Here is a 56496-nt window from a genome sequence, read left to right as displayed (position 1 = left end):
TATGAAGACCATCGTCAGCGGCTCTTTGATCAACTGCTGCAGAGCTGCTGCGAAAGGTATCGTAGCGACAACCTTTCCTACCAATCGGTTCGGGTCTGTCCACCCTCCGTCTGTCTCCTGGTTTGCATCCCCCTTGGTTTGCAGGTAGCCGTTATCCAGACGCTGTACGACGCGGTGCGTAATCAGGGATCGTGTCTGGTCGTCCTTCCAATACGTGATGATGTCGCCTGTCTTTGGGACTTCCCCTGTATATCGCGTTACGATCACCATATCTCCAGCTTTGATGGTAGGGGTCATACTGCCCGTCAGCACGGACAAGACTCGCCATTTTCCCAATCCCGGGATGTGATCGTTGTTCCATTGACTGCTGGCGTATAGAAAAAGATTCCATAAAAAAAGAAGTGCAACTAACACGAGACCGATACGTTTTGCCCAAGTCATCCCCACACAGCTCACCTCTTTCCCTCATTGTACGAGGTTCGTCTCCGTCTATCTTCCACCCTCGGAGGGACTCCTGACGCTTGAAAGGAGGAAGATTTTTATCTATCAGGTGGATGCCCTCTCATACTGGAGGAGGAGGTGGAAAAACAAAAAACACTGCCCATCTCAGGCAGTATTTTCGTCAGAGCGACTCGGTTTATGATCCTTTTGTTGAAAGCGTCGGGGAGTGTAGGGGCGTATCAGGACAAACCGGATGACAGCAGGCACTGCTTTTTGCAAGGTGAGGTTCTTGTTGCAGTACGGACATATCCACTCATACCAGTCTCCGCTGCTGAACGAGTGGTTCTTGCAACGAGCGCACCATTTTTGCAACATCAGCCTCCCCCTCCCTTTACCAACACACTCTATCAAGGTAAAGAGGAAACGCCTATCCGCATACAGGATGATTCGGTTTAGCCAGCAGGCTGAGACTATCCGACTCTGGAAGGTACGTGCGAGACTTTGGTAGGGGAATGAATCTGCACAGATTTCGCAAATGCCTTGACCACTGTTTCATCATAGGCTGTTCCTGCCATCGTGCAGATTTCTGCAAATGCTTCCTCGATCGTAGCCGTTTGCCGGTACGCCCGCGTTGTTGTCATGGCCAGAAAACTCTCGATGATTCCCAGGATTTGCGCCAATAGAACGATATCGCAGCCCTTCAGCTTTTTCGGATAGCCGGTCCCATCAAAACGCTCATGGTGCTCCTGCAGTGCTTGTACAACACGGGAGAAGGCGGGATCATCCCGGAACATTTCATAGCCAAACTGGCAGTGCTCCTGCACGATCTGATATTCAAACGTCGTCAGCTTCTCATCCGTTTCAAATACGTAGTCCGGAAACTTGATCCGGCTGACGTAATGCAGTAGAGAAAGTAGCTTGATCTCCCAATCGTTGACATCTTCATCCGGAAATTCTCGCAGCATCCGCTTGATCAGTCGACTCATCTGCTCGATTTCCCGGCTGCTCGTCTGGGTCTTGCGCTCAACGATCGGTACAAGCGTATTGAGCAGCGTGATGGCATACTCTCGATTGTGCGCGTCCGTGGCTTCCTTCGCATCGCCCATCCGGTTTTGAAGCGTTGTAAAGCCAAGCCAGGTGCACAGCCCGCTTGCCGCTGCTAATGTCAGATGAAAAAAGATATCCATCGTAAACTCACCGCTCTGTCCCACTCCGAGACTCAGCGCATAGAGCAGATAACTAATAGCCCCCCATACGATGACCAGCGCTTTGTCGTAAAAGAAACTAAGGTAAATAGGATAAAGGATAAAAACGGTCCACAAGCCACTAAAATTCTGCGGATTATACAAGCAGAAAAACAGGAGCAAGGAAGCTCCCAAAAAAGCAGAGGCATGAAGTGAGTACGCCTCTGGCAGTACATAACGCTTGTGCAGCACATATACCGTCCAGCTGACAGCCGCGCAGACAGCCAAACCAACGATCGCTGTCCATTGGATCGTAATGATGCCCAGCGCTTGCAAAAGGACAGCCATCCCTGCATCCGCACTAACCAGTATCGATATCCAGAAAAACATCGAATCTGCCAGATAACTGGCGTGGTTCCTGCTTCTTTTCCTCGGCTTCATGATAGACCCTCTTTACTGTTTTGGCTTACGGCGAGACCTTGACCAGCCCTTTTTTCAGCGCGTACAGTACAGCTTGCGAGCGATTCGGCTGTCCCGTCTTGCGCAGGATGCTGCTGACATGCGTCTTGACCGTTGCTTCAGAGATGTACAGTCGCTGTGCAATTTCCAGATTACTCAAGTTATCGACGATCAGCTGAAACACTTCCTGTTCCCTCTCAGTAAAAGCGATGTCCGACTCCTCTTTGCGCTTGCGGGGAAGCTTGGATTGGAAGCACGAATATCCCATCATTACCATGTCCATCGTATGCAAAATTTGCTCAGGTACGGTGTCCTTCATGATGTAGCCATCGACATTGGACTCTAACGCCCGAAATACGTCCTCACTCTCGTCAAATGCAGTTAGGATCAATACCTTCATATCCGGGTACTGATCCTTGAGCTGCTTGCAGCCATCGATGATCGAGATGCCCGGCATCTTCAGGTCTGAAACGATCAAATCGGGCTTGATCGCCAGCGCCTTTTCTATAAGCTCATCCCCATCACTGGCTTCCTCCACCACCGTATAGCGTGGGGAACTTTCCAATATCATTTTCAATCCTTCTCGCACGATACGATGATCGTCCGCCAGCAGCAGCCTCACACTATCCATACATCTCCACCCCTTTTCTCGGTATGATCGCCAAAATCTCCGTTCCTTCGTTTGGCTTGGATCGAATATGGAATGTACCGCCTACTTGGGCAATACGCTCCCTCATTCCCACGACCCCATACCGATTCTCTTCTCTTCCCTTCTCTTCCGAAACAAAGCCGATCCCATCATCGCGCACCCGCACCTTTACCTGCACCGTAGATGCTTCCACGCTTACAGACAGTACGTGAGCCCGCGCATGCTTGACGGCATTGGCAGTCGCCTCCTCGATCATGCGGTAAATCGCATTTAGCACGTGCAGCTCTTCTTCGAGCATTCGTCCCTTTGAGGTGAAACGGACCTGCAAATCTGTACCGTTCGTCATCCGTTTCAGCAATTGCTCAATGGCTTCATACAGCTGCTCGGACTCTCGAAATTCACGGAGATGCGTAATCGTATGGCGAACTTCGCCGTGGCACCATTTGATCCGTTCCTCGATTTGTTCCAGCCGCTCGGCGACGCTTACCTTAACCTCATCAGGAAGTGAGCGTTTTAGCTGATACATCTGGGCTGACAAAAAAAATAGCTGCTGCGCCAATCCGTCGTGCATGTCCTGCGCCAGGTTGCGGCGCATCTCCTCGTGAAGTGATTTAGCCAAATCATATTTAATTCGATGCTGTCTTCCTTGCTGACACACGATGAGGGAGATGAACCGCAGCAGCAGGCGTTCTCCCCGATGGATGCTGCGCTTGGCCGGGATGGAAAAAATCAGGCATCCCCACGCCTCGCCCTCCAAACTCAAAGGCATGCAGACGTATGTATCCTTGCGACCGGAGTAATCGTCCAGAAGCTGGATTGTCAAATGACTCCATTCATCTGCACCCATTTCCAGCAAGGTGTTGAGAAAATACTCTCTCTTCCAGTCTCCTTCCCCTTCACGATCCTGGTAGAGACATAAATAGGCCTGCTCTGAATGGAAAACACGCCGTACCATTTGTTCGGTAGCCGCGCATAGATTCATAGCGGGGCTGGATACGACTTTCTGCAAAAACAAAAACAGATGGTAGCTTTTCGCATATGCCCTTTTCATGGAACGCAGTAAAGCAAACATGCATAGCGCCATGATGGCCCACATCATGATGTCGAGAATCAAGCGCAGTGTGGTGAAATCCATATCGGTGGGAACCATGGTAAGGGGAAGCCATTCTTGCAGTAGAGAAGCTGACAAGAGAAATAGAATGACAATCAGGAGCACCTGCTCCAATCGCAGCACCATCAACAGCCATAGCAGAGTAGTGTATGCGTAGAGCATAAAGGGACTGCTCCATTTGCCTGTCTCCATGATGAAAAACAAAGCCATTCCCATGTCGACCAGTCCGAGCAAAAACCAACGTTTTCGTGGAAGTGCATAGCAGAGAATGATGACGTACGCTACGGCGATGACCAGGAAAACAGCAAACGAGTGATAGCTTGAATCAGGTGCGTCCATATAGAAAAAGCAGAAAGCTAGAAGGAGCACCCATTGCAGAAAATAGACGGCGAGCCGAAATTCTTTTAACAACCAACCCATCAGGCAGTACTCCATTCCCCTTTTCCTGAAAACGACGGAAAATTAGGACTATATATCTATCGTACTTGATCACGTCAAACATTGACAATATATGAAAAATGTCGAACGCTGATAGATCAACACTTTCTATCTATACAGTTACATATGTTCGACAAAACATGATGTGCATCGGCAAGGCTCATCGTATCATTTGGCAAAAATAGGATGAGGCTTGTATAATAAATACTCAGGCTTCGTCCTGAATTTACGTCTGTAAAGGAGAATACTCATGGCCCATGCTGCTCTAGATAACCTGATCGCATCCGCCAACCGGGTAATTGTCGGAAAAGAGGAACAAATCCGCCTGCTCGTCACCGCCCTGCTCGCTCGCGGCCATGTGCTGCTGGAGGATTTACCCGGAATGGGGAAGACCGTTCTCGCCAAAACTTTGGCGCAGGCAATCGGCGGAACATACAACCGTCTGCAATTTACCGCAGATCTGCTGCCCTCAGATGTAATCGGTCTGCACATTTTCAACCAGCGCACGCAAGAATTTGAGCTGCGCAAAGGTCCCATTTTTGCCGACGTTTTGCTCGCGGATGAGATTAACAGGGCTACACCCCGTACGCAATCCGGTCTGCTCGAAGGCATGGAAGAGCGCCAAGTCACCATCGAAGGAATCACGCTGCCGCTCCCCCCTGTCATGCTCGTCATCGCGACGCAGAACCCTATCGAATCTGAAGGAACCTATCCATTGCCAGAAGCTCAGCTAGACCGTTTTTTGTTTAAGCTTTCGCTCGGTTACGGCACCCGGGAGGATTCCCGAGAGATTCTGAGGCGCTTCCGCAGCGAGTCACCGCTAACCGAGATCGAACCGGTCATCCGCGTAGACGAGATCGCCGCCCTTCAGCAGGAAGTGACTGGCGTCCATGTGAGTCAAGCAGTAGAGGAGTACGTGATTGATTTGACAGAAGCTACCCGCACCCACCGATCGGTCGAGGTCGGACTGAGCCCACGGGCGATGCTCGCTCTGCTTCGCTGCGCGCAGGCAGCTGCTTTTCTTTCTGGCCGCTCCTACGTTTTGCCAGACGATGTGAAATGGGTTTTCCCGAGCCTCGCTACTCATCGAATCCGCCTTTCGATGGAAGCAGAGCTGCATGTGACAGAATCTGAGATTGTGGAGCAAATCTTGAAAAGCGTAGCGACACCTGTCGAAGAAAGCGTGTAGGCAATGAATACAAAGTCGACCTTTCACGTAATCGGCTTTCTCCTGCTGTTATTCGCCTTGTTCTCTGGAAGTTGGTTTCTTTGGCTGTTTGGCGGGCTTTTCTTTTTCATGCCAGCAGCTCAAAGCGGGTGGATGCGGCATATGCGCAGATGGGTCAAGCTCGAATGGATCGCGGACCAAAGCCGCGTCATGCCAGGGACGCCTGTGCGAGTAACGATCCGTATGCACAACAGCTCCTGGCTGCCACTTCCCGCTACCTGGCTGCGCATTACCTTGCCTGAACACGTCACTGTCGAGGGAGCAGACGAAGTGCGCCAGACCAAGCAACGAACCGTCGTGCGACTTCGCCTGGATGTGCCCTTTCGCCAGAGCGCAGAACGCGTCTTGACTCTAACCCCTCATGTCCGTGGAGTCGTTTGGTTGACTGAGGCTCAGTCCGATTCGCTCCCCCTGTTTGGAGACGAAGTAAGCCAGCTCTCCTTGCCTGTTTCGTTTTCGCTGCTGGTCTACCCGTTGCCGCTGCCCTTGCCTCCGATCCAGCTAGCAGATACCGAACCGGACGGCAGCAGGCTCTCTCATCAACGCCAGCAAGAGGATGTCACCTTTCAGCGAGGCGTTCGCGCTTATATTCCGGGAGACCGCTTCAAGCACATCCACTGGAAAGCAACGGCAAAAACCGGGTCTCTGGAAACGCGGCTGTTTGAACATACATCTCGTCCAGACTGGCGAATCATCGGGCATATCCTACCCTCGTATGAGCCATCGCAGCAACGGTATAACGATGCGATCAATGAGCGGACCATCTCTTGTCTGGCAGCCTTATCTATCCTTTGCAGAAAGCGGTCGCACGGCTACGAGCTTTTTCTCAGTGTGAAGCAGCGCGGGCGAGAGTACTACCATCTCCCTGCCGGCAGCGGCAAAAAACATCATCTGCACGTCATGACTCAGCTTGCCCAGATGCACCATTACGTTACGACTCCGCTAGCTGTGATCCTTCGTCGGCTGGAAGGTTCTGCTTCCCGTGAGTCTATCCTGCTAGTCACGCCACGCTTCGATCGCGATCTCGAACAATCCATCGATCGGTTGGTCAGACGCGGGCACATGGTAGTTGTACTGGACCTTTCTGAGGAGCAGTTGCTGCTGCGCCGTTTCGATACAAGCCGCTCAGCGAATGGAAGGAGAGTGGCACGATGAGCGTTACGACAATTGGCCGTTGGTCGCTTGCCTTTTGGCTCGAAGCCTTGCTGCTCGCTTGCGCTGCGATGATGTTTGGCTGGCTGACCGTCAGCTTGAGCCATTTTCTGATGTTTGGTATTGTGGCCTCCCTGCTGTTCGTCTTGGGCAGTGTTGTCTTTCACGAAGGAAGCCGAAGCCCCTTGCTCCACTTCCTGCTTTATCCCGTAGTCGGCGGGGTTGGGCTGCTAGTGTGCGTGACCTTTGATTCCTGGGTGATCGCGCTGCTCGGGGCAGGCTTGTTTTTTTGGCGCATTCATTCCGTCGCTTCAGAAGGGATCAATCACGCCAATCTGCTGCGTAGATTTGTGCTTGGTTTCATGCTGTGCCTCATTCAGTTTACGGTAGCGGGCTTGTATGGAACCGCCGTGCATGCCGAGATGTTCGATCCTGCTATATACTATTGGATGCTGGGACTGATCCTCGGCAGCTACCTGCTCACAAGCCTGGTGGAGTATGTGACGCGCGCGGAAACGGTCACCACACGACTCCCAGCCTCTATTCGCCTAAAGCTTGGCGGACAAGTGCTGGCTGCCCACTCCCTTTTGGCCCTGAGCTATATGCTGGTGGCAGCTGCCATACTGGGGCTGCTGGCGTTCCTCTGGGCATGGCTGAAAGGCCCTCTAGGAAGCGGCCTGTACTGGTTGGTCAAGCCTATCCTGGAGCAGCTGGCTGCATGGAGCGAAGCCTTGGCAGGTACTCTGGGTAAGGACCAACGCGTCCATGATCTGTTGGAAAATCAGGGAGCAGGTGCAGATCAGGGATACGTGCCCGTCGAGACAGGAGAGCCGCTGATCTCCTTGCTGGAGCCTTACCTGATCGCTGCACTCTCACTGGTCGTCCTGACTGTGCTCGCCCGGGCGATCTGGAAAAGGCGGTTTCAAAAAGCCTCCCAGGCTAAAGAGGCAGCCTCCACAGAAGCTTCGACAGTCTGGTCGCCACTTGGCTCTGCTGCCAAAGAAGATCCACGCCCTCTGTGGGATGTACGCGAGTGGTTTAAAAAGGCACCTGGTCCGGCAGACGATCCCGTTCGTTACGCGTACTACCAATTTTTGCAGCACACGACGTCGCTCGGTTACCCGATCTATCGCTACGAGACCAGCCAGGAGTACTTCCGCAGGCTTCAGCAGCAAATAAGGGATTCGGCCTTTGTCCAGCTTGCTGCTACGATCACAAATAGTTATGAGCGCTATCGCTATCGGGAGCAGACCCCAACCCCCGAAGAGCTCGCTGCTATGCAGCAAGCGGTGAAAGCCTTGCGGGATACGTCAAAGAGCGATGCACGTGAGCACGTAGCGCCACTTTGAACGCGGCTTTTTCCCGGTAACGGGTGGACAGATAGCGAAAACAGCTGGTTTAATCAAATGTTTAAACCCCCTCAAAATAGAGCAGCCCCTCCCACCTCAAACGGATGGAAAAGGGCTGCTCTGTTTGTCTTTTTGACGGTCATACTCCTGAATTAAAACGCACGTCCGTACTGCTTCGGCGGTTGTAGCTCCTCTGGAGAGAGCGCACGAATCGCATGGATCGCCCAGTATGGGTCACGCAGCATACCGCGGCCTACTGCGATCAGATCGGCATCGCCGTTTCCTAGCGTGGCTTCGGCAAGCTTCGCGTCGTCCAGATTTCCTACTGCAATCACAGGTACGTCCAATGCCTGCTTGATGGCACGGGCCAATGGGACCTGATAGCCAGGATGCACTCCCGGGCGTCCTGCCGAGCCGATCGGACCTTCTCCGCCACTGGACAAATGGAACACATCTACGCCCGCTTCTTTATAGCGACGGCATAGCTCCGTGCTGTACTCCAAGCCGTATCCACCATCTACGTATTCGACTGCAGAAACACGCATGATCAACGGCATATCCGCTGGGATTACTTTTTTGACAGCTTGAATCACTTCTACTCCGAACAAGGCGGGATCTTTGCCGTACTGGTCGTCCCGCTTGTTGATCAGCGGAGAGTGGAACTGGTGAATCAAATAGCCGTGCGCCCCATGGATCTCGATCGTGTCCATGCCTGCTTCCACCGCACGTCTCGCAGACTCGGCAAACTTGACGACCATCGCTTGCACCTCTTCGGTAGTCAAAGCGCGAGGCATCTTGTAGCGAGAGCCTGGAAAAGCAATGGCTGAGGCAGATACAGGAACCTCTGCATCCTCGGCTTTGCGTCCGGCATGTCCGATCTGTATGCCGATTTTAGAACCGTATTTATGTACTTCGGAGACAATGCGAGAAAACGCAGGGATTTGCTCATCTGACCACAAGCCCAGATCGCCGTTTGAAATGCGGCCATCCGGCTCCACATCGGTCATCTCCACGATGATCAGCCCGGTTCCCCCAACTGCACGGGAGACGTAGTGGACAAAATGCCAGTCAGTGGGTGTACCGTCATGCGCGTCCACCGAGTATTGGCACATTGGCGGCATGACAATCCGATTTTTCAATGTAAGACCTTTCAGTTGAAGCGGGGAAGACAACAACGCCATTTTTTCCACTCCTTTTGTATTTTTCATCATCATGCCAAAAGTAAGTATGATATGCAATGCCTGCCTGCACTTTGAAGCACCATCGGGAAAATGACATCGGAAAAAGCATGGACGGAAAACGAAATACATAATAACATATAGTTACGTAAAAACAAATTTTCCTGTGGACCTATGCAAACCTGTTCGCCATGAAAACCGAATTTGAAAGGAGCCCATGAACAGGAGGTACCCTACATTCAGGGCGAGCTTCCTCTCATCAAAGATGAACATGTCAAGCATCCACCAAAAGGGAACGTGACCGATCTGCTGGAGGATAGTCAAGTGCTCCCCTTTTTCGGAGGGATTCAGGTGATCCATACTCCTGGGCATACCGCAGGACATGTCAGTCTCTATTTACGCCAAAGCAAAACGCTAATCGCTGGGGATTCCATGTACAGCGTGGATGGAAAGCTGATGGGGCTTCATGTACCAACGGCTCTGGACCCAGAGATGGCCCAGCGCTCCCTGAAAAAATACGCAGATTACGAAATTACCTCTGTCATTTGTTATCACGGAGGAGTCAGTACGCAGGACATCCAAGCGCAGATCGGCGCTCTATAGACAAACAAATCCCCCCTCTGGAGCTTGCTCTGTTCCAAAGGGGGGATTGTCTACTCACGTCATCTGATTACTCCGGCATGGTGCCGATGTAATTGGATTGTGGACGAATGATACGGTTTTTGCTAGCCTGCTCCAGCACATGAGCACTCCAGCCTACGACGCGGCTAACGGCAAAGGTCGGCGTGAACAGATTGTCGTCAAGACCTACTGCACGCATAACCGCAGCAGCGAAGAACTCGACGTTGGTGTTCAGCTTGCGCCCTGGCTTGTATTCCTCCAGCAGCTTGAGGCCTACCTTCTCCACATGTGTTGCCAGATCGAACCACGGGTCGTTCGCAGACAGCTCGGATGCGACTACGCGCAATGCAGTGGCACGCGGGTCGATGGTCTTGTAGACGCGATGTCCGAAGCCCATGAGGCGTCCACCGTTCTCCAGCTTGCTGCGCAGCCACGGTTCCGCATTTTCTTTGGTAGCGATGGCTTCAATCATTTCCGTTACTTCCGAAGGTGCTCCTCCGTGCAGCGGTCCTTTCAACGTGCCGATCGCTGCTGTGATGGCAGACACCAGATCGGATTCCGTAGAGCTGACGACACGTCCTGCAAACGTAGACGCGTTCATCCCGTGCTCCTGCGTCAAAATCAGATACGCATCCAGCGCACGCACATGGGCAGGGTTCGGTTTCTCGCCTTTCAACATGTACAGGTAGTTGGCTGTATGACCCAGATCGGGGTTTGGTTCGAGCGGTTCAGTTCCTTGCAGACAGGCAAAGCGATACGCGACGATTGTCGGCATCTTGGCCGCCAGCGAAATCACTTCATCGATGGTAGGTGGAAAGCCATGCGATGAGCTTCCCAGTGCCGATACACCTGTACGCAATACACTCATCATATCTACATCTGCCGGAATGAGCTTCAAAATCCCTTTTACATGCTCAGGCAGTTTACGATTCGCTTTTAGTTTGCTGCTCAGATCAGCCAGTTCCTCTGCACTTGGCAAATGCCCGAACCAGAGCAGGTGAGCAACTTCTTCAAATGTGTGGTGAATAGCCAGATCACGTGCCCAGTGACCGCGATAGACCAGCAAGCCATTGATTCCGTCTACCAGACTGAGATCCGTTTCCGCTACAGCGATTCCATCCAGACCAATTGCCAACGTATGTTGTTTATTCATTGATCCCACTCCTTGATTTCATCTCTTTTCCTCCAGTATAAATGATTCGGATTCGTAAATGAAATAAAACAAAATCAAGCTTTTGATCACAATATGCAATCAATCATATGAAAGCGAAATTCAGGATCTTCCCGAGATGACAACAGGCGGCATCGGCGCGTACAAGGAGTGCAAAATCTCGACGAAATTTTGCGCTGTGTCGCTGACGCCTCCCTTTGGCATGACGACATAGGAGGCTACTTTTGGCAGCACGAGTCCGGGCGTCGGCAGCTCGATAAAACGATTTTCAAACAAGTCGCGACTGACAGCCGTTCGCGGCAAAAAGGAAACCCCCAACCCCTCCTCAATGAAGCGCTTGGTAATGTCCACTTGAGAGACAGCCATCGTCCGCAGCGAAAGCCCCCTTTGTCTTAGCACCAGCAGCAATTCATCCCAATAGCCCGGATGATTGTGCGTTAACAGCCGTTTGCTTTGCAGCTCCATTTCCCAATCAGGCAACGGCGCTTCCATATCTCCCCCGTTGGAGGGCACTGCGAATACGACTGGATCTTCATAAAGCAAATAGGTAGCCAGCTGAAATTCTCCAGGCACCATCCGTGTCAGCCCAAGGTCGGCTTGGCCGCTCTGTACCAGCGGTCCAATCTCAACGGAGTCCGCAATCTTAATCGCCAAATCTACATCCGGGTACAGCTTGGTGTAGCGACGCAGCAAATGAGACAATCTTGCGCGGGCGATGATCGGTGATACCGCCAGATTCAGCTTTTCCCGATACCCCTGCCGCCATGCCTGCAAATCCTCAATCCCGTGATGCCATTGCTCCAAGAGTGCTTTCGCATGCGGCAAGTAGCGTTTTCCCGCAGCTGTCAGGCGCACTCGCTTGCCCACTCTTTCAAACAACTCTATTCCCAGTTCTTTTTCTAGCTGTCGGATATGCTGACTGACGGTTGGCTGAGCGATGAACAAGGCTTCGGCCGTCTGATGAAAATTTTCCGTCGTAGCCGCGACCATAAACGTTTGCAGCACACGAAAATCCACTTGCTTCCCCTCCTTATTTCAGAACTGGTGTTTACCACTATCTATTTACCTTATATATAACAGGCATGACGATCGCTCCTACTCCTATCTTGGGGAAAGTCCGTTGTGGAATGCAAGCTCTTTCCCGTTGTCTTTGATCCTATCACCCGGGCCTTATTTCCTATTTTTAGAAAAATTTTACTGTAACATACATTTCTTCAAGCCCCTTATGGTACAATACGAAATCGAGTGCGAAATTCCATACAACCGCACTTCAATACAGAGAGAGATACCAAGGGAGGAACCTCATGGAAACCGCAACAAACGTGACCCCACCGCGCAAAAGCCTGAAAAAGCCTTTGCTGATTGCCGGTGTGGCAGCTGTCGTGGTTCTCGGTGGACTGGGAACTGCATTTGCAAAGCTCGATGTTTTTAAAAGCGCGAAAACTATTTATCTGCAATCGGAAGCAGAAAGCATGCTGAAGTTCTCCGACGACATCTCGCAGGCTTACGGAAAATACGAAGACTACATGAAGCCCTATCTGGAGCAGCCTGTTCACTCCAGCATGGAAATCAGTGATATCAATCTGGATGCGACCATTCCGGACCCAGAAGCTCAAAAAATACTCGACCTCCTGAAAAGCGCCAAGTTCGTCATGCAAAGCAACGTCGACGAGCAGAAGCGCCAGCAGTCGGGCAACATCGAGGTACATCTGTCCGACAAAAAACTGGCTACCCTCGAATATTTCCTGAATGACACAACTTTGGGCTTTAAGCTTCCGGAGTTTTATTCCAAATACGGCTTCGTCGATCTGAAAGACCGCGATGCGCTGAAAGAAAAGCTGGGGCAGGATTTGCCGAAGCGTTTCATGACTTACAACGATCTCTACAAAGCTGTTTCAATCAAGCAGGATGAAGTGCAAAGCGTGCTCACACCTTATGCGCTGCTCTATGCAAACAGCTTGAAGGACAGCCAAGTGACGCTCAAAAAGGATGTGGCTTTCTCCGAAGAGGGCTTCCAGGCGAGCGCTCGTGAAGTTACGGTCAGCTTTACAGAAGAAGAAGCACGTACATTGGCTACGCAGCTCGTAGAAAAAGCCAAAGCCGATACGAAGCTGTTTGACTTGATCTATACACGCTATCACAATGTCGCAACGCTCATGACAGACAGCGGCTATGAGTTCGAAGAGATTTCCAAGGAAGAGTTCAAGAAAAACTACGACCAAGGCTTCGACGACATGCTCGCCGATCTGAAAGAAAACACTACGACAAGCAACGAACAGCTGAAAATGGTGATGCTCATCGACAACGATCACCAAATCCTGTCTCGCAAGCTTTTGTTCACTGGTGAAAAAGGCAACGAGGAACAAGTCTTCCTCAACACCGTCACTTACAAAAACGCGGGAGACAGCTACTATCGCTATACCCTGCTCAATCCAGAAGCGACGGAAAAAGGCGAAATGTCCTTTACGTACAAAGCCTCTGAAAAGAGTGGCAAAACAACAGGGAATGTCGGCATAGTTGTCAAGGAAGCAGACGCTGAAGTGCTCAACCTCAAATCCGATTTCGAAACAACCAAAGAAGATAAGAAGGAATCCGGCAACTACAACTTCACCCTGGCGTTCCAAGACGAATTCCAGCCTCAGCCAGTCTCTCTGTCTGGTACCATCACCATGTCAGAGACCAAGACGGACAAGGGCGCAGACGCGGACGGCAGCGTAAAGCTCACGTTCAACGATCCAGATCCTGAGATGCCAAAGGGTATTAGCTTCAAGCTGAAATCAAAGGCTGAATTCGGCAAAGCTTTGGAAATCCCGGCTCTGAACGCGGAAAACTCCGTGAATCTGGCTACCGTCACAGACGAGCAAATGATGGAAATCCAGCAGGAAGTAGGCATTTCCGCTCAAAAATTCATGGAAGACAACGCAGAGCTGGTCCAACAGTTCATGGTGCCTTAACTTACAAAACGCTATAAAGCGCGGGGATCGGTTTGAAGTGACCCCCGCGTTTTTTCTTTTTCTTCTATTTACTAGTGCGATCTGCTTTCTCCAAAAATGCCCGAACCGTCTTTCGATAAACTTCTGGTTCCTCCAGATAGGCAAGATGCGAGCTGTTTTCAAAGACGTGGAATTCCGCATTCGGGACAAGAGATTGATAATACTGCGTTGACTCCGGAGCTGCTTCATCGTAACGCCCGCATATGAAAAGACTGGGAATCTCGATTTCATGCAGCTTTGGCGTGTAATCAAATGTCTTGAGATTTCCCGTCGGACAAAATTCGGATGGTCCCCACATCTGCATATAGATATCTTTGTTGCCTTTGGAGCGGCTTTCTACCATCACAGCTGGCAAAGGATCGAGTCTGCACACATGCCTGCTGTAGTATACTTTCATAGCGTCCTGATATTCTTTGGAGTCCGTCGTTCCCTGCTCCTCGTGCCTCGAGATGGTCTCCTGCACCTCTTTCGGCAGCTGGGACAGGAAGAGATCGGCATCCTGCTTCCAGCGTTCTGCGCTGAGACATGGACTGGAAAAAATGACGCTCTGCACGCCTGCCGGTTTGCGATCCACCAGATAAGCTGCCGCGAGCATCGTTCCCCAGGAATGCCCCAGAATATGTACGTGGTCGAGGCCAAGCGCTTCGCGAATATCTGCAAGCTCCTGCACAAATCGCTCCGTTTTCCACAACGCGTCATCTGTTGGCCGATCGGAATTTCCCGAACCGAGCTGATCGTAAAATACAACCGGTCTTTCGTCAGCCAAAACGTGAAGGGCTGCCTGAAGCGGATCATGTGTGTTGCCCGGCCCACCATGCAGCACGATCAGAGGAGTCTTCTCCTTGTTTTCTTCCCCGAGCAGGCTGTACCATACTCTGCCCCCTGGAACCTTCACATAGCCTTCTTTTCGCTCCATGCCATTCCCTCCGTTTTCTTTCCCTGCTACAGGGATTGAACCAGTCTTTCTGCGCCTCCATTATAGCCCCAGTACAGCAGGTAGGCGACCGCCATATAAAATACGAGCCGATCCATCTGCCGATAAAGTCTTTTGGTCAGCTTGATGCCGACCCAGCCTTGGCGAATCGGCCATAAAAACTGGATGCGTCCCACCATAGCGTCGCTGATCAGATGGGACAGCAAACCAAACAAGGCCGCTTTCGCCAGGAATGTATCCCCAAATAATAAGGCAGGCAAAAGCAGGATCACCCAGGAATGCGTCAGGGTCCTGTGCCCAATCCCTTTTTGCATCGCGTATGAGAGCGGTCTTACCATGCTCCCCAGCTTGCTTCGTGTTTGATCAATATCCGGCAAGAGTCCCATCCCAGCTCCCATCGCGACTCCCTTCCATGAAGGGTAGGCGTAGTAACCAGCCATGGCCCCCAGTACCAGATGTGTCTTCCATGTCATTGCCTTTCACACCGACTTTCATCGTTAGTAAGGAGAATTGTGCATCGTTAGTGCGTCTGGCGGTTCCTTGTTCTCTTCTATTGTTGTCGTTCTACACCTGCAAGAGTGGCATAAACGAATCAGGATCCAGTCCCTCGCCTTCGATGACAAGGGCGACCATCCCTTTTTCCGTCCCTGACTCATGTCCTTCCCCAGTGATCCAGAAAGCAGCCTGACCAGCGGCGATAGGGATTCGTTCCTCTTCCTCCCCACGCACCCAGCCTTCTCCTGACACGACCAAAAAGAGCTGAGGAACGACTGCCGGATGATAGCCAACCACTCCAGAAGCATCCAAATGTATACAGCCGATGTGCACCGGGCCTGGTGTTTGCATAATGCGGGAAATGGTCGCGTGCGCAGAGTCAAAGCGATCGATTTTTCGACCTACCTGCTGATCAAAACGGAACAATTTCATGTGGCAAATCCTCCCTCTTCCAACACCTGACCTCTATCATAGCCCAATCAGCTACAGGGGTACAGACTCCTTCATGGCTTGAACCAGATGTCCTTGTAGTCGACAAACCCCCACGCATTCAAGGAGACGCCCGCTAGCGCAGAGTGATGGGAGGACTGCTGGAGCGAATGATATAAAAACAGTACGACAAAGCGTTCCTTCAAACGCTCCTCCACCTGCATCAGGGCTTCTTGCTGCCGCCAAGGCTCACTCTCCCTCATGAGCTTGTCCATCTCCTGATCGATCGTCTCACGCATAGACTCATCCCAGATCAAACGCATGAACCCCCGATCCGACTTGTACATCTCCACGAGCCCCATCAGGAGCTGATTGTCAAACACTTCCCCCACAAGAATCACATCCGCTTGGAGCAGCGTTTCCTCTTTTTGCAGCTCGACAATCGGAACGACAATCGTCTTTGCGCAAACGCCCATCGCTTGCAAATGGTGCTCGAGCCACTCTGCGTCCTGCTCGTTTCCCGCTCCTTTGTACGTATACAGCATGACTGTCTCTCCCTGATAGCCAGCTGCTGCGAGCAACTCTCTTGCCTCATCCGGACGTACGGGACCTGGAAGGTGCGGCTCGGTTTGCCATTCCTGAATGAAGCCGCTGGCAGGCTGATACCTTTTCCCTCCGACTTCCCGAATCATTTTTTCCCGATCCAGCAAACGATGGATTACTTCCCGAAACGCAGGATTTTGTTGGGGACCGTCACGCCTTAGATTAAACGCCATATATTTGCAGCCCTTTTCCAGCTGCTTCAGCTCCTGCCATTTGTCTTTGCGCTCATAGCGATCCGGCATCTGCTGAACGAGATGTACCTCTCCCTCGATGGAGTTTGGCTCAGGTACGATCCATATTTCTACCCGATCGAGGTGGGCTCGGCCGAGAAAGTAAGCAGGAAATGCTTCCAGAATAAACATCTGATCGCTGTTTTCCACCAAAGTAAACGGCCCTGTTCCGACAGGCTCGCGAGCAAAACGTTCACCTCTTTCTTCGACCACCTCTCGTGGAACGATCGAAAGTCGGTCCGAAGCTAGGTAAGACAGGAGCAGCTGGTTAGGGCGGGAGAGACTGATTTTCACGATGGTGTCCCTGATCGCTGCAATCTGGGACACGTCCTGCAGCATCCATTCGTAAGGCGAGCCTGTACTGGGGTTTCCGATGCGCTCCAGCGTCCAGACGACATCGTCAGCAGTCAGTTCTCGGCCGTGGTGAAACAGCACGCCTTTTCGCAAATATAACGTCCACTCCGTCCCATCGTCGTTGGCTTCCCAATGGTGGGCAATATGGGGCAAAAAGATCCCTTTTTCTTCATCGTAGCGTATGAGGGTATCAAAAATCTGTTTGACCATATGCGACTCTGTTACCCTTCCGACGTATGCGGGGTCCAAGGCTGGAATCGTCCGGTAAAACGACATTCGGAGCGTATCCCGCGTCCGGTCCCCTTCTTCTTCGGTCAGAAACCCAAACTGTCCCGACAACCAATCCAAAAAGCGTTCTCTGGCTCTAGCGGATACACTCCACTCCAAAAGCAGCTGCATCGCCTTTTCCATATCTCCATGCTGTACGTACGCTTGGGCGAGAGGTAAAACGATCTGCTCTTTTGTGCGCAAAAAAATCACTTGCGAGACATTTCCTCTGCCCCGACCTGGAATCCATCCCAGCCATTGCAGCTCCACTAGCTGCTTCACCACCAATTTGGCGTTGCGTACCGTGCAATAGAAAATGGCGGCAAGCTCAGAAAGCGTAACCTCTTGACGCACACCTTCCCCCACGTGGGCAAAATGCTGGCGAAGCCGCAGGTAATGATAAGCGATCTGCATGGAATACACCTTCTTTAACGAGTAGCTTCTTTCCTCCAAAAAGGGGAAGCGCATTTCAGATTACTTTACCCTTTTTCTTCCCCTTTTCCAAGCTACAATAAAAAGCATCGAAGCAGTTGACAACCCCATACCTAAAAGGAGGCAAATGCTGTGTCTGCACCTGAAATACAGACTGGGGCAACCCCCGAGGAAAAATCGGCCTCGCAGACGTCCATTTGGCGCAACCGACCGTTTCTCATCCTGTTTTTGACCTCTGCTTTCGTCACCTGTGGAGCAAAAGTCTACGAGCTTGCCCTGCCACTCATCCTGTACGATATGACACGCTCTCCCCTTACCATGACCACGATGAAGAGCATCGAGTTTTTGCCCAATCTGCTTTTGGCGATGTTCATCGGAGTCTGGGTAGACCGCTTCTCTAAAAAGCGTTGGTCTCAATGGATGGTGTTTGGTCAGATGGTGCTCCTGTTTCTCCTGTACGCGCTCGTCGAATCAGGACGAGCTGAGATTCTCCATTTTTACCTGGCCGGCTTCCTGCTCATGGCACTGAACTACGGCTACAGCAATGCCCGAGTCAGCATCATCAAGCAGGTGGTTCCCAAGCCACTGCTCACCACGGCCAACGCCCGCTTCTCCTTTTTGTTCACCTTGATCGACATCATGGGACCTGCCATCTCCGGCTTTATCCTGCTGCTTGCAAGCCTGCACAACGGTTTGCTGATTACCGGGACCGCCTACCTGGTCGCGTTGATCGCCGTCTCGTTCCTCGAACGGGAAAAAGAGCCTCTCATGACCGCTGCGAAGGGTACGTTTTGGCAGGACTTTGGCGCAGGGTGGCAGGAGCTTCTGTCCAATCGACCGCTGTGGATGATTACGATTCTTGTCATCTTTCTCAATGCGACATCGGGTGTGTACGACGCCATGCTCATCTTCTTCGCCAAAGACCATTTGCAGTTGAACAACTCCCAGCTAGGACTCGTTCTCTCGGTAGCAGGCGCAGGGGGACTCATCGGCAGTACGCTGGTCGCTCGCCTGCGCAAGCGGTTCCCGACTGGACGCATCCTGGGGGCGACGATTTTGCTGCTCGGAGTCGCTTACCTGCTCATGGCGCTCGCACAAAATGTATGGATGCTGTGCCTCTCTCTCTTCCTGTCGGGGATGATTGGAACGATTGAAAACATCTGCATCTGGACGTTTCGCCAGGAAACCACTCCGACTCACCTGATTGGTCGCATCAGCGGAATTACTGGCTCTATCTTCAAGCTGGGGATGGTCTTCTCGATTTACGGCTCCGGCTGGGTGACGGTCTGGCAAGGTCCATGGGCGGCTTTCCTGGCTGCAGCAGTCGGCAACCTCCTGATCTTTCTCGTCTATCGCAGGCTGTCCCTGTGGAGGCTGGCTTAGGTATTGCTAAAAAGAAAGAGCCACAGACTGCCGTAAAATGCGTCTGTGGCTTGGTTGCTTTTCCGTTTTCTACGCCTTGAAACGTGCCATCAGCTTTTCCAGCTCTTCTGCCAGACTAGCCAATGACATAGCAGATGTATAAATTTCCTCCATCGATGCCAGCTGCTCTTCTGTCGCTGCCGAGACATCCAGCGTGCGCGATACGCCTTGCTGGGTGTCTCTGGCAATCACCCGCATCGATTCCGCTACCTTTTCTGTGCTGTCCGTCAGCATGCGGGAAGCGGCGGAGACATCCTGCACCTCTGTCGTGACCCGGACGACCGCATCCCGAATATGGGCAAACGCATGACCTGCCTGCGCCACTCCATCCATGCACAGAGCCGTTTGCTCCGAGCTCTTCTCTACAGAAAGAATCGCTTCCTGGGTCTCCCTCTGAATGACTTCAATTAGCTGCGTGATTTTGCCAGCGGACGTCGAAGCCTGCTCGGCCAGCTTTCGCACCTCATCTGCCACGACCGCAAAGCCTCTGCCATGCTCACCGGCACGAGCCGCCTCAATCGCAGCATTCAACGCGAGCAGGTTCGTTTGCGCCGCGATGCCCGTAATTACGTCCACGATCTGGCCGATCTCCTCGGAGCGAGCACCCAACCCGCTGACCAGACGTGTCAGTCCTTCCATGGCTTCCCCCATACCATCCATCTGCGTAACGACGAGCTGAATGGCCTGATTTCCATCCGCAGCAAGATCCGAAGTGCGAATGGCGGTGGCGGATACGTTCTCGGCACGCACTGCGATCTGTCCGATCCCCGCAGCCATCCCTTCTACCTCGAGGTGACTGGCTTCCACATACTGCGCCTGATGCTCACTGCCTGCTGCCATCTCCTGCACCGTACCGGCAATCTGCTCGGTAGCCTTGCTCGTCTGCTCCGAGCTGGCCGTGAGCTGCTCGGCTGATGCCGCTACCTGTTCGGCGTGACTTCTCACTTGCAGAATAAGCTCTCGCAAATTGCGAATCATCCGGTTAAAGGAATCTGCCAGCTTCCCGATCTCATCCTTGGAGGTAACCGACAGCTCCTGCGTCAAATCGCCTTCTCCATCTGCAATGGCAGTAAGCTGCTTTTGAATCCGGTAAATAGGCAGTACGATGGAGCGGACGAGAAAGGCTCCAATTATGATTGCAAACACAATTCCTACAACGCTAAAGGATGATTGAATGATTTCCGAAGTAACGCGATTCGTTTCCAATCTGGCTTTTTCCGCTTCCTTATTGACGCTTACCTTCACAGTCAGTTGATCGATAATCTCGTCCAATTGCTTTCGCTCTTGTCTCTCGTCACCGAAGTGGAGGCGAATCGCTTCTTCCCGATCCCCTTTTGCATAGGCATCTACCGCTTTATTGCTCGCTTCCAAATAAGCGGTGAAGCGTTCCTGTAGCGGTTCTAAATCTTTCCCGTACTTCTGAATTGTATGCTGATCCGTGTTTATTTTATCAGCCAGGGCTCCGATTCTCTCCACTCTTTCTTGCATTTCCTTCGAGTACGAGGCATCTCCAGTCAAAAAATAGCCCCGCTCGTCGTTGTTGCGCCCTGTCATGACGAATTGTATTTCACGCAGCGAGGTGAGAAGCTCTCCCTCTTCGATCATCTCCGAGTAAGAGGCGGTGAGCATTTTGGTTTGAACGTACATATAAGTGCCTGAACTTAGCATGATAGCCAAAATGACACCAAACGCAATGATGAATTTGGTTCTGATTTTCATGATGAGCCTCCTTCTTTTGTTACAACCAGGAGCAATGTCGAAAACAGTCGAACCCCCACACTATCTGTTCCCCGTCCTCTATGCCTTCAAACTTCGCCGCAAGCAAAAAACCCCGCACTGCCATGCGGGGAATCCTCACTAGAACCACTCTTCTACTTCACACCAGATCGTGCCCTTTTCAATCCCTAACTCTTGCCGTAAGCTCTGGCTCTACAGCTTTTCGATGACCTTGTCGATCAGGCCGTATTCCAATGCTTCGGTCGCAGAGAGGAAGTAATCACGGTCTGCATCCTTTTCAATCTGCTCCACTGTCTTGCCAGAGCGCTCGGCAATAATGGAGTACAGCAAATGGCGGTGGCGCAAAATACGATCGGCCGCGATCTTGATGTCGCTCGCCTGTCCCTGGCTGCCACCCCAGGGCTGGTGAATCATCACTTCTGCATTCGGGAGAGCGTAGCGTTTGCCCGGCGCACCCGCTACCAGCAGCATAGCCCCCATAGAAGCGGCCATCCCTGTGCAAATCGTAGATACTTCTGGCTTCACGAAATTCATGGTGTCAATGATCGCCATCCCCGCCGTTACGGACCCGCCCGGCGAATTGATGTACAGATGAATGTCCTTTGTCGGGTCTTCCGCCGCCAGGAACAGCAGCTGTGCCACGACAGCATTGGCTACCTGATCATCGATGGCACTGCCGAGAAAAATGATCCGATCCTTCAGCAAACGGGAGTAGATATCATACGAACGCTCACCGTAACTGGTTTGCTCTACAACTACCGGAATAAGATTCATCCAAAACGCCTCCTTTTAATGACGGGATATTTGGTAATGGCTGCTAAGCGGCATTGTACATGCACATCGACTGCGGCGAAGCAGCCTGCACACTTTTGCGGTGAAAGCCGGAGGACACCTCTGTGACGATAGCCGGGCTCTCAGCAGGCCCTACTGTCCACGTCTTGACGGAAGCCTCCTGCTCCACAGTTGGGGGATTCCCTGCCCGAGACGGGAGCGAAATGACATTGCCCGATTGACGCTCCGGGCGGCTTTCCCAAACTACTACAGGTCTGGCCTTGCTTGGCGAAGTGGACTCTGCTCTCATAACTCTGTTCCTCCTTCTTTCGGATACACAGCGAGAATGACTTGATACGTCTCCTGCCCTTGTGCCTGTGTCTGATACTTTTTCACCAGCTGATTCACCAGCTGCACGTACTCCTCGACAAAGGCACTTCGCTGTTCTGCACTCGCCAAACGAATGCTGGCGTCGAGCGTCGCACTCGGTATCTGCTCTTCCTGATCGGAGCGCTCCATCAAAGCCAGGGCATCCCTTTTGATTCGCTCCGCTGTATTGACCAGATGCGACAAGGCTCCCTGATCCTTCATCTGCTGGACCGTATCACTCGCCCAGTTCAATGCTTCCGATAAAACATATGTCCGCGCGATGGCCAAATAGAGCACCTCAACCAGATTGCGCACCTGACGACTGCCGACTTTGCGCACAAGCCCGACCTTTTCCAGCGCTTTCAAATGATAGTTCACTCGCTGGGGAATTTCGTTGATCCCACGCGCTACCTCAGCAGCGGACGCTGGCTCCGTCAACCGGCTCAAAATCTCTGCTCGCAGCGGGTTCAACAGCGCCATCGCCTGTTCCGGTGATTCGACTACATACGTCTCCAACTGTTCATGCGCCACTAAAACACCTCATGACATTAATCATTTACGTAAAAATAGTTTATTACGTAGCTTTCCATTTGTCAAATGATGGATGAGCCTAACTTTCTTTTCAGTCATAAATAGAAAAAAGCCCCGCTTTTAACCGGAGCTTTCGTTCTTTCGATTTCACGCTTTCCCATTTCATCGGCGATATTCGATGGTCTCGCCGTTTTGCGGGATTTGCACGCGCTCGGCAAGCTTGTTTTCGCCCACGTACTCGCGAAGCTCGCTGCGACTGAGCAAGCAGTGATTCCACACTTCCATGTGTGCAACAAATACCTGGCTGCCAGGGGCATTTTGTGCCACCTGCACGATGTCCTCTTTTGTCATCGTGATAGGATCTCCCACCAGGAACTGAGCAGCCCCGCCGAAAACTACAATGACATTCGGATCAAAGATCGCGAGCGCCTGCTCCACCTCTTCGCACCAGATCGTATCCCCCGCGATATACAAAGTGGGCTCTTCCGCTGCCTGAAGCACAAAACCCGATACCGGTCCCATCTGCTTCCCAATTTCTCCTGTTCCATGATGTCCGCCTGTCCGATGGAATCGAATGCCTTCCCACTCCAGAGCTTCCTGGACGACGATCACTTGCTCAAAGCCGTGCTCGGACAGCTTTTCTTTGTCAGGGGGCTGGCAGAACAGCGGCAAATGCTTCGGAAGCTGTTTGATCGCAGCTGGATCCAAGTGATCCCCATGCGTATGCGTAACCACAATCGCATCCACCCCCTCCAGTACCTCCTGAACAGAAATAGGAAGCGCTGCTCCGGGATTGGGACGCTGGTTTGGTGTATTGGGCACGGCCGGCAGCTCTCCTGGGGTGCTCAGCATCGGATCCACCAAAAGCGTGTGTCCTTTATAGGTAACTCGCAGGGTTGCATGACGTACGAGCTGAATGTGCATGTTCGATCTCTCCTTTGCCAGTTATACTAGTATCACTACCCTCATTGTAAAACGGACGTGGCTGATGCCGCGAAAGAAGAGGCATCCGTTCGCTTTCGCCGTGAAAGGAGATTGTCATGCTCGATCAAACAGACCTGTCTATTCTCGATTTGCTGCGTGAAAATAGCCGACTTCAGTGGAAAGACATCGGGGAGCGAGTCCATTTGAGCGGTCAGGCCGTTGGCAACCGCATCAGACGGATGGAGGAGCAGGGAGTGATTCAAGGCTATACGACAAGGATCGATACCTCCAAAATATCAGCCGAGCCATCGTTGACCGCGATTGTCTCGATGTTCATGAATACCAATGACCACCAGTCCTTTATTCGCTTTGTGTCCACTCGGTCAGAAATCGCCGAAACCTATCGGACAAGCGGCGAAGGCTGTTACTCCCTGATCGTGCGTGTCAGAGACCAGACTGCTCTCACGGCTCTGCTGGATGAGCTGCTGCCTTTTGGCAATTACCGAATCAGCCTCTCCATCGGAAAAATCAAATAGGACGACGATTTCGACTGCACGCATTTTCCGCATTATTATGTGTTGCCTGATTATGTGAACAGGAGTAGAATGATGGTTACCAAGAACGCAGGTTCTTGCGTTGCCAACAGAAAGGAGGAGAATCGCCATGGAAGACTTTTTGTTCTTGCTTTCCCTGGAGGATTTCTTCGCCTTGCTCGCCCTTTTTGTGGGGTGCTTCACCTCGATCTTTTACTTGAGAAGGTGTGCGTCTCCACGAAAGCCGGCTATTCAATGGCACCTAAGTGATGCTTATCAACCCAGCATTAATCCTGGTATGGTTGAAACTTATCCGATGGCGGCAAGGCAACCGCTGCGCAACCGATTAATCCGGCGCACGCAGCATGCAGATGGCGAAGCTGATACATACGATCTCCTGATTTTTGGATAATCCGTTTGCTGGAGCAGACCAAAAAGGAGGTAGATCTTATGATCGCCAAATACATCGGAGAAGCTTTATTATTTGCTGTTAGCCTGCCCATTTTTGCCTTCCAAACGGCAGAAAGCCTTCACGCGTTGGCAGACGCTTTTGTGCAAATGACCGATTTTATCAACATGAAGTAACGATGCTAAATCGTAAGCCTGCCCGTTTCGTAGACGGCCAGGCTTTTTTGTTGCTCCTTTTTCTTACTCCTCGTTGATGCGGTCTCCCCGAGTCGTCGGTTGGGAAATTACAAGGAATTCCACCGCCCCCGCTCCTTCGTTCCGCATTTGATGGGACACTCCTGGAGGAACCTCTACGCCTTCCTGACTTCCGATGATATGACGAACACCCTCTACCTCCAGTACAGCCTGTCCGCTGAGCACAAAGAAAAACTTTAATCGACATTCCCTCCACCCCATTTATTCCTGTCTTCAGTTATTACCAATGTCCACTTTCCCACTATGGATTTACTTTTATCACACCTCATGCTAAAATGTAACTGTAAGTAAAAAGAATAGCGTCTGCATTAATGGAGGAGCCTGTCATCATAGGGTTCTTTTTGTCTTTTTTCAGGAGCATGACAAAAAGGAGCCTGTGATTGCAGGCCCTTTTTTATTTTCTACACCAAAGGGGGAAAGCTCATGCTCATTTTCCAACTCGCTATCATCTTGATCGCCTCCAAGATCGCTGGAGACATCAGCGTGCGTTTAGGGCAGCCTTCTGTTCTTGGAAAACTGCTCATAGGGATCGTGCTTGGACCGAGCGTTCTTGGCGTCGTAACGAACACAGAAGTGCTGCAAGAAATTAGCCAAATCGGTGTTATTCTGCTCATGTTTATTGCCGGCCTGGAAACCGATATTGACGAGTTCAAACGAACGGGAAAAGCGTCGACCTCTGTTGGGGTCATGGGAATTATCGTCCCGCTGGCTTTGGGATATGTAGCTGGTATCGGACTAGGGCTTTCTCCAATCGAATCTGTGTTTCTCGGTCTTTTGCTCTCCGCTACGAGCGTGAGTATTTCCGTACAGACACTCAAAGAATTGGGCAAGCTAAAATCAAAAGAAGGCGCGACTATTATGGGGGCAGCCGTCATCGACGATGTTCTGGTGATTATCGCTTTGGCCTTCCTGATGAGTTTCGCCGGCGGAGATGTCAATCTCGGCATGGTGATCCTGAAAAAAGTAGCGTTCTTTGCGATTATCATTCTGGTTTCCTGGAAAGTGGTTCCTTGGGCTCTGAAAAAATTCGCTCCGCTCCAAGTTACGGAATCCGTCATTTCAGCAGGCCTGATCATCTGCTTCCTGTTTGCCTATTTTGCTGAGTATACTGGAGTGGCAGCCATTATCGGCGCGTACATTGCCGGTGTCGCGATCAGCCTGACCAACTACAAGGAAGAAATTACACACAAAGTGGAGACGATCAGCTATTCTATTTTTGTCCCTGTATTCTTCACTTCCGTTGGCGTCACCGCTCAGTTTTCCGGAATATTGGAAAATCTGTGGCTGATTGTCATGCTTAGTGTACTCGCCATCGCATCAAAGCTTTTAGGGGGAGCCTTTGGCGCCAAAGTGGTTGGCTTTCCATGGCGAAATTCCATGGCGATTGGCTCCGCTATGGTCTCACGTGGTGAAGTGGCCCTCATCATCGCTGCCATCGGTCTAGAAAGTCAGCTGCTCACAGAAGGCATGTTTGCCATACTAATTGTGGTGGTTTTGGTCACTACCATTGTGACGCCACCTATGATGAAGGTGTTCTTTTCTGATAAGCGAAATCAGGAAGGCTCCCCAGCTTTAAAGAAGAACGCCTAAGCTCTAAAAAACGCACAGCTCTCCAGTTGAATCGATGAAGGGATCGATTCAACGGAGAGCTTTTTTTATAAAAAATGACAAGAGCTTCCGATATCATTTTAAATGGATATGTACCTGAACATATATCTGAAGGAGACAACCATATGAAGCTGAAGAAATTTCTTGCCGATAAGATCGTCAACCGAACCATGGAAGTGATCCAACTGAATGTCAATGTCATGGACAAGGAGGGCATCATTATTAGCTCGAGTGATGCCAATCGGATCAATACCTTTCACGAAGCCGCCCGGCAAGTCATCGCCTCTGGAGAAGAAATCGTGCTATCCGCACAGGAAAGCAAAAAATGGACTGGTACAAAACCCGGGATCAATATGCCTATTTTCTTTGAAAAAGAGATCGTTGGGGTCATCGGCATTTCCGGCTCTCCTCGAGAAGTTATTCCGTTTGGAAAGGCTGTACGTATGATGACGGAGTTGATGCTCCAGCAAGCGTATTTGACGGAACAGATGGTTATGGAAGAGCGTTCCCTCAGCTTTCTAGTTCAGGATATTATCTCTGGCACGCTTGATCCCTCCCCTGATGTCGTACAGTCACGCGGTGAGCTTCTTGGGCTCGATCTTTCAGGCCCTCGTTCCATTGTCATCGTCCAGCTTCCTCAGTCCGGAGAATGGATGGAAAATCCCTACCGCCGACAATGGCAGTCCAAAATGGCCGCCTGCTTTCATAATCCCAAGCAAGTCTGTCTCTCCGCTGTCAGTCACAATCGCTGGATTATCGTTACTGACTTGCGTCATTGCCGCAATAGTCATCAGGCCACGCAATATTTGATTGAATCCGCTTTGAAGCTCAAAAACCTGTTAGTGCCTGCTTTTTGCGACAATTTATTCATTACAATGGGCAATCATTACGATCATATCCGCGAGCTGGAGTATTCGTTTAAGGAAGCACAGCAAACCCTTAGAGTACTGGAAAGATTCCCCGATAAGGGCCCCATCTGTCATTTTAACGACGCTACTCTTGAGCTCATGCTCATCGAGACACCAGCTAGGTCTCGACAACTGGCTATTCAGCAAATTTTGGGCAACGTCGTCCATCACCCTGAATTAATGGACACCCTTTACGCCCTATTTGCTTCTGACCTTAATCTCACCATCGCTTCGCAAAGACTGAACATTCACCGCAACACCCTGCTATATCGATTGGAACGAATTGAAAGCATAATAGGTAAAAACCCGCGCTGCTTTGCTGATGCCTTCCGCATTCAGTTGGCGCTGGAGATGCACCGACTTCAGAGTATTGGATACTTCTCACAAAAATGAGTCAGATTTCGACAACGTTTTTCGTTGGTTTTGCGAAATGTATTTATGAAGCGCTTTCAGTATAGTGAAAATATCCATATGCAAGGTGATGAATGACATGAGTCAATCTGCAACAGGAGGTACGCCATTATGAAAATCGTCATTGCTCCTGATTCATTTAAAGGAAGCCTCACCGCCAAGCAAGTAGCTGACGCAATCGCAGCTGGCGTGAGCAAAGCTTTGCCAGACAGCGAGATAATCATGAAGCCAATGGCTGATGGCGGAGAAGGAACTTTGCAATGCTTGGTAGACGCGACTGAAGGAAAGCTCCTGCAAGCAACCGTAAAAAATCCGATAGGTCGTGACATTTCTGCTGAATTTGGCATCCTTGGGGACGGTGTCACTTGCGTCATCGAGATGGCAGCTGCCTCTGGACTTTACCTGATTTCATCCGAAGATCGAAACCCCTTGCATACCACCACTTATGGGTTTGGACAATTCATACGCGCCGGACTCGATCTGGGATGCCGTCGATTTATTCTCGGCATTGGTGGGAGCGCTACCAATGATGGAGGAGCAGGGATGCTGCAAGCTTTGGGGATTCGTCTACTTGATCAGAACGAGCAAGAGCTTGGATTTGGAGGAGGTGAACTATCAAAACTAAGACGTATCGACCGCAGCCAGGAGGACCCTCGCTTGAAGGAATGTGATTTCATCATCGCTTGCGATGTCACTAATCCGTTTGTCGGTCCTAACGGCGCTTCTCATGTGTTTGGACCGCAAAAAGGAGCAACTCCTGATATGGTTAAGAAATTGGACGAAAATCTGCGCCATTTTGCCGACCTGATCTTGGCAACGGAGGGGATCGCCATTCATGATCTGGCTGGAACCGGTGCTGCTGGAGGAGTAGCCGGTGCCTTGCTCGCCTTCTTGCACGGTAAATTGCAATCCGGAATCCAGATTATTCGAGAGACAACCATGCTGGCCGAAGCGTTAACCGGAGCCGACCTCGTCATTACTGGCGAAGGTCAGATTGACTTCCAGACAGCGCAAGGGAAAACCCCCTGTGGAGTAGCACAGCTGGCAAAACAATTTGGCATCCCCGTCATCGTCTTCGCTGGCTCCATCGGAAAAGGCATCGATGCGCTTTACAAGGAAGGCGTCACTGCTGTATTCAGCATTGCCAACAAGCCCATGACCTTGGAAGAGTCCATGACTCAGGCCGCAGAGCTTCTGGAACAGGCCGCAGAACAAGCAGTGCGTATTTACGCATGTAAACAAATTTAAAGGAGGTTTGACATGAGTCCTGAAGTCGTACAGCTCGGTCCGATTATTTTACTCCTGCTTCTTTTGAGTATCATCTTTATCGTCTACGCAACAGCGAAATGGAAGCTCCATCCGTTCTTATCCATCATTAGCAGCACGTACATATTCGCTTTGCTCACCAATCTGGTCGGTACCCTCAATGGCGTTGAAAAACCGTTGATCGCAGATATCGGCAAAGAAATCGCAGGCGGATTTGGGAGCATCATTACCAGTATTGGTCTTGTCATCATATTCGGTACTCTTATCGGTAAAATTTTGGAAAACTCTGGTGCAGCTGTTAAAATGGCTGAAGTCGTTTTGCGCCTGCTCGGCGATCGTCACCCTGCCATTGCCATGACCGTAATCGGCTGGATCGTCTCGATCCCTGTTTTTTGCGATTCTGGTTACGTCATTCTCTCCTCCCTGAAAAAATCGTTAGCCAAAAAGACTGGTGTAAGCGCTGTCACTCTGGCGGTAGCACTCTCCACTGGTCTTTACGCTACGCATACGCTGGTACCCCCTACTCCTGGTCCGATTGCTGCGGCTACCAATGTAGGTATAGGACCAGATGGACTTTTTTGGGTGATTGTCATCGGCTTGATCGTTTCTATCCCAGTCGCACTGGCAGGTCACGTATGGGCGAGACGGGTGGCTGACAAGCTCCCGGCTGAACTGGACGAAGCAACAGAGACCTTCGAGGAGTACAAAAGACGCTTTGGTTCATTGCCTTCCGGATTTGCTGCCTTTGCACCGATCCTTATTCCCATCATTTTGATGGCAATCGGGTCCTTCGCCAACTTCCCTGTCAGTGCGGATGCCCAAGGCAACAAGGTACTGATGACGACCGGATTTACGAATACGTTGCTCACATTCCTCGGTACGCCAGTTAATGCCCTGTTTGTCGGACTGCTATTTGCAATCTTCGGTTTGTTGCCAAAACGCAATGAAGAAACACTCACCAAGTGGATGGGCGATGGATTGTTGGACTCTGCGATTATCATCATGATTACCGGTGCGGGCGGTGCACTCGGCGCAGTAATTAAAGCAACACCAATTGCTGACTACATCAAGACCTTATTAGATGGAAACGTAGCTTTTGTCGGCGTAGGCGGATTGATTGTTATCTTCCTGATTGCAGCGGTCATTAAAACCGCTCAGGGAAGCTCAACGGCTTCTCTGGTCATTACTTCAACCATTGCCATGCCACTATTACCTTCTCTCGGACTGGATGCGATGATGGGCACCATTCCAATCGGACAAATGCTGACCGTTATGGCGATTGGGTGTGGGGCGATGGTCGTTAGCCACGTAAACGACTCCTATTTCTGGGTTGTTACGCAATTTTCCAAAATGAGCCTGACTACTGCTTATCGCGCTCAAACTTTGGCAACACTCGTTCAAGGTATTACAGGTATCGTCGTGGTAGCCATCCTGGGACTCATCCTACTATAAGGACCCATAGGAAAATCAAAGCTCTCCATCCTCGTTTTATCGAAGGATGGAGAGCTTTTTCACGACGCTCAGCCTATTTGGTTTCCCGGTGTAGGGTGTATTTTTTCAAGCGTGGAGAGTACTTTTTCAGCTCCAGCCGCTCGGGATGGGTGCGTTTGTTTTTCGTTGTGATATAGTTGCGGTCCCCCGTCTCTGTGCATTGCAAGGTAATATTGACTCTCATCTGTTATCTCCTCCTCAGGAAGTCATTGTCTCTACGACGGTGTCAGCCGTAGGCAACGGATCCGGAAGCAGCGACCAATCAGCCGCGAACTCCTCGTCGGTCAACAGGCACATCTGCAATTGGTCCTCGATCTGCTCCCGGTTCAAGTCGATGCCGATAAAGACAAGCTCATTGATTCGATCTCCATGCTCGGGATCCCATCCTGCTTGCCACTCTGGATCTTCGGCGAGCAGAATTTGTCTTTCTGCTTCCTGTAGCGCTGCTGTCCAAAGCCCGGCAACTCCCACCTCGATCGAAGGCCCAGCCTGACTCAGCGTCATGGCCACATCATTGCGTGTCGCCAGCCAAAAGAAGCCTTTTGCCCGGACGACTTCTTCCGGCCATTGGCTGAGCCATTTCCCAAAGCGTTCGGGATGCAAGGGGCGTCTTGCACGAAAGACAAAAGAGGAAATCCCGTACTCATCAGTCTCTGGTGTATGCTCCTCTTTTTGCAGCTCGGCAATCCAGCCCGCCGACTGACTGGCACGTTCAAAATCAAACAGGCCTGTATTCAAAATTTCGTGTGGCTCTACCTGTCCCCGTTTGGAGCGAATCAGCCGGGCGTTCGGCTGCAGCTTGCGCAGAACTCCTTCCAGCTGCTGCAGATCCTCTGGGTCAACCAGATCGCATTTGTTCAGGATGAGGACATCGCAAAACTCAATTTGGCTGATCAGCAGATCGACCACTTCGCGGGTGTCTTCCTCCCCTACGGCCTGCTCTCTGTCCAGCAGACTTTCTCCCGAGGAAAAGTCATGCCAGAAGCGATACGCATCCACGACTGTTACCATCGTATCCAAGCGGCAGTGGGCAGAGAGATTGATTCCATTTTCCTCGTCCAGATACGTGAAGGTTTGTGCAACAGGCACTGGCTCACCGATGCCAGTCGATTCGATCAGTATGTAATCGTATCGCCCTTCCAAAGCCAGTCGCTCGACTTCTGTCAGCAAATCCTCTCGCAGTGTGCAGCAGATGCATCCGTTGGACATTTCCACTACCTTTTCCTCCACTCGAGAGATCCCCCCCCCTTGTGAAACGAGAGCACCATCTACATTTACCTCACTTAAATCGTTAACAATAACGGCTACTCGCAGCCCATCGCGATTGTTCAACACATGATTGAGCAGGGTTGTCTTGCCCGCTCCCAAATAGCCACTCAAGACCGTAACGGGTATCCGTTTGTCTGTCATTCTTTTATTCGCTCCTTGAGAGTTTTTTAAATCGTAACAATTACGATTTGTTGATTATCCTACACCCACTCGGATAAGGATGTCAAGATAAAACGTAACAATTACGATTTAATCACTTTTTATCGCTTAGCGAAGCGCCAAAAGGCAGGTTTGGCTATTCTTTCTGGCATAAAAACAAAAAGCCCCTTCTTCACATCGTGAAAAAGGAGCTTTCCTTCCTTCCGGAGATCTTGGTTCTTTTGAATTACTTCCCTTTTTTCATCGCAACCGCTTCCCCGTAAGCACCGATGACGGGCTGATAAACGCTTCGTGCGTTCAGCTGCGCTTGGTCTACGATTGCCGCAGGTCGGTTGTCCTTCCAGGTTAACAGGCTGTAAGTATCCCCCGTTGCATTTGGCATGGTTACCAGGATGTCTTTGATTCCATCCGGATTGCCATGCGCGATCGCGAGCTTTGGCAGATGGCCGCTGTCCCGTTGACCTACGGAAATGAAGGTTTGCTGGTTGGACTCCCCTTCACGTACGACGACGCGAAGATGATCTGCTCGCAGGTTCATGGCGCTGCCCATTTTATCTCCGATCAAGAAGATGTGGTCCTTCACACCATCCCCTGTCACATCCGCGTACTTTGTGTCCAGTACATAGGTAATGTCTTTCCCCATGCTGAAGCCGCTGTTGACATCTACCTCCGTGGACGGCAAGTTGTCCCAGTCCGCCTTTTGTAGAGAAACGCTGAGCAGCTGCGGCCTTTGATCTACGACGTTCCAGACGCTGGTCGCGACGGCGATGCGGTCTTCCCCGTTTACGCCCCAAATGATTTGCTGACCTTTCCAGCGCAGATTGCCATTGGCATCATAGTACGGGATCAGCTGGGCCAGCTTTTGCGAGAAACCGTTCATTTTCTTTGCCAGCTTGCCGTTTCCTTGGTACACTCCTTGTCGTACATATGTCGCTTTATTGGCAGACACATCAAAGGTACTGACTGCTTTTGTCAAACCGTTCGTCACATTGACCTTGAAGCCATCCACAAATTGAATCTGAAATGGAATGTTCGTCTGAGGCGGCAATAGGACAACGGATGCAAAAGACTGCGTGTTGATTGCTTTCGCTTGAACCGGATCAGCCCCCAGGCCCGCGCCAAAGAGAATTGCGCCGCTGCATGCGACAGCCACCAAAGATTTATACCATGCTTTCATACTATCGTCCTCCTTCTACCGGGTTCTTTTGTCTATTTCCAAATCGTTACACCCATGTATACCCTTCCCTTTCGTATTCTTAACGAGTGGGATAAGCCAAATGTTGCAAGTAATATTTTCCTGTTTTCTTCGTTCTTTTTTATCAGATGAGCAGATCCAGGCTTTCCTCTAAAAACGGATACTTCTTGGCACATAGGTCACGCAGGGGTTTTTTAACCGGTTTGCAACAACTTTATGAGTCTGTCAGGCTACAATAGAGTCAATCGACCTAAGAGCAGAAAGGAATCTTCCTCATGAAAAAGGCATGGCTATACGCTGCCGCAATCACCTCCACACTTCTGAGTGGATGCGGTCTAACCGATACGCCTAACGAATTGATGCGGGCACCTTCCGCAGATGGTGACCAGCAATCGATCAATCAGGCGGTAATGCAGTTTTTGCCGCCCGGCTCTCAATTGACTGTCCCCCTGCATCCTGACGAGTCTAGTGCCGTTTCGCTGCAGGATTTGAACGGAGATGGCTCCCCAGAGGTCACTGCCTTTTACAAGTCGGAAAAAACCGACTATGAAATCGGCGTATTGATCCTCTCCCAAAAGCAAGGCAGCTGGTCAAAGGTAGCCACCTATACAGGCATTGGGAGCGAGCTTGATTACGTTCAATTTTTGGACATGACGGGAGACCACATCCCCGAAATGCTGATCGGTTTTGGCGGAGGTGACGATCTGAACAAAGAGCTTTCTGTCTTCTCCCTCGCAGAAGGGAACCTGAAGGAGCTGTTGAAGCAGACGTATTCCGTCTTGGCCGTTGGTGATTTGACGGGAGACGATCAGGCGGAGCTCGCTCTCGTGATCCATGACCACAACAATCTGACTTCCCAGGCGCAAATCTACGGGGTGTCCCATGACAAATTCGACAAGATCGTAGAGCTCGCCCTCGATGGCGGGGTAAATGGCTATGAACAGGCATTGATCGGGAAAGCCTCCGAGAAGCAGAACGGATTGTTCGTGGAAGCAGGGCTTGGTGCGCATTCGGCTTCGACCGATCTCTTGCTGCTGGAGAACGGGCAGCTGCGCAATCCGCTGGCAAAAGTCGAGGGACAGATGGATTTGACGTTCAAGCCCTATCCGTTGTACAGCGAGGACATCAATGGCGATGGAATCATCGAGATCGGCGTAAGTACGCAGCCAAAAAGCACGGACGATCTGCCTATGGTGGCCATCCCGTGGATATCGTCCTATTACCGTTGGGATGGGGCTTTTGGCTTGACTCACGTCGAAGACCATTACCAAAATTACGGAAATGCCATCGATTTTCGCATTCCAAAAAAATGGGGCGATCGATACACGATCGAAATCGGGCAAGAGTCCGATTCTCCCATCATTCACCTGCTCTATTTTGACGAGGAAACGAAGGCAAAAGCGGAGCTGCTTGCTCTGCATACGATCCCGCAAAAGTCCTGGAGCCAGGTCGAGGACCAGCTCAAACAAAAGCATGCTCCTTATGTCTTGCTGAAAGAAGAGGGAAAGCAGGTACTCGTAGCGATTTCCCCTCAGGGAACGCCAGATCTGGACTCCGCCTCCTTGCAGAAGTACAAGGCGATGCTACTGACACAGGATGAGATCCGTCAGCTTTACCGCCCGTTGCGGATTCCCCTTTAATCGAGGAGCGACAATCGTCACAAGCTATACAGGAAAGGAGCGAACACGATGAAAGTGCTGCTGCTGGAAGATGAAAAGTCCATTCGCGATTTTGTCCGCATCAACCTGAAGCGGGAAGGCTTTGAAGTCGTGGAGGCAACGACTGGGGAAGAAGCACTGGCGCTTGCGGACAGCCAACAGAATTTGGAGATCGCGATCCTGGATGTCATGCTGCCGGGCATGGACGGCTTCGAGGTATGCGGTCTGCTGCGCAAAAAATATCCTCGCCTCGGGATCATCATGCTGACCGCGAAAAGCCAGGAGCTCGATAAAGTAATGGGCTTGGAATTCGGGGCCGACGACTACGTAAGCAAGCCGTTCAGTCCGGCAGAGCTGTTGGCGCGTGTAAAAGCGCTGCACCGCCGGCTAACCCCTATCGAGGCTCCTGTTGAAAAAAATGAAATCGACATTCATCCCTTTACGCTGCTTTTGGATGAACGGAAGCTGATCAAAAAGGATCAGGAAATCGTCCTGACCCCCAAAGAGTTTGCGATTATCAAGCTGCTGGCGGAGAATGCGAACAAAGCGATCAGCCGCGACGAAATTCTGACTGCCGTATGGGGTCAATTCTTCGTCGGCGACTTGAAAATCGTCGATGTCAACATTCGCCGCATCCGCCAAAAAATCGAATACGATCCCGCCCACCCCGCCTTCCTGGAGACGGTATGGGGCTATGGCTACCTATGGCGAAAGGACGTTACCGATGAAGGGAATTAGGACCCGGCTGATTGTTTATTTCGGCCTGATCCTGCTCTTGATCGTTCTGGTGCTGGAAGGGTTGTTTTACTGGGCCGTGCACACCTACTACTTCGGCACAGCTACCGAAGCGTTGGTGACCCGCTCCACGACTTATACCAATTTTATCAACAAGTACGCTACCGGCTATCGCCTCAAAGACAAGGCGCGCTACATTTTGGAGAACGCCTCGAACGAAGAGTATGCAAAAATCGAAGTGCTCGATGTAAGTGGAAAGGTCATTTTGAACTCATACGGTTTTCAAACAGGAGAAATCATTGATACACCTGATGTTTCCGATGCTCTGAGGGGCTTGACAGGGATTCATGTGGGGAAAAGCCCGCAGACTCGCGAACGCGTCATCGCAGTGTCCACGCCGCTTACCTTCCAAGGGGAATATGCCGGGGTCCTGCGCTATACGATTTCAGCCGAGCCGCTATATCACGCCGTCAACCAGATTGCTTTGTACGGAGCGGGTGTCGGTGCGGGCGTGGTGTTCTTTGCCTTTGCCCTCAGCCTGATCATCGCCAAGCGTATCGTGGACCCGATCGAGGACCTGACCAAAGCCGCGATCCAAATGGCAAAAGGAAACTACTCGGCTCGTGCCGCCAAACGCTACGACGACGAAGTAGGCACACTCGCTGAGACATTTAACTACATGGCAGCGGAGATCGGGAAAAATGAAAAGCTGAAAAACGACTTTATCTCCTCCGTTTCCCATGAGCTGCGCACCCCGCTGACGTCCATCAAAGGCTGGGGCGAAACGCTGATCTCGGGAGGGCTGGAGGAGCCTGAAGAGACGATGCTCGGGCTGGAGGTCATCTCCAAGGAAACGGACCGCCTGATCGGAATCGTGGAGGAGCTGCTCGACTTCTCCAAGTTTCAATCTGGGGAAATGAAGCTGTCATTGGAGCGCATGGATCTGCGGGAGGTATTAGACGACGTTCACCTGCAATTCGCGATTCGCTCCCAGGAAAAACAGGTGGCGCTCCAGCTGGAGATTCCCCCTGCTCCCCTCGCGATCATGGGCGATTTCAACCGTCTCAAGCAGGTGTTTGTCAATTTGCTCGACAACGCCTTCAAATTTACCCCCCGCGACGGCACCATCACGGTTACCGCCACGGAATCCGGCGGCAGACTGATGATCTCCGTTGGGGATACCGGCGAGGGCATCGATGCAGACGACCTCCCTCATATTACCGGGAAGTTTTACAAGGGTCGATCCAAGCAGTCCGGAAGTGGACTGGGACTAGCCATCTGCAAGGAAATCGTCGAGCTGCATCGTGGGCGGTTGTACGTCAACAGCACGCTCGGAGAAGGAACTACGATCACAGTCGAGCTCCCAGCAGCCAAGGCCATAAACATAACGACAAAAGGGTAGGAAGAGCCGCGACTCTCCCTGCCTACACCTTGCTCTGTACCCGACGCGCGATCGCAGTCACAAGCTTGCGCGGCGCCAAGCGGACGGAGAAGGTAATCAGGCGATTTTTCCAGCCCAGAATGACCAGCGACCTATCGTTGCGAATGCGTATTTACACGTATGGTAGAAAATGGGGCTTGCTTGCGTGCTACCCACTAGACACTCCTTTTATTACCAGATATCTTTAATGAAAGCATGTATGAATCGGTCAAATCGGGAGGGATTCGCATGGAATGGCAGACCTTTACCCGCGCTGTGGATGCGCTGGAAAAGGCCAAAGCTTCATGGAACAGCGGGCATCACTTCATGGTGTCCAGGCTCAAAAAGCCGCTGAGCAGGCGCAAAAATGGCTACGCGTCCACATGCGTCGCTATACTCAGTCAACAGCTTTTGGATGCGGGCTACCAGTTCTGCTCCCTTTACACCGATCTCGCCAATCCGACCTCAAACCGGATCTATCAGGCGATTGGCTATCTGCCCATTCAAGACTCAGTCGTGCTCAGGTTTGATCGTTGAATCTCGTTTACATAAAAAAACCTCTTTCGAGGACTTTTCAAAGAGGAGCGATCGCGTTTTAGCGGTAGTTTTTTATGCGCTCCGGAATTCATAAGCCTATCGCTTATAAATTCATATACGTAGAAAAAGGAAACGCTAACGTAAAATGTACCCTTTGTAAAGGACACTTTTAAAAAGTCTAGGCAGCTCTCAGTAGATGATCCCTGTATTGAACGGGGGTCATCTTTTTTAAATTCCATTGGTATCTATAGTGATTGTAGTACGTCATGTAATGCTTAATTTCACGTTTTAATTCTTCAAGACTCGTACATTTCTTAATCGAGGCTTCGTCTTTAAAATGACCAAAAAAGGACTCCTGAGGGGCGTTATCCCAACAATTCCCTCGTCTTGACATCGATTGGCACAATGTAAGTTTCTTCACCAATTTCTGAAAGTCAGGGTGAGTATAATGCGTTCCCTGGTCGGAGTGGATCATGGCATCTTTTGCCCTCTTAAAGTTTCGATTCTTTTTTAATTTGAGAAGGGTATCCGTAGCTAAGTCCATGGTGATACGGTCTGACACATGGTAGGCCAAGATCTCATTGGTCGAACCATCTTTTATCGTGGATAGATAGGCTTTTTGACCTTTGCCGTAATATAGATAGGTGATATCCGTTAAAAGCACTTTCCCAGGAATATTTTGTTTGAATTTTCGGTTTAAAAGGTTGGGTACAACTCGGTGCTCCTGTGTGGCTTTCATCATTCGTCTATATGGATTTGCCTTTCGAATGGGACAAATGATGGCAAATTTCTTCATAATCCTCCGAATACGCTTCAAATTGAAGACAACTTGAAATTGACCCGCCAAGGTCATTTTAATTTGACGAGCCCCTTTCTTACGCCCTTTAAAATGGAAGGCTTTTAAGATGATCTCTTTTGCAATTTCATCCTTCTGGTCTTTTTTCTTTCTCTGTTCCTGCGACTTAGCCGAGAAATAATTATAATAACCGCTACGAGACACACTTGCTACTTCACAAAGATAACGCACCATATGTTTAAGCTGGTACTTTTCAATGACGGAACGGATAAGCATATATTTCTGGTCAGGAGGCAGGACTACGGGCTTTCCTTCAGCCCCCTTTCTGCTATACGAATCTTTTTTAACAGTTCATTTTCGGCTTTTAATAAGTTGTTTTGAGCCTCTAAACGAGCGTACTTTTCCTCTAGAGTCAGTTCCTTTTCACGAGGGCGTCCAGTGTTTTCGGTTCTACTGTCATGCAACCCAAGCAACCCGTTTTCGCGGTATGCGTTAAGCCATCTATCTGCAGATGACTTCACTCTCTGTGGTCCAATTACATCCACATCAAACCCATATTCCTCAAAGATCTGTCTTGGAAATTTTCCTTTTTCGTATTCAACAATAAAAATACGCTTAAATTCATCGGTATAAGTAATTGACTTCGCACTTACTGATTTGATGTGAGAATTTCGCTTTAGTTGGTTCATCTCTTTTTCCGTAAATATCTTCTTGCTCATACTTTCCCCAGCCCCGATTTTTTTCTTAATTATACAGAAAAGTACCCTATAGGTAGACTTTTTTAACGTGTCTACTCTATAGGGTACATTTTAACGTTAGCGCTCCCTTTTTTTCTTTAGAAACTGTTTTCAATAACCAGCTGGTCTAATCCGAGGCGATCTGTTGGATGTGCTTGCACGGCGGCTTTCCCAATAGTGAGCATTAGCGATGGGATATAACGGGACGGGATGTTCAAGGCTTCTACGAGCTTCGCTTTGTCGTAGCCTCCCATCGGGCAAGTGTCATAGCCTTTCGCTTTGGCAGCCAGCATCAACTGCATAGCAGCGTAGGAGGAATTGCGTATCGCTTCATCGCGTGCCATTTCCGGATTGTTTTTATACGCATTCTCGACTTGGGAAATCATCGTATCGCGAACTTGCTGAGGTACCAGACCCTTTGCCAGCGCTTGGTCGTACACGACAGTCGCAGCCTTGTCTGCTTCCAGATCTCCCAGTATGATGATAGTAGCATAGGCATCTACGACTTGCTGCTGGTTGTACGCGATTGGTAGCAGCTTTTGCTTGATAGCCGGATCGGTTACGACCAGAAAGCGCCAGTGCTGCAGGTTCCATGAGGATGGCGCGCTAGCTGCCAGACGCAGGATTTCGTTCAATTCCCCTTGAGGGATCGCTACATTCGGGTCGTATTTACGTACGCTATGTCTTGCTTCCATCGCCTGTTCGGCTGTTAATTTCTGATCTGTTTGCATGTGAGGGCCTCCTTTTGTTTCACACAGTTGATTCATAATACGAACATTACTTACTTTATTATAGTTAGGTATTTTTCGCAACTATATTTTTCAATCTCACTTTTCTATTGTTAGGAGGACAATAACATGACATTCATGGATAACATTGTCATCGTCACAGGTGCCGGAAACGGGATTGGACGTGCCGTAGCCACCTTGTACGCTGCCAATGGCGCGCATGTCATCATCGCCGAACGAAACCGAGAAGCTGGAGAGGCTGTCGCCCAAGCCATCCAAGCCTCCTCGGCTACTACTGGTTCTGCCACGTTCCACCAAACAGATGTCAGCCAGCCACACGAAATCGAACAGCTGATGGACATGGTCGACGCGCGCTGGGGTCGATTGGACGTGCTGATCAACAACGCCGGGCTGTCCACTTGGGAATCCCCTTACGAGCTCCCTGTAGAAGCGTGGGATCATATCCTCAACACCAACCTGCGCAGCGTCTTTCTCGGCTCGCGGGAGGCAGCCAAAATCATGAAAAGACAGGGCAAAGGAGCCATTGTCAACCTGTCCTCTTCGCGTGCGCACATGTCTGAGCCCAATAGCGAAGCGTACGCAGCCTCCAAAGGCGGGATTCTCGCCTTGACTCATGCACTCGCTGTTTCCCTCGGTCCTGACGGTATCCGGGTCAATGCAATTTCTCCAGGCTGGATCGAAAATGGCGACTACTCCGCTCTGCGTCCCGAAGATCATGCCCAGCATCCAGCAGGGCGTGTCGGTGTACCCGATGACATTGCCCGCGCCTGCCTATTTTTGACCCAGAAGGACAACGATTTTATTACGGGCACAGAGCTGATCGTCGATGGCGGCATGACGAGAAAGATGATTTACCTGCCATAAGCTAAACCAATGCCCCTCCTTTTGAATACCTTGGTAGTAACCAGAGACAAAGGAGGAGTCCCATGCCATTTGAAGAGGAAGACCTCAGACTGCTCGCTCTATGGCTGCTTGCCATCGGGTATCTGATTCTTGCCTTTACAGAATTGGCTGCCCTTTACTACTAAATGATCAACGAAAAATCCACTCGCTCTTATGAGACGAGTGGATTTTTGAGTTCCATTATTTTTTGAATCACCACGTTTTAAACGGCGGCGAGCCTGGGGCCTGATGATGAATCTGCTCCATGATCGGATAACCGTACGCCATCACGATCAGGAAAGCGACGAGTCCAATCCATACCGGCCATCTTTCCAGCAAGCGCGGTACCTGCTGCTCTTTTTCCGTTTCCCCAATCGGATACTCGGTGTAGCCTTTTGGTGCGTAGAAGGTCAGGTACACGAGGATGAGAATCAGCAGGATCGCTGCCACAAACAGCAGTCCTCCGCCAAAAGCCATCACCCGTTGATAATCCATCCAGCCCAATGCCGTCGGATGATCCATGTAGGTCGTATAGTCAGTCCGACGTGGAGCTCCCGAGAGACCCATTGTGTGCATGGCAAACGACATCAGGAACATCCCTACTGCCCAGAATACGGTTTGGACCATCCCCATCCGATTGGCAGTGCGCGTAAGAGTCCGCCCTGTCAGTACAGGGATGAGCCAGAAGCTGACCCCAAAGAATGTAAGTGCTACGGCTGCTCCCACGGTGATGTGGAAGTGCCCGGTAACCCAAATCGTATTGTGCACAACCGCATTGATCTGGTTACTTGCGTTGATAATACCGCCTGCACCGCCAGGGATAAAGAAGAGCATCCCTACAAACGGAGCGAAGAAGCGTACGTCTGTCCAGGGCAGCTTTTTCAGCCAGCCGAAGAGACCGGTTCCTCCCTTTTTGCGTCCCGTGGTTTCGAAGATCGCAAACATCGAGAAGGCTGTCATGAGCGATGGGATGACGACAATCAGCGTCAATGTCACGTGAATCATTTTCCAGCCAGCCGAGATCCCTGGCTCCATCAGCTGATGGTGGAAGCCGACCGGAATCGAGAACAGCAGCAAGAGGATAAACGCGAGACGGCTGAGCGAGTCACTGAAAACATGCCCGCCGATAATCCGCGGCACACACACATACCACGCGATGTACGCCGGCATCAGCCAGAAATAAACCAGCGGATGTCCGAAGAACCAGAACAAGGTACGGCTCAGCATGATGTTGATCGTTGGCGAGATGCCCAGCGACCAAGGGATTAGCTGAAAAATAACCTCGACCGCTACGGGAAGCGTCGCGATAATCCACATCACAAACGTCGTCACTGACATGAACACAAAAAGTGGAGAGATTTTTCCAGGATTCTCTTTTTTCCATTTGCGATAGCTGGCAAAGACAGCAAAGCCTGCGAACCAGCTGCCGACGACGAGAAGCGCTGCCCCGATGTAGAAGAACGGAGATGCTTTTAGCGGCGCATAAAACGTGTACAGGACCGAAGCTTCGTTCATCAGGATCGTGACAACAGCCATCAGCGTACCGACTACCATCAGGATCCAGCCAGCCCAGCCCCACCCGAGTGCCGTTTTGTGAAGCGAACCTCCAGTTGTGCGCGCTACACCTGTCAGAAGAAAGCCAACGATGAAAAACGTCGTAAAAATAAGTGCCATCAGCACACCGTGGGCCGTCAAGATCTGATAGTAATTCGTCCAGCTGGGAAGCTCCATGATCCCGCCGCGCACCATGCCCTGCACCATACCAGCAAGCGCTGCAAGCCCAAAGGCAATGTACGCCACCCAGATATACGACAATCCGAGACGTGCTGCCGGACGGGCAACAGTAGAAGGCAGTCTATCTGTATCAACCTTTCGTGCGATTACCATGTAAAATCACCTCGCTCTATTTCACGATGATCGTCGTCGCCATCACCTGATGACCGGCGCCGCAATATTCGTTGCAAATGATCAAGTACTCACCTGGCTTGTCAAAGGTGTATGTCGCCGAGTTGATATGTCCCGGCATGACCATGAAATTGACGTTCGTACCAGGAATCTGGAAGCCGTGGATCACATCTGGACTCGTCACGTGAAAATTAACCGTCGAGCCTACCGGAACTTCCATTTTGGTCGGCGAAAAGCCAAAAGCAAAGGCCGTCATGTAGGCGTCGTATTCTTTATCTCCTACCTGCTTCAAGCCTGGTTTATCAAAAGGCGGTGTCTCTGCTACCTTCTTCGGATCAATCATTTCCATATTGCTGGGCGGAGCCATCCCCATCGCAAATGCGTTCACGCACAGCAGCAGGATAAACAAGGCCAGCCCACCTGCTCCCAGCATCAACCAAATTTTTTCAAACCGATGCAAATGCATACGTACCCTCCTTCGCTTCCCCTCTTATGCACGCTCTAGGAAAAGGCCAAAAACACCAAACCAACTGAGGAGAATGATTCCTCCGACGATCAGCACAGCGGCAAACGTACCCTTGAGATTTTCCTGTTCTGTCTGCGGGCCCGTCTGCTTGTGACCCTTCTTTTTTTCCGGGCTGTTTGTCTGCGTCTCCATCGTGCTCTCCTCCTTTCTTTGTGCCTTTCATGGCGTCGTTCCTTTACGCCTTCATTCTATCCCGTGGCTGAGGCAGAAGTAATTCGGGGAAATCCCCTAAAGTGGGGAGAAAACACCCTGATATTATCCAGTTTCTGTCACAGGTTTGACACAGCAAAAAGACCAGCCCACAAGCATGGCGGCTGGTCTTCCTGGCGGTTCCTAACTGTTTTGATGACGAACGAAAGCTTTCCGTTCTTCCATTATGCGGTATGCTTGCCTTCGAGCTCAGCCTCGATCTTGGAAGTCTTCGAGGATTCACCCATGCGCCAGTAGACGACGAGGCTCAAGGCAACACAAGCGGCTACATAGTAGTAGAAGAGGGACTCGACCCCGATGCTTTTGAACCACAGTGCGATGAACTCCGCTGTACCTCCGAAGATCGCTACGGTCACCCCATACGGGAAGCCAACACCCAGAGCGCGGATTTCCGTTGGGAACAGCTCGGCTTTTACGATCGCGTTGATCGATGTATAGCCTGTGACGATGATGAGACCGATCAGCATCAAGAGGAACGCCATGTACGGGCTTTTGGTATGCTCCATGAGCAGGAACAGCGGAACGGTAAACAGTGTTCCCAAAACCCCGAAGCCAATCAGCAGTGGACGTCGGCCAATCCGGTCGGACAGCGCGCCGGCAATCGGCTGCAGGATGACGAATACGAGCAAGGCGACAAAGTTAATCCAGCTGACTTCCTCTTTCGGCAGTCCCACCGTATTCACCATGAATTTTTGCAAATAAGTCGTGTATGTGTTGAAAGCGATGGTTCCCCCGAGAGTCAGACCGACTACTGCCATGACTGCCTTCGGATGCTTCATCAGCTCTTTGAGGGTACCAGCCTTGTCCCGGCTTTTCGTTCCCATTTTCTCAAACTGATCAGACTCGTCCATGCTACGGCGCAGCCACAGGACAGCCAATGCCCCCAAGGCTCCGATCACGAAAGGAATGCGCCAGCCCCATGTATGCATAGCATCTTCGCTCAAGATTTGCTGCAAAATAATCTGTACACCCAGCGCAACCAGCTGACCACTGATCAGTGTAACGTACTGGAAGCTGGAGTAGAAGCCGCGGCGACCTTTGTCAGCCATCTCGGACAGATAGGTTGCGGAAGTTCCATACTCTCCACCGAGCGACAGCCCTTGGAGCAAACGAGCCAAAACGAGAATGATAGGAGCAAATACGCCAATCGTTTCGTAGCCCGGCGTACAGGCAATGACCAGAGATCCGCCGGCCATGATGGTCACAGACAGTGTCAGCGCTGCACGGCGGCCGTGACGGTCAGCGTAGCGTCCTAGGAGCAAGCTCCCGATCGGACGCATCAAAAATCCGATAGCAAATACTGCTGCTGTGTTCAAGAGCTGGCTGGTCGGGTCTCCTTTCGGGAAAAACTGGGACGAAAAATAGACCGCAAAAGCTGCATAGGCATACCAGTCGTACCATTCGATCAGGTTTCCGAGTGAGCCTTTAAAGATGTTGCTTGTGATACGCCGTGACTTTTCGCGTTCGCTCAATTGAGCCATTGTTGTACCCTCCTCTTGTTTGCTTCGAACCTTCTGCGCCGGAGATATTGAAACCGCTTGCAAATGAAACAATACCTTTGCATGTGCAAGAGGGGCATCATTTGCTTTGAAAGGGATTTCATTTTCCCCCGAAACGGATTCGAATAATCTGAACTGTCCTTATTTTAGATCGATCATTTTCCCGGTATCTATCAACTCGTCCCGAGTGGTCAAAAACGGCAGCTGACCTGCCAATAATCCCATTTGAATGGCGTTGATTAATATTCCTGATCGAGCTACTCTTTACCATAAGGGGGCTATTATGACTTTCACCATGCTACTGAGACTGCTGGAAAACATATCCGGGATCGCGGTGATCTCCCTCATCATCGGCCAGCTGGATTATTTTCGAAACATTGTGTACGGGAAAAACGACTGGAAGCGGATCGTGATCCTCTCCACGCTGTTTGGCTTCCTATCTGTGATTGGAACGGAGCACGGCATCCGCATCAATGATGCTCTCGCGAATACACGCATTGTCGGAGCGGTTGTGGGAGGATTGATCGGGGGACCCGTGGTCGGATTGATCGCAGGTATCATAGGAGGTATTCATCGCTATTCGATCGGGGGCTTTACCGCTGCCGCCTGTGCCATCTCGACCGTTATGGCAGGCGTCTTCGGAGGAATGGTCAGCAACAAAATCAATCTGTTTCGCTTGAAATGGCAGCATATCGTGCTGGTCGGCCTGGTCGCCGAGCTGATTCAAAAAGTGATGGTGCTGCTCATCGCAAGACCGTTTTCGGCGGCACTCGAGCTGGAAATGAAAATCGCTATTCCCACGACACTCGTGACCGTTATCGGACTGTTGATCTTCACGCGTATCTTTTTGAATATGAAAATGATGCAGGACCAGTCTGGCGCTTTGGGTGCCAATCTGGCGCTGTCCATCGCGAGTCAGACTCTGCCGCACCTGCGGACAGGACTTACTGTCTCCTCTGCGGGAAAAACGGCCGAAATCATCCGTGAAATTGCCATGGTCGACGCTGTTGCGATTACAGACCGGGAGAAGCTTTTGGCCGCGAAAGGCGCCGTTTTGGAAAACTATGTGCAAAAAGAGACGCTTTGCGTACAAGTTGCGGAATCTGTTTTGACGCAAAATGCATTGGTGTGCCTGGACAAAAATCCATCCACTCCCCGCTCGCTTCGTCTAAAGTCGGTGATCGCCGCGCCTTTGTACCATCAAAATCAACCGATTGGGACACTGCAATTTTACTTGAAAAGCGCTTCCTTCCAATCGTCCCAGACCAGCCAGAAATTGCTGGACGGCTTGGCCAATCTCTTGTCCGTCCAAATCGAGCTGGCCGAAATCGAGCATCAGTCCAAGATGCGGCAGCAAGCGGAGGTAAATGCCCTGCAGGCGCAAATCAACCCGCATTTTTTGTTTAATACGCTGGGCACGATCAGCTCTTATTGTCGGACAAACCCTGAACAGGCGAGAAGCTTGATCGGCAATTTGAGCGACATCTTCCGGCGCAATCTGAAAAGCAAAGGCAATTATCACAGCTTGCAGGAAGAGCTGGACGGGATTACGTCTTATCTGGAAATCGAGAAGGTCCGATTCGCCAACCGCCTGAAGGTGAACATGGAAATAGATGAAGCCCTGCTCGATCGAAGGCTGCCGATCCTGACGCTGCAGCCAATCATCGAGAACGCCATTCACCACGGCCTGTTCCCCAAAATCAGCGACTGCGTCCTCACGATACGTGTAGAGGAGTCCGGTCATGACGTAAAAATCAGCATCGAAGACAACGGGGTGGGAATCAGCGAAGAGCGCCTGGCTGAGATTTGGAATCATCAATCGCGGGGAATCGGCTTGTCCAATGTTCATCAGCGGCTGCAATCCATCTATGGAAAAGAGTACGGTCTGCAAATCCAGAGCACGCCTGGCGACGGAACGATCGTTTCTTTTGCCGCCCCGTTAACTGCTTCTTGAAAGGATGTGCATCCGTATGTTCTTGAAAACGATGATTATCGATGACGAGCCTGCTATTTGTTCCGAATTGGAATATTTGCTGAAAAAGTATATCGATATTGATGTGATTTCCATCCATTACAATCCGATTGATGCCCTTCCCCATATTGTCAATTCGGAGCCTGACCTTCTCTTTCTCGATATTCAAATGCCCGGGATGAGCGGCCTGGAATTTGCTCAAAAGTTGAGTCAGCTGTCGCGGCCACCGCTCATCGTTTTTTCGACCGCGTTTCATGAGCACGCACTGGAAGCCTTTTCGACTCCTGCTGTTGGCTATCTCACCAAACCGATCTTGGAGTCGCAGCTGGATGATGCGATCAAAAAAGTGAAGAGCCTTTTGCATAAACCGGACGGATACGAGCGCACTCCCACATCGGGTGACCATGCTGGGCTGGGTGCAATTCTGGACGAGCAGGTCTGTATCCGCAAAAACAACAAGATCATCCCTGTCCCTGTCAGCAGCATTTATTTTGCCTTTGTCCGGGAGCGAGACTTGTTTATTGCGACGAAGGACACCGTCGAAAAATGGGACCGTTCCTTAAATGAACTCGAAGTTATTTTAAACCGCTCTGGTCATTTTTTCAGAAGTCACCGAAACTATATTTTGAATCTGCGTCAGATCAAAGAAATCATTCCCTGGTTCAACAACACGTATTTGATCAAGATGAACGACAACAGCCAGACCGAAATTCCCGTCAGCAGAGGGAAGACGAAGTTGTTTCGCAGCATGATGAATCTGTAAAGACAATTGCGCAAACCAAAACGGAGCGATAGTCTGGCCTTCTTGCCGCTTTCGCTCCGTTTTAAACTCTACCTATATCATTTATAGAAAAGCATGTAGGAAAAAAAGAACGGCAAACGCAATCCCTGAACGCATATGCCACTTCTTGTCCAGCTTCCGGTACCTCAAAAGCCCAGATATCGGCACAGGAATCAGCACACAGACGGCAAGAATTCCGCTCACATTCTCAAAATTAAGCTCAATTCCGTACAGAAAGGCTCCGACAACATGCAAGACGATTAACGACAGTGCCACCAGGGCGGCAGGCGTATGCCAGCGGCGAGCCAGGCGCGATGCTTTTACCAGCCATTGCTTCACTTGGTTCCACCGGTCCACTAGACCCTTCTCAAACAGAAACAGGATTGCGTAATGGGCGAGAACGACGAAGAGCGCAAGCCTTGCCATTGAACCGTAATCCTTAAAGACCGATTTAAACGCCCGCGTGTGAGTGGTGTCTCCTGGATACTGATAGAGCTGCCAGCTTCCCCAAAACACGATGAAAATAGCCAGTACGAGGGCTGTGTATACCAAGGTTCGTTCTGTCTTATTTGAGATCCAATGCTGTTTTGCTTGGCGTGTCATGATCAAAATCACCTCTTGGCTAACTCGATAGGATTGGAAGGACAACACTAAACAGGGTTCCTTGTTCTTTGGAACTGCTAACGCTGATTTGTCCTTTGTGCATTTTTACAATTTGGGCTGCAATCGATAGTCCGAGTCCGGTCCCTTCCACTTCCCTCGAACGCGCCTTGTCCGCGCGGTAGAAACGCTCGAATACGTACGGCAAATCTTCCTTGGGAATGCCGTTGCCGTAGTCGCGAACCGAGCATACTACCCGGTTTGTCCCATCCAGTACCGCGTCTACGACTACCTCGCTCCCCTCTTCGCTGTACTTTACGGCGTTATCGAGCAAAATGTAGAACAGCTGACGGATGGAATCTCCGTCTCCCATTAGGTAGACTCCTTCGAGAGCGGCTCGATTAACGATCTTTACCTTTTTCGCAGATGCCTTGATTTGCATCCGTTCGGCCACCTCGCGAATCAGTCCGTACAATCCCACTTTTTGGAAATGGCGTTTTTGATTGGCCTCGACATCACTTCTGGCCAATGTCAGAAGATCATCCGCGAGCCTGCGCATTCGGTGAATCTCGTCCAACATGCTTTGCAGCACCGTTTGGTGAAAGGCCGGCAGCGACTCCTTTTTTTCCTGCAAAATTTCGGCGGATGACAAAATGACACTCAGCGGTGTGCGCAATTCGTGCGAAGCATCCGTTGTGAAATCTATTTGCCTTTTATAGGACTGATTGATCGGAATCATCGCACGTCCTGAAAACCAGTAGCCGACCAGCGCCGCTCCCCCCAGCAAAAGAATTCCGGTTACAATCAACGTCCATCTCATTTGATGCAGAAGCTGCTCCATGCGGGAAACGTCTTCTGCAAGATAGAGCTGGGCGTCGTCTTCCGCGAAGAAGGGCCGGTAGACGGCAAAGATTTTATTTTCTCCCGCAGCTGTTACGGAGATATGCGCGATCCTCCCAGCGGTTGGCTCATGTTCCAAAATCGCTTTTTGAATAGCCGATGCTAGCTGGCTGTCATGCTCAGCATTCAGTTTGAAAAGCTGCTGCTCTTTTGTCACGAGCATGAATAGCTGGTTAGGCTGCAAGAAATCGAAGTCCATCCTCCTCTCAACGATAAGCCCCTCTTCCTCCGAGCTCTGGGGAAGGAGCTTTCTCTCCCTCGATTCCTTCCACTCATGAATGGCTTTTTCTCCGATTGCTTCCAGCTGTGCCTGCTCATTGCGAAGCATGATCGCGGAGAGCGTCCAATAGAAACCGACAAACACCACCAGCAATATCAAAGCCAGCATCCCGCTGTACATGAGGGTCAAACGTTTCCTCGTCTGCTCAAACACGCTCGTGTTCCTCCGCTTCATAGAGACGATATCCGACACCTCTGACATTATGAATCAGCTTTTGCGCAAACCCGTCGTCCACCTTTTTCCTTAGCAGCTTGATCGCTGCGTCGACAGCATTAGGAGTGATCATTGCGTCTAGCCCCCACACGTAATTGATGATTTGCTCCCGCGTGAGGACCTTTTCCGGATGGCGCAGGAAGAACTCCAGCAGTTGGAACTCTTTTTTGGTTAAGTTAAGCAGCTTTTCGTCTCGCCATACCTCATGTGACTGTCTGTTCAGCCTGATTCCCGCGTATTCGCAGCTCTGCTCCTGATTCTGAGCTACAGGTATTCGCCTCGAAAGCGCATGAATACGGGCGAACAGCTCTTCAAAAGCAAATGGCTTCACCAGGTAATCATCTGCTCCTCGCGTAAGTCCGGTCACGCGATCATCGATGGCATCTCGTGCGGTCAGCATCAGAATGGGGGTCCAGTCATGGCTTGCACGGATTTCCTCACAGAGCACAAGACCGCTTTTTTTGGGCATCATCCAGTCCAAAATGTACAGATCATAGTGGGTCTGCCTTAGGTACTCCATAGCGAGCTCGGCGTCTGCCACCCATTCGACTGTATGATAGTCCTGACTTAATTTGTATTGAATTAATGGACCCAGCTTAGGATCATCTTCTACCAGCAGAATGTGCAAGGCTGCGCTTCCCTCCTAGAAAGGCTCTGGCAATCAAGAGAATCGAGACAACAGCAAACGTGACGACGTAGGATAAAAAAATCCATCCCTCTTTGGTGTCCGTGCCTCCTCCGATTCCGTGAGCAAGCGCCAATACAAAAGTCGGATAAGAGGCAAAATGAATGACTCGCCATACTTTTCGGTGCAGTTTATTTCGCAGATCGGTTGTCAAAATAATGATTGCCATACCGTATGCCGCAAGCGTTCCCAGCCCATTTACGACAGGGGAATGCGAAGCGGCAAATGGCAGCAGGATTTCATACCACGAAAAAGGCATGTACGTATCAATCACTAGCAGCATAGCATGAAAAACGCCTATAAACATACCGGAAACCGATACTGCTCCGTGTAGCCTGTAAAGTTTTCCCTTTGTCTTAGGAGTCCATCCCGGGAAGCTGTAGCTAATGCCAAGGACAACACCCGCAAAGAGCAAATAATACGAGAGCAAACCGAAAAATCGAATCATCTCCCAGGTAGGCAGCTGCAAGATCCATTCTGTCATGTAACATGCACTCCTTTCCCCTAATTGGCCGCCTCATGTATAAAATCGACATGCTCCGTCTCCCATCTTTCCTTTTCCTGCTGATGTCGTCGGAGTAAATGAAGGTCTCCTGTCTTCGAAACAATCAGCGCTTCCATGCGTGGGCATTTGGCTTGCAGCAGCGCAAGTCCACGCTCCAGCCCCAACAGACAAATAACCTTCGCCCAACTTTCACAGGAGATGAGACTGTCCCCAACGATGCTGCATTGGACGACATCGCTGCTGCCAGGACGCATGGTGCGAGGATCAATCAGATGATGCTGGACGCCATGTTTTATATGGTTCCATCTTCTTCCGTAAACGCTGGAGGTGGCCACTGCCCCGTCTCTCAAGGAAACCAACGCCAGCTCCTCCTCTGGATGCCACGGGCTGGAGATACCGATGTTCCATGGCTCTTGTGCGCTGCTTCCTCCCCATACCTGCACATCTCCTCCTGCGTTGACCAATCCACGTCTGACCCCATATGTGAGCTTGAGCTTATCACCCAATTTTTCGGCTGACCATCCTTTGACAATCCCGCCCAGATCAAGGCGTGTGCCGGTATGAAGCTGCACCGCTTTCATCCCAGGATGGATCGTCATGGAATAAGCGCCAAAGCTTGGCCCGCCTGACGTCACCGCATCTGCCTGTTTCACGATGTCATAGGATTGGCTGTAGCCTGCAGCATGAAGCGCATCGTACACGAATGGACTGAATATGCCTTCTGTTTGAATATGAAATGTGTCTGCCAGGGACAGCACCTCCACCATTGCTCCCGATACTAGCGTCAGACTTCCACTACGGCGATTTAGATAGGAAAGCTCACTGTCCGGGATAAACCGGCTAAAACGCTGTTCAACCACTTGGAACCACTTGTCTACGATCTTCTCCAGCGAAGTGCTCTCCCGAAGAGCCTCGCGTTCCCAGACGGCTTCGATATCGGTATTCATGGCCCGAGAGCGATAGACATGCAAGGGTACCTCTAGTTGCATCAAGACCCTCTCCTTCGGCAGCCATTCACGATCGGTGGCTTTTTGTATGTGACTTTTTCTTCTTGGCAGCCTTGGTCTCCGTTTTCGTAGATGGGCTTTCTTCTGGTTGGGGCTCCGCTTCCATGCTGGTTTCCTTGCTCGCATCCACCGACGCTGCTGTACTTTCTGCAGGTGGAGTCTCCTGTGATTGTGATGGTTGTAGTTGTGGCTCTGACTTCACCGCAGGAGCAGGCGTTTTGGCAGCAGGGGATGGTGCCGCTGACTCTGCTTTTGGAGCTACACTGGAGGATGTCTTCTGGCTCTTCGGCGGTTTGGATGTTACCGTCTGCTTCGAAGAGCCTGTGCTCTTTTGCGTATGAGCGGAAGTGACCGAATCATGCCCTGCTGGCTTCTGAACCGCTGTCTTCATGGACACTGCGGGTACAGTCGGGAGAGCGGATGGCTTGTCATCCGCATCGGAGTGGTCATCCTCGTCATCGACCGGCATCATTTCCGATGATGCCTGTTCAGTCTCTTCGGAGTCGTAGGAATCCTCATTTTCTTGTGCTGCTTGTACTGCTTTCCCAAACGCTGGGTCTGCCTTCACCACCTGGAAGAGAACGGCCAGAGAGACCATCAGGCCGCCTCCCACTTTCCATTTCGTCCATTTCGATTGTTTCCCCATTTATTTCCTACCGCCCTTTCTCTTCCTTTCTCCCCCCATCATAGCGAGTGCATCCTGAAAAAATACTGAAATTCGGAAACGGAAAAACCCGGGTATCATATCCCGGGTCTGGTCTGTACGATGCCTGCTATTCAAAATCGAGCCACCCTTTTTTAATCGCGTACCGAACCAAATCCGGCCGCGTACGCAGGTGCAGCTTTTCCATGATATGTGCCTTATGCGATTCAACCGTTTTCACGGATACAGTCAGCTGCTCGGCAATTTCCTTGTTGCTGAAGCCCTTGGCGATCAGCACGAGCACTTCCTTTTCCCGCTCGGTGAGAATTTCGTATTTCGCCTGTTCCTCGCCGCTTTTCACCATCTGCAAAAATTCCTCAATCAACGATTTCGTCGCAGAAGGATACAGGTACGCCATTCCCTTCTGAACGGAGCGGATCGCGGCAATAAGATCCAGGTCCGGAGCGCTTTTGAGGATATAGCCTGCGGCACCCGCCTGCAAGACGCGGAACAAATACTCCTCATCATCATGCATGGTCAGGACGAGCACCTGGATGTCCGGTGCCGTCCCCTTCAGTCTGGCGGTTGCCGTCAAACCGTTTTCCCCCGGGGGCATGCTCAGGTCCATCAGCACGACATCCGGGTGGAGCTCTCCGGCTTTCTCGCACGCTTCCTTTCCATCTGCTGCATACCCTACGACTTCCATATCCTCCTGGGCGTTGATCAGCATCCCCAGCCCTGAACGGACGATGGCGTGATCATCAGCGATCAGCACGCGAATAGCCATGTTTACGTCTCCTCCTTTGAAACCGGAATGCGCACGATGACAGTCGTACCCTCGTCAGGAGCTGACCGGATATCCACTGTACCTCCTAGCAGCTGTGCCCGTTCCTTCATACCGAAAATACCCAAGCCCTTGCCCGTATGCAAAGCCTTCTCTACCTCAAAACCGACGCCATCATCTACGATCGTCACCACAACTTCTTTTTCTCTGTCCTCAAACACGATCCCCAGCTGACTTGCCTTTGCGTATTTGGCCGTGTTGGTCATTGCCTCCTGAACGATGCGGTAGAGAGCCGTTTCCATCGCTGCTGAATAGCGCCGGCGCTCTCCCTGAACATGGAGCTCCACCTGGATGTCAAAGCTTTTCTCTACCCTCTTCATCAACGAGCGCAAGGCTGGCAAAAGCCCCAAGTCATCCAGCGCGGAGGGACGCAGCTCTAGTGCCATCCGCTTGACCTCTTCCATCGCCTTGGAAGTCATCTGCAAAAGATCATTCACATGCTGCCGGATCGGGTCACTCAAATGTCCTTGTCCAACGACGTTCAATCCTACCAAAATGCTGTAAAGAGCCTGACCAACCCCATCGTGCAGCTCGCGAGCAATACGCTTGCGCTCTTCCTCCTGCGCAGCAATCGCGTAGTTCGTCAGCTTGTGCTGGTAACGCTCTTTTTCTGCGCGCTGCTGGGCAGACATGTCCCGGATCACCATCACCAGCTCGCCGTTTGCGCCATCAGGCAATCTCGCAGAACTCGCTGTTACGGGATAGTCCCTGCCGTCACGAGTTCGCAGGCGCATCTCAAAGGATGGCATCTGCACCTGCTTGAAGAAGCAATCGGCACAGGACGTCTCTTCCATGCAAGTCGCCATCCCCAGACAAAGCTCACAAATATGTTTGATCCCGACCAATTCTTTCTCGGTCCAGCCTGTCATTTGCTCTAGTGCGGCATTGACCGCTGCGATCAACCCGTCGCGGTCTACCACCAGGATGGCATCGCTGACGTTCGCAAAGATGGACTGCATCAGCGAAAACATTTCACTGGACGTATCCAGGTCTTCTCTCCACGTACTCATGCGCTCCTCCTCGTAAGACAATCTCCATACCGCTATTGTAGAGTTTACGGGCAAGAAAGTGTATCGGGGAATTCCCTTAACCTCAGGCTGGACTAGTATGGCTATTGACTCTTTATCTATTTTGGTGCGACGGACATCCGTGGCTTGGATTGATCATGATCGACAGCCGGGCACAAGGAAGAGGCTACGCCAAAGAGTTTCTCGATTGCCTGACCGCTTGGTATCGGGAAAACGGCTATCATTCTCTTCATCTCGCTGTCTTAGAAAAGAATCAGGCTGTCATACCATTTTATGAAGCGTATGGATTTACTACCTACGAGGAGCGTGTCTCAGAGAAGCTTGGCCGCGTCTTTTGCATGGCCTATCCCCTTGATCCCTCCACGCAGGTGTAGGCACCCCCTTTCCATCTCTCCATATAACTGATAGCAGCATCTATTTTGCACGGCTCTGTCAGGAGGAATGGGATGTCGTGAAGAACGCTGCCGTCTGGTTGATTACAGGCGCCTTTACCTTGTTCATCGTAGGGACTGATGTCTTTATTGTTTCACCTTTGCTGCCCTCCATCGCCGAGGAATTTGCCGTGTCGCCCGCCGTTGCTGGCTGGCTCGTGACGGCCATGTCTATCATGTACGCCTGTGGTTCTCCTTTGATGGGCGCTTTGTTTGACCGTTATTCAAACCGACGGCGCCTCCTGCTATGGGGAGGACTGACCCTATTTTGTCTCGCCAACCTATGGACCGGCTTTACCCATTCTTTTGGCATGCTGCTCATCAGCAGGGCTGTGGCTGGATTGGCACTGGCAGCAATCGCCCCCTGTGTCTATGCGTTCGTCAGTGATTTGGCTCCTGCTAACCGTAGAGCAGCTTGGTTGTCCGTCGTGGTCTCTGGCAATCTGACGGGCCTTTGGGCAGGGACGCCGATCGGCACCTTGATCGCTGACCAGCTCGGCTGGCGTATTACCTTTTGGCTCATCGCCGCTGTCAGCTTTTTGCTTGCCTGGATCAACCTCGCCATTTGGCCGCAGCGAAATCACACAGGAGCATCCAGGCAAAGCTCGGCTCCCTCTGTCGCTTTGATGTTTCGCTCCGTCCTCGTCACCGTTTACTGGGCAGCAGCCATGTACGGTGTCTACACCTATCTGGGTACGGCACTGACGGAGGATGTCGGCTTTCGTCCCTCTCAGATCGCAGCTTCTCTCATCGCGTATGGGGTCGGAGCCATGCTCGGCAGCCTGAACGGCGGAAGCCTGTCCGACAAATGGGGGGCCAAAGCCATTTCATCTGCCAGTCTGCTGACTTTGACCGCCTGTCTCGTCATTGTAGGCTTGTTCTACCAGCAGGGAATCTGGCTTTTTGCCTTACTGTTCCTCTGGGCATTTGTAGGCTATGCCTTTGTTCCTTCGTATCAATCCCGTTTGGCACGGGAATACCCTGACCACCTCGGAAGAATCATGGCATGGAACATCACAGGCATGTACATCGGGATGACGATTGGCTCGTATGTAGGCGGCCCTGTGTATCAGACCTGGGGCTTCACCGTACTCGCCTGTCTTTGTGCTGGCGTAGCTCTCATCGCCGGTCTGTGCAGTCTGCGTCCCGCTCCACGACAAAAAGAAACGGAACAGCCTGTGCCGTTCCGCTTCTAATTCCTTATTCGACGACGATTTTCTCCGCAACACCGATTGGCGGCAGGCTGCGAGTCAGTTTTGGACCATAGTAAGCAAATACGTTCATGTCTGCTTTCAGATCCTCTGGCGTGAGCGTTTTGTTGTCTTTCGCGCTAACGATTTTGGTATCCTCATTGATAATCAGCGCTACTTTTTCAGGAGCATTCTCTGTCAGAGCGCGTCCTTCTACCACCATTTTGTAGGTGCCTTCCTGGTCTTTATCGATGCTTACCACTTTACCGGCTGTACCCAGTACCTCAGGGGTTTCCAGGCTGCTTTTTACCACGATGGTCACTGCACCGGATTGCGGCGGCATACTCATCGCCATGAATTTTTGGTGAGTTGCTTCCACTTCCATCCCCAGCTTCAGATCCTCTGGCTTCAGCTCTTTGCCGTCAGCTGTTGTGATTTTTGTATCTTTATCCACGTGCAGGATGATTCCTGTCTCATATCCGTTCAACTGGAAGGATACGCGGCCATCCTCGCTTTTATTGAGGGTCGTGATAGTTCCGGTACGGACTGGAGCCACGTCGGATTCCTCGTCTACCACGGTTACGGCATCGTCGGTTACGTTTACTTCGGCTTGCAGGATTTCATCGACGAAAGCTACTGGCACGTAGGTGTTGCCGTTCAGCAGCTTCGGCTCTGCACCCAGCGTTTTGTACATTTTCGCAAATGGGTAGCGATCTTCGCCGACTTTCGCGTAGCTTGCGATCGCTCCTTTGTTTACTTCTGCCGCTTTCAGCTCAGCGTTCCATTTT

The 56496-nt window shown here is 51.1% G+C and carries 56 protein-coding genes and 2 pseudogenes (2 of these 58 only partly in view); 23 read left to right on the top strand and 35 right to left on the bottom strand.

The window, feature by feature from the left end; translation table 11 throughout:
* On the bottom strand, positions 1–441 hold the 5' portion of the coding sequence (locus ACLIN2_RS02600; protein ID WP_411504507.1) for a signal peptidase I. Its footprint begins 111 nt before the window's first position; only the first 441 of its 552 coding nucleotides appear in the window; its start codon is at positions 439–441; its stop codon lies beyond the left edge, outside the window.
* Between the two features lie 138 nt (positions 442–579).
* Between ACLIN2_RS02600 and ACLIN2_RS02595 the strand changes: the two genes are divergently transcribed.
* Complete coding sequence (locus ACLIN2_RS02595; protein ID WP_411503160.1) at positions 580–897, top strand: hypothetical protein; 318 nt, start codon at positions 580–582, stop codon at positions 895–897.
* Between the two features lie 14 nt (positions 898–911).
* Here ACLIN2_RS02595 and ACLIN2_RS02590 read toward each other — a convergent pair whose 3' ends face one another.
* From ACLIN2_RS02590 to ACLIN2_RS02580, 3 genes are read right to left on the bottom strand one after another with little or no spacing between them, the layout of a single operon-like run.
* Positions 912–2066 carry an HD domain-containing phosphohydrolase gene (locus tag ACLIN2_RS02590; protein ID WP_411503159.1) on the bottom strand — a complete coding sequence of 385 codons (1155 nt, stop codon included), beginning with the start codon at positions 2064–2066 and terminating at the stop codon, positions 912–914.
* A gap of 25 nt (positions 2067–2091) precedes the next feature.
* Entirely contained in the window at positions 2092–2715 is a 624-nt protein-coding gene (locus ACLIN2_RS02585; RefSeq protein ID WP_310236339.1) for a response regulator transcription factor, read from the bottom strand.
* Positions 2708–4264 carry a sensor histidine kinase gene (locus ACLIN2_RS02580; protein WP_310236341.1) on the bottom strand — a complete coding sequence of 519 codons (1557 nt, stop codon included), beginning with the start codon at positions 4262–4264 and terminating at the stop codon, positions 2708–2710. Before ACLIN2_RS02580 ends, ACLIN2_RS02585 begins: the two co-directional genes overlap by 8 nt.
* A gap of 268 nt (positions 4265–4532) precedes the next feature.
* Between ACLIN2_RS02580 and ACLIN2_RS02575 the strand changes: the two genes are divergently transcribed.
* The 3 genes from ACLIN2_RS02575 to ACLIN2_RS02565 are packed head-to-tail and all read left to right on the top strand — an operon-like array spanning position 4533 to position 8011.
* On the top strand, positions 4533–5471 hold the full coding sequence (locus ACLIN2_RS02575; RefSeq protein WP_411503158.1) for an AAA family ATPase: 939 nt from the start codon (positions 4533–4535) through the stop codon (positions 5469–5471).
* A 3-nt stretch (positions 5472–5474) separates the two neighbouring features.
* Complete coding sequence (locus tag ACLIN2_RS02570; RefSeq protein WP_411503157.1) at positions 5475–6665, top strand: DUF58 domain-containing protein; 1191 nt, start codon at positions 5475–5477, stop codon at positions 6663–6665.
* Entirely contained in the window at positions 6662–8011 is a 1350-nt protein-coding gene (locus ACLIN2_RS02565) for a DUF4129 domain-containing protein (protein WP_411503156.1), read from the top strand. Before ACLIN2_RS02570 ends, ACLIN2_RS02565 begins: the two co-directional genes overlap by 4 nt.
* A gap of 152 nt (positions 8012–8163) precedes the next feature.
* Here ACLIN2_RS02565 and ACLIN2_RS02560 read toward each other — a convergent pair whose 3' ends face one another.
* Positions 8164–9192: an NADH:flavin oxidoreductase/NADH oxidase gene (locus ACLIN2_RS02560; protein ID WP_092270748.1), complete on the bottom strand. Its 1029-nt coding sequence runs from the start codon at positions 9190–9192 to the stop codon at positions 8164–8166.
* Positions 9193–9402: 210 nt separating this feature from the next.
* Between ACLIN2_RS02560 and ACLIN2_RS02555 the strand changes: the two are divergent.
* Positions 9403–9792, top strand: a pseudogene (locus ACLIN2_RS02555) (MBL fold metallo-hydrolase); the annotation flags it as partial.
* A gap of 67 nt (positions 9793–9859) precedes the next feature.
* Here the strand turns inward: ACLIN2_RS02555 and ACLIN2_RS02550 are convergent.
* Both ACLIN2_RS02550 and ACLIN2_RS02545 read right to left on the bottom strand, forming a co-directional pair.
* Entirely contained in the window at positions 9860–10963 is a 1104-nt protein-coding gene (locus tag ACLIN2_RS02550; protein ID WP_411503155.1) for a citrate/2-methylcitrate synthase, read from the bottom strand.
* 120 nt (positions 10964–11083) lie between these two features.
* On the bottom strand, positions 11084–11998 hold the full coding sequence (locus tag ACLIN2_RS02545) for a LysR family transcriptional regulator (protein WP_092270739.1): 915 nt from the start codon (positions 11996–11998) through the stop codon (positions 11084–11086).
* A gap of 287 nt (positions 11999–12285) precedes the next feature.
* On the opposite strand from ACLIN2_RS02545, the gene ACLIN2_RS02540 reads away from it, so the two are divergent.
* Positions 12286–13935, top strand: a complete 1650-nt coding sequence (locus ACLIN2_RS02540) for a hypothetical protein (RefSeq protein WP_411503154.1) — start codon at positions 12286–12288, stop codon at positions 13933–13935.
* A 64-nt stretch (positions 13936–13999) separates the two neighbouring features.
* Here the strand turns inward: ACLIN2_RS02540 and ACLIN2_RS02535 are convergent, their stop codons facing one another.
* The 4 genes from ACLIN2_RS02535 to ACLIN2_RS02520 form a co-directional block, all read right to left on the bottom strand.
* A complete protein-coding gene (locus ACLIN2_RS02535) occupies positions 14000–14890 on the bottom strand; it encodes a proline iminopeptidase-family hydrolase (protein WP_092270733.1) in 891 nt (296 codons plus the stop codon).
* A 26-nt stretch (positions 14891–14916) separates the two neighbouring features.
* Positions 14917–15381, bottom strand: a complete 465-nt coding sequence (locus tag ACLIN2_RS02530) for a metal-dependent hydrolase (protein WP_411503153.1) — start codon at positions 15379–15381, stop codon at positions 14917–14919.
* Positions 15382–15472: 91 nt separating this feature from the next.
* A complete protein-coding gene (locus ACLIN2_RS02525; RefSeq protein ID WP_411503152.1) occupies positions 15473–15835 on the bottom strand; it encodes a cupin in 363 nt (120 codons plus the stop codon).
* 71 nt (positions 15836–15906) lie between these two features.
* Positions 15907–17700 carry an SgrR family transcriptional regulator gene (locus ACLIN2_RS02520; protein ID WP_411503151.1) on the bottom strand — a complete coding sequence of 598 codons (1794 nt, stop codon included), beginning with the start codon at positions 17698–17700 and terminating at the stop codon, positions 15907–15909.
* 150 nt (positions 17701–17850) lie between these two features.
* Here ACLIN2_RS02520 and ACLIN2_RS02515 point away from each other — a divergent pair, with 150 nt between their 5' ends.
* Positions 17851–19101 (top strand): MFS transporter, encoded by a 1251-nt coding sequence (locus ACLIN2_RS02515; RefSeq protein WP_411503150.1) that lies wholly within the window; start codon positions 17851–17853, stop codon positions 19099–19101.
* A gap of 69 nt (positions 19102–19170) precedes the next feature.
* Here ACLIN2_RS02515 and ACLIN2_RS02510 read toward each other — a convergent pair whose 3' ends face one another.
* The 5 genes from ACLIN2_RS02510 to ACLIN2_RS02490 form a co-directional block, all read right to left on the bottom strand.
* Positions 19171–20859 carry a methyl-accepting chemotaxis protein gene (locus tag ACLIN2_RS02510; RefSeq protein ID WP_411503149.1) on the bottom strand — a complete coding sequence of 563 codons (1689 nt, stop codon included), beginning with the start codon at positions 20857–20859 and terminating at the stop codon, positions 19171–19173.
* 210 nt (positions 20860–21069) lie between these two features.
* Positions 21070–21651, bottom strand: a complete 582-nt coding sequence (gene clpP / locus ACLIN2_RS02505; protein WP_092270714.1) for an ATP-dependent Clp endopeptidase proteolytic subunit ClpP — start codon at positions 21649–21651, stop codon at positions 21070–21072.
* Between the two features lie 43 nt (positions 21652–21694).
* Positions 21695–21958, bottom strand: a complete 264-nt coding sequence (locus ACLIN2_RS02500) for a hypothetical protein (RefSeq protein ID WP_411503148.1) — start codon at positions 21956–21958, stop codon at positions 21695–21697.
* Complete coding sequence (locus ACLIN2_RS02495) at positions 21955–22548, bottom strand: winged helix-turn-helix domain-containing protein (protein WP_411503147.1); 594 nt, start codon at positions 22546–22548, stop codon at positions 21955–21957. The genes ACLIN2_RS02500 and ACLIN2_RS02495 overlap by 4 nt, the downstream gene beginning before the upstream one ends.
* 162 nt (positions 22549–22710) lie before the next feature.
* Positions 22711–23472 (bottom strand): MBL fold metallo-hydrolase, encoded by a 762-nt coding sequence (locus tag ACLIN2_RS02490; protein ID WP_411503146.1) that lies wholly within the window; start codon positions 23470–23472, stop codon positions 22711–22713.
* 116 nt (positions 23473–23588) lie between these two features.
* Here ACLIN2_RS02490 and ACLIN2_RS02485 point away from each other — a divergent pair, with 116 nt between their 5' ends.
* From ACLIN2_RS02485 to ACLIN2_RS02475, 3 genes are all read left to right on the top strand, one after another.
* A complete protein-coding gene (locus ACLIN2_RS02485) occupies positions 23589–24008 on the top strand; it encodes an Lrp/AsnC family transcriptional regulator (protein ID WP_411503145.1) in 420 nt (139 codons plus the stop codon).
* Between the two features lie 127 nt (positions 24009–24135).
* Complete coding sequence (locus ACLIN2_RS02480) at positions 24136–24417, top strand: hypothetical protein (RefSeq protein ID WP_400586927.1); 282 nt, start codon at positions 24136–24138, stop codon at positions 24415–24417.
* A 38-nt stretch (positions 24418–24455) separates the two neighbouring features.
* Positions 24456–24590: a hypothetical protein gene (locus tag ACLIN2_RS02475; RefSeq protein ID WP_258957775.1), complete on the top strand. Its 135-nt coding sequence runs from the start codon at positions 24456–24458 to the stop codon at positions 24588–24590.
* A gap of 63 nt (positions 24591–24653) precedes the next feature.
* Here ACLIN2_RS02475 and ACLIN2_RS02470 read toward each other — a convergent pair.
* Positions 24654–24845, bottom strand: a pseudogene (locus tag ACLIN2_RS02470) (cupin domain-containing protein); the annotation flags it as partial.
* Between the two features lie 246 nt (positions 24846–25091).
* Here ACLIN2_RS02470 and ACLIN2_RS02465 point away from each other — a divergent pair.
* The 4 genes from ACLIN2_RS02465 (at position 25092) to ACLIN2_RS02450 (ending at position 30313) form a co-directional block, all read left to right on the top strand.
* On the top strand, positions 25092–26258 hold the full coding sequence (locus ACLIN2_RS02465; RefSeq protein WP_411503144.1) for a cation:proton antiporter: 1167 nt from the start codon (positions 25092–25094) through the stop codon (positions 26256–26258).
* 143 nt (positions 26259–26401) lie between these two features.
* Complete coding sequence (locus tag ACLIN2_RS02460; RefSeq protein WP_411503143.1) at positions 26402–27577, top strand: CdaR family transcriptional regulator; 1176 nt, start codon at positions 26402–26404, stop codon at positions 27575–27577.
* Positions 27578–27706: 129 nt separating this feature from the next.
* Complete coding sequence (locus ACLIN2_RS02455) at positions 27707–28843, top strand: glycerate kinase (protein ID WP_411503142.1); 1137 nt, start codon at positions 27707–27709, stop codon at positions 28841–28843.
* A 42-nt stretch (positions 28844–28885) separates the two neighbouring features.
* Entirely contained in the window at positions 28886–30313 is a 1428-nt protein-coding gene (locus ACLIN2_RS02450; RefSeq protein WP_411504506.1) for a GntP family permease, read from the top strand.
* Positions 30314–30386: 73 nt separating this feature from the next.
* Here ACLIN2_RS02450 and rpmG read toward each other — a convergent pair whose 3' ends face one another.
* The 3 genes from rpmG to ACLIN2_RS02435 form a co-directional block, all read right to left on the bottom strand.
* Positions 30387–30536, bottom strand: coding sequence for a 50S ribosomal protein L33 (gene rpmG / locus ACLIN2_RS02445; RefSeq protein ID WP_092270687.1), 150 nt, complete (start codon positions 30534–30536; stop codon positions 30387–30389).
* Between the two features lie 14 nt (positions 30537–30550).
* Complete coding sequence (locus ACLIN2_RS02440) at positions 30551–31762, bottom strand: GTP-binding protein (protein ID WP_411503141.1); 1212 nt, start codon at positions 31760–31762, stop codon at positions 30551–30553.
* Positions 31763–32006: 244 nt separating this feature from the next.
* Positions 32007–32957, bottom strand: coding sequence for a hypothetical protein (locus ACLIN2_RS02435; RefSeq protein ID WP_411503140.1), 951 nt, complete (start codon positions 32955–32957; stop codon positions 32007–32009).
* 293 nt (positions 32958–33250) lie between these two features.
* Here ACLIN2_RS02435 and ACLIN2_RS02430 point away from each other — a divergent pair, with 293 nt between their 5' ends.
* The 4 genes from ACLIN2_RS02430 to ACLIN2_RS02415 all read left to right on the top strand — a co-directional run bounded on the left by ACLIN2_RS02430 (position 33251) and on the right by ACLIN2_RS02415 (position 37325).
* Positions 33251–34615: a VCBS repeat-containing protein gene (locus ACLIN2_RS02430; protein ID WP_411503139.1), complete on the top strand. Its 1365-nt coding sequence runs from the start codon at positions 33251–33253 to the stop codon at positions 34613–34615.
* Between the two features lie 48 nt (positions 34616–34663).
* A complete protein-coding gene (locus tag ACLIN2_RS02425; protein WP_328211390.1) occupies positions 34664–35371 on the top strand; it encodes a response regulator transcription factor in 708 nt (235 codons plus the stop codon).
* The gene (locus tag ACLIN2_RS02420; RefSeq protein ID WP_411503138.1) at positions 35358–36770 is read left to right on the top strand and encodes an ATP-binding protein; all 1413 of its coding nucleotides are present in this window, start codon (positions 35358–35360) and stop codon (positions 36768–36770) included. Before ACLIN2_RS02425 ends, ACLIN2_RS02420 begins: the two co-directional genes overlap by 14 nt.
* A 267-nt stretch (positions 36771–37037) precedes the next feature.
* Entirely contained in the window at positions 37038–37325 is a 288-nt protein-coding gene (locus ACLIN2_RS02415; protein WP_411503137.1) for a GNAT family N-acetyltransferase, read from the top strand.
* Positions 37326–37503: 178 nt separating this feature from the next.
* Here the strand turns inward: ACLIN2_RS02415 and ACLIN2_RS02410 are convergent.
* Positions 37504–38840, bottom strand: a protein-coding gene (locus ACLIN2_RS02410) for an IS3 family transposase (RefSeq protein WP_411502445.1) whose coding sequence is annotated in 2 segments (ribosomal slippage) — positions 37504–38447 and positions 38447–38840 — 1338 coding nt in all. Because the reading frame shifts where the segments join, the coding sequence is not laid out codon by codon here.
* Positions 38841–38956: 116 nt separating this feature from the next.
* The gene (locus ACLIN2_RS02405; protein ID WP_122925648.1) at positions 38957–39589 is read right to left on the bottom strand and encodes a nitroreductase family protein; all 633 of its coding nucleotides are present in this window, start codon (positions 39587–39589) and stop codon (positions 38957–38959) included.
* A gap of 126 nt (positions 39590–39715) precedes the next feature.
* Here ACLIN2_RS02405 and ACLIN2_RS02400 point away from each other — a divergent pair, with 126 nt between their 5' ends.
* Complete coding sequence (locus tag ACLIN2_RS02400) at positions 39716–40471, top strand: SDR family NAD(P)-dependent oxidoreductase (protein ID WP_411503136.1); 756 nt, start codon at positions 39716–39718, stop codon at positions 40469–40471.
* Positions 40472–40702: 231 nt separating this feature from the next.
* Here ACLIN2_RS02400 and ACLIN2_RS02395 read toward each other — a convergent pair whose 3' ends face one another.
* The 4 genes from ACLIN2_RS02395 to ACLIN2_RS02380 all read right to left on the bottom strand — a co-directional run bounded on the left by ACLIN2_RS02395 (position 40703) and on the right by ACLIN2_RS02380 (position 44611).
* Entirely contained in the window at positions 40703–42376 is a 1674-nt protein-coding gene (locus ACLIN2_RS02395; RefSeq protein ID WP_400586947.1) for a b(o/a)3-type cytochrome-c oxidase subunit 1, read from the bottom strand.
* A 16-nt stretch (positions 42377–42392) separates the two neighbouring features.
* Positions 42393–42860 carry a cytochrome c oxidase subunit II gene (locus ACLIN2_RS02390; RefSeq protein WP_122925645.1) on the bottom strand — a complete coding sequence of 156 codons (468 nt, stop codon included), beginning with the start codon at positions 42858–42860 and terminating at the stop codon, positions 42393–42395.
* Positions 42861–42884: 24 nt separating this feature from the next.
* Entirely contained in the window at positions 42885–43052 is a 168-nt protein-coding gene (locus ACLIN2_RS02385; protein ID WP_092270656.1) for a cytochrome c oxidase subunit 2A, read from the bottom strand.
* A gap of 242 nt (positions 43053–43294) precedes the next feature.
* Positions 43295–44611, bottom strand: coding sequence for an MFS transporter (locus tag ACLIN2_RS02380; RefSeq protein WP_411503135.1), 1317 nt, complete (start codon positions 44609–44611; stop codon positions 43295–43297).
* A 301-nt stretch (positions 44612–44912) separates the two neighbouring features.
* Between ACLIN2_RS02380 and ACLIN2_RS02375 the strand changes: the two genes are divergently transcribed.
* Complete coding sequence (locus ACLIN2_RS02375; protein WP_122960080.1) at positions 44913–46583, top strand: LytS/YhcK type 5TM receptor domain-containing protein; 1671 nt, start codon at positions 44913–44915, stop codon at positions 46581–46583.
* Positions 46584–46599: 16 nt separating this feature from the next.
* Positions 46600–47364 (top strand): LytR/AlgR family response regulator transcription factor, encoded by a 765-nt coding sequence (locus ACLIN2_RS02370; RefSeq protein WP_122960079.1) that lies wholly within the window; start codon positions 46600–46602, stop codon positions 47362–47364.
* A gap of 81 nt (positions 47365–47445) precedes the next feature.
* Here ACLIN2_RS02370 and ACLIN2_RS02365 read toward each other — a convergent pair whose 3' ends face one another.
* From ACLIN2_RS02365 to ACLIN2_RS02330, 8 genes are all read right to left on the bottom strand, one after another.
* Positions 47446–47985 carry a hypothetical protein gene (locus ACLIN2_RS02365; RefSeq protein ID WP_400586952.1) on the bottom strand — a complete coding sequence of 180 codons (540 nt, stop codon included), beginning with the start codon at positions 47983–47985 and terminating at the stop codon, positions 47446–47448.
* Between the two features lie 19 nt (positions 47986–48004).
* Positions 48005–49315 (bottom strand): sensor histidine kinase, encoded by a 1311-nt coding sequence (locus tag ACLIN2_RS02360; protein ID WP_411503134.1) that lies wholly within the window; start codon positions 49313–49315, stop codon positions 48005–48007.
* The gene (locus ACLIN2_RS02355; protein WP_411503133.1) at positions 49308–50003 is read right to left on the bottom strand and encodes a response regulator transcription factor; all 696 of its coding nucleotides are present in this window, start codon (positions 50001–50003) and stop codon (positions 49308–49310) included. The genes ACLIN2_RS02360 and ACLIN2_RS02355 overlap by 8 nt, the downstream gene beginning before the upstream one ends.
* On the bottom strand, positions 49978–50544 hold the full coding sequence (locus ACLIN2_RS02350) for a ferric reductase-like transmembrane domain-containing protein (RefSeq protein WP_092271052.1): 567 nt from the start codon (positions 50542–50544) through the stop codon (positions 49978–49980). Before ACLIN2_RS02350 ends, ACLIN2_RS02355 begins: the two co-directional genes overlap by 26 nt.
* Positions 50545–50564: 20 nt before the next feature.
* Complete coding sequence (locus tag ACLIN2_RS02345) at positions 50565–51554, bottom strand: FAD:protein FMN transferase (protein ID WP_400586957.1); 990 nt, start codon at positions 51552–51554, stop codon at positions 50565–50567.
* Positions 51555–51579: 25 nt separating this feature from the next.
* On the bottom strand, positions 51580–52218 hold the full coding sequence (locus ACLIN2_RS02340) for a hypothetical protein (RefSeq protein ID WP_411503132.1): 639 nt from the start codon (positions 52216–52218) through the stop codon (positions 51580–51582).
* Positions 52219–52345: 127 nt separating this feature from the next.
* Positions 52346–53002: a response regulator transcription factor gene (locus ACLIN2_RS02335; RefSeq protein WP_400586961.1), complete on the bottom strand. Its 657-nt coding sequence runs from the start codon at positions 53000–53002 to the stop codon at positions 52346–52348.
* Positions 53003–53004: 2 nt separating this feature from the next.
* Positions 53005–54069, bottom strand: a complete 1065-nt coding sequence (locus tag ACLIN2_RS02330; RefSeq protein WP_400586963.1) for a sensor histidine kinase — start codon at positions 54067–54069, stop codon at positions 53005–53007.
* 104 nt (positions 54070–54173) lie between these two features.
* Here ACLIN2_RS02330 and ACLIN2_RS02325 point away from each other — a divergent pair, with 104 nt between their 5' ends.
* A complete protein-coding gene (locus ACLIN2_RS02325) occupies positions 54174–54461 on the top strand; it encodes a GNAT family N-acetyltransferase (protein ID WP_246070866.1) in 288 nt (95 codons plus the stop codon).
* A gap of 77 nt (positions 54462–54538) precedes the next feature.
* Complete coding sequence (locus ACLIN2_RS02320; RefSeq protein ID WP_411503131.1) at positions 54539–55714, top strand: MFS transporter; 1176 nt, start codon at positions 54539–54541, stop codon at positions 55712–55714.
* A gap of 4 nt (positions 55715–55718) precedes the next feature.
* Here the strand turns inward: ACLIN2_RS02320 and ACLIN2_RS02315 are convergent, their stop codons facing one another.
* Positions 55719–56496: the 3' portion of a copper amine oxidase N-terminal domain-containing protein gene (locus ACLIN2_RS02315; protein WP_400586968.1), read on the bottom strand. 206 nt of this gene lie beyond the right edge of the window; the window shows 778 of its 984 coding nt (coding positions 207–984); its start codon lies beyond the right edge, outside the window; its stop codon occupies positions 55719–55721.

It is taken from the genome of Brevibacillus centrosporus (genome assembly GCF_046622605.1).
GTDB lineage: Bacteria > Bacillota > Bacilli > Brevibacillales > Brevibacillaceae > Brevibacillus > Brevibacillus centrosporus.
The sequence above is the reverse complement of the archived record's forward strand: the minus strand, read 5'-3'. Positions and strand labels throughout refer to the sequence as shown.

Bases quoted from the DNA above. Each gene is read 5' to 3' on its own strand.
- ACLIN2_RS02330 (WP_400586963.1), bottom strand. From the start codon at position 54,069: ATGAGTACGTGGAGAGAAGACCTGGATACGTCCAGTGAAATGTTTTCG.
- ACLIN2_RS02340 (WP_411503132.1), bottom strand. From the start codon at position 52,218: ATGGGGAAACAATCGAAATGGACGAAATGGAAAGTGGGAGGCGGCCTG.
- ACLIN2_RS02475 (WP_258957775.1), top strand. From the start codon at position 24,456: ATGATCGCCAAATACATCGGAGAAGCTTTATTATTTGCTGTTAGCCTG.
- ACLIN2_RS02530 (WP_411503153.1), bottom strand. From the start codon at position 15,381: ATGACATGGAAGACACATCTGGTACTGGGGGCCATGGCTGGTTACTAC.
- ACLIN2_RS02535 (WP_092270733.1), bottom strand. From the start codon at position 14,890: ATGGAGCGAAAAGAAGGCTATGTGAAGGTTCCAGGGGGCAGAGTATGG.
- ACLIN2_RS02345 (WP_400586957.1), bottom strand. From the start codon at position 51,554: ATGCAACTAGAGGTACCCTTGCATGTCTATCGCTCTCGGGCCATGAAT.
- ACLIN2_RS02590 (WP_411503159.1), bottom strand. From the start codon at position 2,066: ATGAAGCCGAGGAAAAGAAGCAGGAACCACGCCAGTTATCTGGCAGAT.
- ACLIN2_RS02435 (WP_411503140.1), bottom strand. From the start codon at position 32,957: ATGAAAGCATGGTATAAATCTTTGGTGGCTGTCGCATGCAGCGGCGCA.
- ACLIN2_RS02580 (WP_310236341.1), bottom strand. From the start codon at position 4,264: ATGGGTTGGTTGTTAAAAGAATTTCGGCTCGCCGTCTATTTTCTGCAA.
- ACLIN2_RS02430 (WP_411503139.1), top strand. From the start codon at position 33,251: ATGAAAAAGGCATGGCTATACGCTGCCGCAATCACCTCCACACTTCTG.
- ACLIN2_RS02570 (WP_411503157.1), top strand. From the start codon at position 5,475: ATGAATACAAAGTCGACCTTTCACGTAATCGGCTTTCTCCTGCTGTTA.
- ACLIN2_RS02390 (WP_122925645.1), bottom strand. From the start codon at position 42,860: ATGCATTTGCATCGGTTTGAAAAAATTTGGTTGATGCTGGGAGCAGGT.
- ACLIN2_RS02485 (WP_411503145.1), top strand. From the start codon at position 23,589: ATGCTCGATCAAACAGACCTGTCTATTCTCGATTTGCTGCGTGAAAAT.
- ACLIN2_RS02480 (WP_400586927.1), top strand. From the start codon at position 24,136: ATGGAAGACTTTTTGTTCTTGCTTTCCCTGGAGGATTTCTTCGCCTTG.
- ACLIN2_RS02350 (WP_092271052.1), bottom strand. From the start codon at position 50,544: ATGACAGAATGGATCTTGCAGCTGCCTACCTGGGAGATGATTCGATTT.
- ACLIN2_RS02510 (WP_411503149.1), bottom strand. From the start codon at position 20,859: ATGAAAATCAGAACCAAATTCATCATTGCGTTTGGTGTCATTTTGGCT.
- ACLIN2_RS02460 (WP_411503143.1), top strand. From the start codon at position 26,402: ATGAAGCTGAAGAAATTTCTTGCCGATAAGATCGTCAACCGAACCATG.
- ACLIN2_RS02550 (WP_411503155.1), bottom strand. From the start codon at position 10,963: ATGAATAAACAACATACGTTGGCAATTGGTCTGGATGGAATCGCTGTA.
- ACLIN2_RS02365 (WP_400586952.1), bottom strand. From the start codon at position 47,985: ATGACACGCCAAGCAAAACAGCATTGGATCTCAAATAAGACAGAACGA.
- ACLIN2_RS02560 (WP_092270748.1), bottom strand. From the start codon at position 9,192: ATGGCGTTGTTGTCTTCCCCGCTTCAACTGAAAGGTCTTACATTGAAA.
- ACLIN2_RS02375 (WP_122960080.1), top strand. From the start codon at position 44,913: ATGACTTTCACCATGCTACTGAGACTGCTGGAAAACATATCCGGGATC.
- ACLIN2_RS02335 (WP_400586961.1), bottom strand. From the start codon at position 53,002: ATGGCTATTCGCGTGCTGATCGCTGATGATCACGCCATCGTCCGTTCA.
- ACLIN2_RS02400 (WP_411503136.1), top strand. From the start codon at position 39,716: ATGACATTCATGGATAACATTGTCATCGTCACAGGTGCCGGAAACGGG.
- ACLIN2_RS02585 (WP_310236339.1), bottom strand. From the start codon at position 2,715: ATGGATAGTGTGAGGCTGCTGCTGGCGGACGATCATCGTATCGTGCGA.
- ACLIN2_RS02385 (WP_092270656.1), bottom strand. From the start codon at position 43,052: ATGGAGACGCAGACAAACAGCCCGGAAAAAAAGAAGGGTCACAAGCAG.
- clpP (WP_092270714.1), bottom strand. From the start codon at position 21,651: ATGAATCTTATTCCGGTAGTTGTAGAGCAAACCAGTTACGGTGAGCGT.
- rpmG (WP_092270687.1), bottom strand. From the start codon at position 30,536: ATGAGAGTCAATATTACCTTGCAATGCACAGAGACGGGGGACCGCAAC.
- ACLIN2_RS02395 (WP_400586947.1), bottom strand. From the start codon at position 42,376: ATGGTAATCGCACGAAAGGTTGATACAGATAGACTGCCTTCTACTGTT.
- ACLIN2_RS02520 (WP_411503151.1), bottom strand. From the start codon at position 17,700: ATGCAGATCGCTTATCATTACCTGCGGCTTCGCCAGCATTTTGCCCAC.
- ACLIN2_RS02490 (WP_411503146.1), bottom strand. From the start codon at position 23,472: ATGCACATTCAGCTCGTACGTCATGCAACCCTGCGAGTTACCTATAAA.
- ACLIN2_RS02380 (WP_411503135.1), bottom strand. From the start codon at position 44,611: ATGGCTCAATTGAGCGAACGCGAAAAGTCACGGCGTATCACAAGCAAC.
- ACLIN2_RS02540 (WP_411503154.1), top strand. From the start codon at position 12,286: ATGGAAACCGCAACAAACGTGACCCCACCGCGCAAAAGCCTGAAAAAG.
- ACLIN2_RS02370 (WP_122960079.1), top strand. From the start codon at position 46,600: ATGTTCTTGAAAACGATGATTATCGATGACGAGCCTGCTATTTGTTCC.
- ACLIN2_RS02575 (WP_411503158.1), top strand. From the start codon at position 4,533: ATGGCCCATGCTGCTCTAGATAACCTGATCGCATCCGCCAACCGGGTA.
- ACLIN2_RS02420 (WP_411503138.1), top strand. From the start codon at position 35,358: ATGAAGGGAATTAGGACCCGGCTGATTGTTTATTTCGGCCTGATCCTG.
- ACLIN2_RS02415 (WP_411503137.1), top strand. From the start codon at position 37,038: ATGGAATGGCAGACCTTTACCCGCGCTGTGGATGCGCTGGAAAAGGCC.
- ACLIN2_RS02500 (WP_411503148.1), bottom strand. From the start codon at position 21,958: ATGAGAGCAGAGTCCACTTCGCCAAGCAAGGCCAGACCTGTAGTAGTT.
- ACLIN2_RS02525 (WP_411503152.1), bottom strand. From the start codon at position 15,835: ATGAAATTGTTCCGTTTTGATCAGCAGGTAGGTCGAAAAATCGATCGC.
- ACLIN2_RS02405 (WP_122925648.1), bottom strand. From the start codon at position 39,589: ATGCAAACAGATCAGAAATTAACAGCCGAACAGGCGATGGAAGCAAGA.
- ACLIN2_RS02440 (WP_411503141.1), bottom strand. From the start codon at position 31,762: ATGACAGACAAACGGATACCCGTTACGGTCTTGAGTGGCTATTTGGGA.
- ACLIN2_RS02425 (WP_328211390.1), top strand. From the start codon at position 34,664: ATGAAAGTGCTGCTGCTGGAAGATGAAAAGTCCATTCGCGATTTTGTC.
- ACLIN2_RS02565 (WP_411503156.1), top strand. From the start codon at position 6,662: ATGAGCGTTACGACAATTGGCCGTTGGTCGCTTGCCTTTTGGCTCGAA.
- ACLIN2_RS02465 (WP_411503144.1), top strand. From the start codon at position 25,092: ATGCTCATTTTCCAACTCGCTATCATCTTGATCGCCTCCAAGATCGCT.
- ACLIN2_RS02455 (WP_411503142.1), top strand. From the start codon at position 27,707: ATGAAAATCGTCATTGCTCCTGATTCATTTAAAGGAAGCCTCACCGCC.